The following is a 56,555-nucleotide window of genomic DNA, read 5'->3' on the forward strand; positions in this document are numbered from 1 at the left end:
TTCGCCTCGACGGCCGTGTCGCGCTCGTCACCGGGGGTAGTCGCGGGATCGGCCGGATGATCGCGGCGGGCTTCGTCGCGCAGGGCGCGCGGGTCTATGTCTCGTCGCGCAAGGCGGCAGCGTGCGATGAGACGGCAGCGGAGCTGGGGCCGAACTGCATCGCCCTGCCCGCCGACGTTTCGACCGTCGAGGGCTGTCGCGCGCTGGCGGCGGCGCTGGCCGAGCGGGAGGAACGGCTCGACATCCTGGTCAACAATGCCGGCGCCGCCTGGGGCGTACCGTTCACCGAGTTTCCGGAGAGCGGCTGGGACAAGGTGATGGACCTGAACGTAAAGTCGCCCTTCTTCCTGACCCAGGCGCTCCACCCGCTGCTGAAGGCGGCGGGCGGGCGCGAGCGGCCGGCAAAGGTCGTCAACATCACCTCGATCGACGGCATGCGGCTGAACGGGTGGGAGACGTACAGCTATCAGGCGTCCAAGGCCGCGCTGATCCAGCTGACCAAGCGACTGGCCGCGCGGCTGGTGCACGACGGCATCAACGTCACCTCGATCGCGCCGGGCGCCTTTGCCAGCGACATGAACAAGGCCGCGCGCGATCACGGCGATACGGTGGCACGCGGCATCCCCGCCGGGCGGATCGGCGAGGCGGAAGACATGGCGGGCGCGGCGATCTACCTCGCCAGCCGCGCGGGCGATTATGTGATCGGCGAGACGATCACGGTCGACGGCGGGCTCGTCCATGCGTCGCTGGGAACGTCGATCGACGCGTGATGCGGGGGCGGAAGGTCACGAAAGTCACACGGTCGCGCGGTGCGTGCGGAATGGTGCAGGATAGCGATCATGAGGAATAGCGCGGGCTCGGGGTGCAGTATCAGGTTTGAGGCTCTGTAGGACAGCGGGGTTGCAGTGCTATCACGGTCGATATCGCCCAGTGGCGAACAGTCCTTATCCCGTGACATCCTAGGAGTGGAGAAGGGCGTGCCATGAAACCTATGACTGCGCTGCTTCTTTGTGTTCTTGCGCTTCCCAGCAGTCCGTTGGGTGCCGCTCCCCCTATGCCGGACGAGCCAATGGACGTCCGCATCCGTCGATTGGCCGGATTACCTGCCTCAAGCGCTGAGGGGCAAGTACGGATCCTCGATGTGGGCCACCACCCGTCAGATGCGATGGTCAGTATCGTCGCCAGACATACTCAGAAGGGGTGGGCAGTTTCCTACGCGTGCGCGGAATCGCCCTATTGTGCTGTCGATGCCGATCACGACGCACGGTCCTACACCTTATCCCCGCCCGACAGTGATCAGGTCGATGGGATATTAAAGGATCTCAGCGCGGGAACACAGGCGGACGGGGTCCCACCGTCGCCGGCTTTCATCGGCGGATATGCGCTGGTGTCGATCGATTACAATGGGTTTAAACGCGATTATCGACGGGGCTCATCTTGGGGCGAGGCGCTCGGCAAGCTCAGGTCCTTGCTGTCACCACCTGAACGTTAGTCACCTCAGTGTGTCTAATGGCTGCTTTCCATTACCTCTCGACATCCCGGGTCAAGGCCGGGGTGACGGCGTTACGGCAGTCGTTGCGAGGCGGTTACCCTCACCGCCGCTCGAACAATTTCCACACGCGGGGATGGCTGGTCGGCTGCGGCTTGCCGTCGAGGCGGACGGCGCGGACGATCGGGATCGGGCGCAGGATCATCTGGCCCTTCATCGCGTCCATGCCGCCGCCGGACGGCATGGCGAGGATGCGTTTGACCGTCTCCATGCCGGCGACGACGTGGCCGAAGGCGGCGTAGCCCGGATAGCCCGGCCGGGCGTCCATCTGGGGCGTGGGGCCGACGGTCAGGACGAAATTGCCGCCCGCGGAATCGGGGCTGTCGCCGCGCGCCATCGAGATCGTCGCGTCGAGGTGGCGGATGCCGGTCTTCGTCGTGGGTTCGAGCGGGAAGCTGGGGAGGATGCGTTTGGCGTCCTGGCGGATGCCGCCCTGAATGAAGCCGCGCTTTGGGTCCGCCTTGCTGCGCGCGGCGCGGTAGAAGACGGTGCCGTCGAAGCGGCCGTCATCGACATAGGCGAGGAAATTGGCGCTTGTCTTCGGCGCGCGCCGCATGTCGAGCGCGACCATGATCGGGCCGAGCCCGGTGTCGAGGCGGACCCGGACTATGCCCGGGCGTGGGCCGGTCTGGCGGCCGGGCGCTTGCGCTGTCGCGGGGCAGATGGCGACAAGGGCGAGCAGGAGAGAAAAGCGCTTCAAGATCACGAGCTGTCTTGGTTTCCCTCCCCGGCGAAGGCCGGGGTCCATTGAGGGACGCAGATGATGGGCGTTGCGTTCCGTTACGCAGGCTTTCCCAACTGGGCCCCGGCCTTCGCCGGGGTGGTGGAAACAGGGCCTGCACTATGTTGTGTCCCCCCGCAAAGGCGGGGACCCAGTAACGGGCTTCCGCCTTCGCGGGAGGACATGGACGGGCTGAACCCCTTCTCTACCGCGCGATGCCACCGGCGGCGAGCACGGCGAGCGTCACCAGCTCGCTGGCGGTGGAGGTCATCGGCGCGATCTGGACCGACTTCTCCATGCCGACCAGCACCGGGCCGATCATGTTGTCGCCACCCAGTTCGCGCAGCAGCTTGGCGGAGATGTTGGCGGATTGCAGCCCCGGCATGATGAGGACGTTGGCCGGCCCGGACAGCCGCGCGAAGGGATAATTGGCCAGCTGGCGCGGGTTGAGCGCGACGTCGGGCGCCATCTCGCCCTCATATTCGAAGCCGACCTGCCGCCCGTCCAGCACACCGACCGCGGCGCGGATATTCTCGAGGAAATGCCCCTCCGGATTGCCGAAGGTCGAGTAGCTGAGGAACGCCACGCGCGGCTCGTGCCCCATGCGCCGGGCCAGCTGGGCGGTCTGCTCGGCGATGTCGGCCAGTTCCTCGGCGCTGGGCCGCTCGTTGACGGTGGTGTCGGCGATGAAGACGGTGTGGCTCTGCCCGACCAGGATATGAATGCCGAACGGCGTGCGGCCATGCTCGGGATCGATCACGCGCTTCACCTCGCGCATCGTGTGCGCCCAGGTGCGGGTGATGCCGGTAATCATCGCGTCCGCCTCGCCGAGCTGAAGGAGCACGGCGCCGAAGATGTTGCGGTCCTGGTTTATCATCCGCTCGACGTCGCGGCGCAGGAAGCCGCGGCGCTGGACGCGGTTGTAGAGGAAGTCGACCATGCGCGGCACCAGCGGCGAGTGGCGGCTGTTGTGGACCTCGTAATCCTCAGGGTTGGTGACGCCGAGCGCACGCAGGCGATCATGGACGTCGTCGCGCCCGACCAGCACCGGGGTGCCGTAACCGCCCTCCTTGAATGCGATGGCGGCGCGCAGCACCACCTCCTCCTCGCCCTCGGCGAACAGCACGCGCTTGGGATGCGCCCGCGCGCCCTCATAGGCCAGCGTCAGCAGCGCGGTGGTCGGGTTCAGGCGGCTGCGCAGCGAGTGGCGATACGCCGCCATGTCGAGGATCGGCTTGGTCGCGACGCCCGAATCCATCGCCGCCTTTGCGACCGCGGCGGGCACCAGTTCCATCAGGCGCGGATCGAACGGCGCGGGGATGATATATTCGGGGCCGAAGCTGTGCTGCGTGCCGTATGCGGCGGCGACCTCTTCCGGCACCCGCTGGCGCGCCAGTTCGGCGATCGCGTTGGCGGCGGCGATCTTCATCTCGTCGTTGATCCCGGTCGCGCGCACGTCGAGCGCCCCGCGGAAGATGAAGGGGAAGCCGATGACGTTGTTGACCTGGTTCGGATAGTCGGAGCGGCCGGTGGCGACGATCGCATCGGGGCGCGCCGCCTTGGCCAGTTCGGGGCGGATCTCCGGCTCCGGGTTCGCCATGGCGAAGATGATCGGCTTGGGCGCCATGTCCGTCACCATCTCCGGCTTCAGCGCACCGGCGGCGGAGAGCCCCAGGAACACGTCGGCGCCGACCAGCGCCTCGGTCAGGGTGCGGCGGTCGGTGGCGGCGGCGTGCGCCGACTGCCACTGGTTCACATTGTCGCGGCCCTGATAGATCACGCCGCTGCGGTCGCACATGATGACGTTGTTATGGGCGACGCCCATCGCCTTCATCAGCTCGGTACAGGCGATCGCCGCCGCACCGGCGCCGTTGACGACGACCTTCACGTCGGCGAGCGCGCGGCCGGTCAGCAGGCAGGCATTGATGAGGCCGGCGGCGCAGATGATCGCGGTGCCGTGCTGGTCGTCATGGAAGACCGGGATGTTCATCCGCTCGCGCAGCGTCTGCTCGATGATGAAGCATTCGGGGGCCTTGATATCCTCAAGGTTGATGCCACCGAAGCTCGGCTCCATCAGCTCGACCGCGTCGATGAAGCGGTTCACGTCCTCCGTCTTCAGCTCGATATCGATCGAGTCGACGTCGGCGAAGCGCTTGAACAGGACGGCCTTGCCCTCCATCACCGGCTTCGACGCCAGCGCCCCCAGATTGCCCATGCCCAGGATCGCGGTGCCGTTGGAGATGACGGCGACGAGGTTGCCCTTCGTCGTATAGTCATAGGCGGTGGCGGGATCGTCGGCGATCGCCTGCACCGGCACGGCGACACCCGGCGAATAGGCCAGCGCCAGGTCGCGCTGCGTCGCCATCGGCTTGGACGCCACGATCTCGATCTTGCCCGGCCGGCCTTCCGAGTGGAACAGCAGCGCCTCGCGCTCGGAGAACTGGACGTTGACGGGGTCGGACATGGTGGCTCCCGGGACTGGACGTTACGGCTCTAGGCGGTTTCGGGCGCGGCTTTCAACCCGGCTGGGCAAGGTCCGGACGATCGATTATGCTGCGCGGGATGAAGCAGGACTTCGACATCCCGCCCCGCCCCCGGCGCGAGCCGACCCGCGCCGACTTCGCGCGCGCGAAGTCGATGTACGCAGCCGGTGAGGGCGTGGAGCATGTCGTGGTCGGCCGATGGCTGCTGACTTGGGGAAAGCCTGGCCGGAAGAATTTCGCCGACTGGCTGGCGGAACAGGATGGCTAGAGTAGTCTGGCGCAATCAGGCTCTTGACGATCTCGACGACATCATCACCTACCTCGAGCAGTTCGATGCGAAGGCCGCCGATCGCTATTACGTGCGCCTTTTCACGCTGGGCGAGAGCCTGCGGGACTTTCCGCATCGGGGCCGGCCGGCCGGTAACGGTGAGCGCGAGCTGGTGACCGTTCCGCCTTACGTTCTTCGCTACCGCGTTGACTCTGATTCCGTCATGATCCTGTCCGTGTCTCACGGCGCCCGCCGCCCACTCGACTGAATTCGTCATGACCACCACCCCCACGCCGATGATGGCGCAATATCATGCCCTGAAGGCGGAGGCGCAGGACTGCCTGTTGTTCTACCGCATGGGCGATTTCTTCGAGTTGTTCTTCGAGGATGCGCGGATCGCGAGCGGCGTGCTCGACATCGCACTGACCGCGCGCGGCGAGCATGACGGCGAGAAGGTGCCGATGTGCGGCGTGCCGGTCCATGCCGCGACCGCGTACCTTCAGCGGCTCATCAAGGCCGGCCACCGCGTCGCCATCGCCGAGCAGACCGAGAGCCCGGAGGCAGCGCGCAAGGCGCGCGGGTCCAAGGCACTGGTCAACCGTGCGATCGTCCGCGTCGTCACCGCGGGTACGCTGACCGAGGAGGCGCTGCTCGACGCGCGGTCCGACAATTGGTGCGTCGCGATCGGCGAGGCGGCGGGCAGCGTCGCGCTGGCGGCGGCGGACGTGTCGACCGGGCGGTTCCAGGTGATCGCGCTGTCGCCGGACGCGGTGCCGGCCGAGCTGGCGCGGCTGGGCGCCGCCGAGGTGGTGGCATCGGAGGCAAGCGGCTTTGCCGAGGCGGCGACGACGCTCCGACCCAAGGTGGAGTTCGACAGCGGCGCGGGCGAGGCGCGGCTGAAGCGCCAGTTCGCGGTCGCGACGCTGGACGGGTTCGGCCAGTTCGGACGTGCCGAGCTGGCGGCGGCAGGCGGGCTGGTCGCCTATCTGGACCACACGGCGAAAGGCGCCCTGCCCTTCCTGCGCCCGCCGGTCGTCCACCGCGCCGCGACGACGATGGCGATCGACGCGGCGACGCGCGAGAGCCTGGAGCTGACCTGCACCGCAGCCGGGCAGCGCAGGGGATCGCTGCTCGACGCGGTCGACCGCACTGTGACCGGCGCGGGCGCGCGGCTGCTCGCCGCCGATCTGGGTGCGCCGCTGATGGAGCGCGGGGCGATCGAGGCGCGGCTGGAGCTGGTCGCCTGGCTGCACGACGATGCGGCCCTGCGCGAGCGGCTGCGCGCGTCGCTGCGCGCGCTGCCCGATATCGGCCGCGCGCTGGGGCGGCTGGCGGCGGGGCGAGGCTCCCCGCGCGACCTGGGCCAGCTCCGCGACGGGCTGGACGGTGCCTGGGCGCTGGGCGAGCGGGTGGCGGACGGCGGCCCTGCCCTGCTGGCGACGATCGCGCCGGCGCTGCGCGGGCACGGCGCGCTGATCGAGCTGCTGCGCCGGGCGCTCGTTCCGGCGCCGCCGATCGACGCGGCGGCCGGCGGCTATGTCGCGGCCGGATACGACCTGGCGCTCGACGACCTGCGCGACGCCGGCGCCGGCGGCCGGCGGGCGATCGCGGCGCTGGAGGCGGAGATGCGGACCGCGACCGGGATCACTGCGCTGAAGGTCCGTCACAACAATGTCCTCGGCTATCATGTCGAGGTGCCGGCACGCGCCGCCGACGCGCTGATGAAGCCCGACAGCGGCTTCACCCACCGACAGACGCTGGCCGGCGTCGTCCGCTTCAACACGCCGGCGCTGCACGATGTCGCGGTCAAGGTGTCGCAGGCGGGTGCCCATGCGCTGGCGGCGGAGGCGGCGCATCTGGAGGAGCTGACCACCACCGCGCTTGCCGATCGCGAGCGGATTGCCGCCACCGCCGATGCGCTCGCCCGGCTGGACGTGGCGGCGGCACTGGCCGAGCGCGCGGTCGAGGGCGGCTGGACGCGGCCGAAACTGGTCGACCATGCCTGTTTCGAGGTCGAGGGCGGTCGCCACCCGGTGGTCGAGGCAGCGGTGGCAAAGTCGGGCGAGCGCTTCGTCGCCAACGACTGCCGCCTGTCGGAAAGCTCGCGGCTGTGGCTGGTCACGGGGCCGAACATGGGCGGCAAGTCGACCTTCCTGCGCCAGAACGCGCTGATCGCGGTGCTGGCGCAGGCGGGCAGCTATGTCCCCGCCAACGCCGCGACGCTGGGGCTGGTCGACCGGCTGTTCAGCCGGGTCGGCGCGTCGGACAATCTGGCGCGCGGGCGGTCGACCTTCATGGTCGAGATGGTCGAGACGGCCGCGATCCTGGCGCAGGCGACGCCGCGCAGCTTCGTGATCCTGGACGAGGTTGGGCGCGGCACCAGCACCTACGACGGGCTCGCCATCGCCTGGGCTGTGGTGGAGGCGATCCATGAGGAGAATCGCTGCCGCTGCCTATTCGCGACCCATTATCACGAGCTGACGCGGCTGGCCGAACGGTGCGACGCGCTGTCGCTGCATCACGTCCGCGCGCGCGAGTGGAAGGGAGAGCTGGTGCTGCTCCACGAACTTGCCGACGGGCCGGCGGATCGCAGCTATGGCCTGGCGGTCGCGCGGCTCGCCGGCATGGCGCCGCAGACCGTGGCGCGTGCCAAGTCGGTGCTGGCGAAGCTGGAGGCGGGACGCGCGAAGACCGGCGGGCTGGCCGCGGGCCTCGACGACCTGCCGCTGTTCGCCGCCGCCGCGAAGGTGGAGGAGCCGCAGGGCGATCCGGTGCGTCTGGCGGTCGAGGCGATCGATGTCGACGCGCTGACCCCGCGCGAGGCGCTCGACCGGCTGTACCGGCTGAAGGCGATGGTGCGGGAGGCGTAGGCAGGAAGAAGAGATGGGTTCGCGCGGAGACGCGTGAATCACCTTCTTGCCTTTGACGGTGGCCGGCGTCGCACCGGCGATGCTATTACCCTACCCATGTCCTTTCGTCTGAACCCGCAGCTCGATGCCGACGCGCTCCACGCCGCCTACGCCCGCGATGGTCGGGTGCGAATCGCCGATTTCCTCAACGTCTCGGATGCCGAGGCGCTGCGCCGCCACCTGACCGGGCGCACCGACTGGCGGCAGGTGATGAACAGCGGCGACAAGGTCTTCGAGCTGGACCGCCCGACCCTGGCCGCGATGGATGCGGCCAAGCGGGATGCGCTGGACGATGCGGTGATGGCCGGCGCGCGGGCCGGGTTCCAGTACCGGTACGAAACCGTGCGGGTGGCGGACGGCGTCGCGGAGCGGGCGGCGGCGGGCGACCCGCTGAACGCATTCGCCGAATGGATGTCGGGCGCGGAGGCACTGGCGTTCCTGCGCGCGGTGACCGGCGCGGCCGATGCGGTGTTCGCCGATGCGCAGGCGACCGCCTATGCCCCCGGCGACTTCCTGACCGCGCATGACGACGGGGTGGCGGGCAAGGACCGGCGCGCCGCCTATGTCTTCGGCCTCAACCCGCGCTGGCGGCCGGAATGGGGCGGCCTGCTGCTGTTCCACGACGGCGCCGACCGGGTGGCGGGGGTCAGCCCGGCGTTCAACACGCTCGACCTGCTGGCGGTGCCCCAGCCGCACAGCGTGTCGCAAGTCACCCGCGCGGCCCCCAGCCGCCGCTATGCGGTGACCGGCTGGCTGCGCGCGCAGGCGCAGCCGCGATGAGCCGCTTCGACACCCTGCCCAATCGCCGGGCGATCGTGGACCGCCGGGCCCTGGCCGAGGCCGTCGCCGCGCTGCCCGATGCTGGGTTGCGCACGGCGGCGATCGCGCTGCTACGGGAGGCGCTGGGCGCCGGGCGCGCCGAGATCGCGCGGCGGCTTGCCGAGCATCCGACCCGCGGGCTCGAGGTGGCGGCTGCACAGGCCTATCTGATCGACCAGCTGGTGCGCGTGCTGTTCGACCTGGTCGCGACGCGGCTACACGCCAGCGACCAGGCGCTGCTGGTGCTGGCGGTCGGCGGATACGGCCGCGGCGAGATGGCGGCGCATTCGGACGTGGACATCGGCTTCGTCACCGCCGCCCGCGCCACCCCGGCCGCCGAGCAGGTGATCGAGGCCATGCTCTACGGGCTGTGGGACCTTGGCCTGAAGATCGGTCACAGCAGCCGCTCGCTCGACGAGATGATCCGCCAGGCCAAGGCCGACGTGACGGTACGCACCGCCCTGCTCGAGGCGCGCTACGTCACGGGCGACCAGGACCTGTACGAGGACGCCTCGCGCCGGTTCAAGGCGGAGGTGCAGCGCGGCACCGAGCGGCGCTTCGTTGCCGACAAGCTAGCCGAGCGCAACGCGCGGCACGTCCGCATGGGCGACACCCGCTACGTCGTCGAGCCGAACGTGAAGGAGGGCAAGGGATCCTTGCGCGACCTGCACGCGCTCTTCTGGATCGGCAAATATGTCTACGACGTGCAGCGGGCGCGGCAGCTGGTCGATGTCGGGCTGTTCACGCCTGCCGAATACCGGCTGTTCCACCGCGCCGACGAGTTCCTGTGGGCCGTCCGCTGCCATCTGCACGTCATCACCGGTCGCGCCGAGGACCGGCTGACCTTCGACGTGCAGCGCGAGGTGGCGGCGCGGATGCGGTTCCGCGACCGGGCGGAGAAGCCCGCGGTCGAGCGGTTCATGCAATTCTATTTCCTGCAGGCGCGCACCGTCGGCACGCTGACCGGCGTGTTCATGGCGCATCTGGACGAGCGCTTCGCCGGACGCGGGCGACGGCTGGGCCTGCCGGCCCTGCGCCGCAGTCCCAAGCGGCTGCGCGGGTTCGTGCTGGACCGTGGACGATTGGCGCTGCCGAACGACCGGTTCTTCGCCGATGATCCGGTGCGGCTGCTGGAGATCTTCGCGCTGGCGGATGCCGAGGGGCTGGAGATCCACCCGCTGGCGATGCGGGCGGCGGCGCGCGATGCCAAGCTAATCGACGAGTACCGGCAGGATCCGCGTGCCAATGCGCTGTTCCTGGAGCTGCTGACCAGCCCCGGCGATCCTGAGCTTGTGCTGCGCTGGATGAACGAGGCGGGCGTGTTCGGTCGGTTCGTGCCCGACTTCGCCCGCGTCGTCGCGCAGATGCAGTTCGACATGTACCACCACTTCACGGTCGACGAGCATACCATCCAGGCGATCGGCCTGGCCGCACGGATCGAGGCGGGGACGCTGAAGGAGGATCACCCGCTTGCCACCGGGATCATCGACCAGATCGTCTCGCGCCGGGTGCTGCGTGTCGCGGTGCTGCTCCACGATATCGCCAAGGGGCGCGGCGGCGACCATTCGATCCTGGGCGCGGCGGTGGCGGAGCGACTGTGCCCGCGCTTCGGCCTAACCCCGGCCGAGACCGAGACGGTCGCATGGCTGGTCCGCCACCACCTGCTGATGTCGGCGACCGCGTTCAAGCGCGACCTCGCCGATTTCAAGACGATCCTCGATTTCGCCACGACGGTCGCCAGTCCCGAGCGACTGAGACTGCTGCTGGTCCTGACCGTGGTCGATATCCGCGCGGTCGGGCCCGGCACCTGGAACGGGTGGAAGCGCCAGCTGCTCGCCGACCTGTACGAGGCCGCCGAGGAGGTGCTGCGGCTGGGCCACAAGCAGCGCGGCCGTGACGAGCGGATCGCGGCCAAGCAGGCGCATCTGCTCGACCGGCTCGGCTGGGACGCGGCGCGCTTCGCCGACCTGGTCCGCCGCCTGCCGCCGACCTACTGGATCGCCGAGCCCGAAGACGTGCTGGAGAGCAATGCCCGGCTGATGGACGCGGCGGGTAGCGAACCGTTGGTCATCCGCGCGCAGGTCTATGCCGAGCGGGGTGCGACGCTGGTGACGATCTATGCCGCCGATCACCCCGGGCTGTTCTATCGCATCGCTGGTGCCATCCATGTCGCCGGCGGCAACATCATCGACGCGCGCATCCACACCACGCGCGACGGCATGGCGATCGACAATTTTCTGGTGCAGGATCCGTTCGGACGACCGTTCGACGACCCGGGCCAACTCGCCCGGCTGGAGACTGCGATCCGCGACGCGCTGGCCAATCGCGGCAAGCTGACCGACCGGCTGGTCGCCAAGCCGGCGGCGCGGACGCGGGCGGAAGCCTTCTCGATCCAGCCCAACGTACTGATCGACAATGGCGCATCGAACCGGTTCACGGTGGTCGAGGTCAACGCCCGCGACCGGCCGGCGCTGCTCAACCAGCTGGCGCACGCGCTGTTCCAGTCGAAGGTGACGATCCACTCGGCCCATGTCGCCACGTACGGCGAGCGGGCGGTCGATACCTTCTACCTGACCGACCTGACCGGCGACCGCATCACCGCCACACCGCGGCTGAAGTCGCTGGAAAAGCGGCTGCTGGATGCGGCGGCAGGGACGACGGACGCGGTCGCGGCGTGAAGACCGGTTCGCGCGAAGACGCGAAGAAGGTTTAAGGTTCACGCGGAGGCGCGGAGGCGCGGAGATGTCTCGTGCGCGGCAGCGCACCTTCCTCCTTACCGGCCTATGATGAAGAGCTGCCGCAGGGCTGGGCGCGACACCTCCGCGTCTCCGCGCCTCCGCGTGAACCCCATTCTTCCGCTCCTTCGCGTCTTCGCGCGAACCAACTTCGACACGCGCAAAAAGGGCCGGTCCACACGAAAGTGAACCGGCCCCATCCCGTCAAACGGGGATCAGAAGCGCGAGCGGAGCGTCACGCCATAGGTGCGCGGCTCGGCGAGGAAGGCCGAGTAGAGCGCGTTCGAGGTGCTGCCGAACGCCTGGGTGTTGGCGATCGAGCCGGCACCCTGGAACGGCGTGTTGAACGCGACCTGGATATAGTCCTTGTTGAGCAGGTTCTGCGCCCAGAACTCGATCGCCCACAGCTGGTCGCGACCGCGCAGGCCGATACGCGCGTTGACCAGCGCATAGCCGTCCTGCTTCTTCTCCGGCGCCAGGTCGGAGCCGGTGTTGTAGTCGGAGGTCAGGCGGCTATCGACATAGAACAGCGCCGACATGCCGTTCGAGCCGATATCCGGCGTCCATGCCCAGGAGGTCGTGACGACGTGCTTGGGCGCGTTCGACATGCTGCTGCCGGGCAGCAGGAACAGCGCCGGGTCCAGCGCCTCGCCCGACGAGCTGCCGACCAGATTGTTGCGGAAGTGCGTGTCGGCATAGGTGTAGCCGGCAGAGACGGTGAAGTTGCGCGCGGGGTTCATCGTCGCTTCCAGCTCGACACCCTGCGAGATCACGCCGGGCTTGTCGGCATTGCCGGCGCAGCTGCCGGTGCCCGGTACCGCGGGTGCGTTGTCGCGGTCGGCCCCGGCCAGGTCGTTGCTGCAACCCTGGATGTTCTGGACGACGAAGATCGAGCCGTTGAAGGTGTTCAGCTGGAAATCGGTGAACTCCTGCCGGAACGCCGCGACGTTCAGGTTGAACGCGCCACGGATGTTCAGCTTGGCGCCGACTTCATAGGCGTTGACCTTCTCGGCATCGAAGCGGAGGCCCGAGGCATCGGCGTTGCTGCGCGGGCTGAACACGCCGTTGGGGCCACCCAGGTCCGACCGGTCGAGGTTATAGCCGCCCGCCTTGTACCCCTTGGCATAGGAAGCATAGGTCATCAGCTGCGGCGTCGGCTTCCACGAGACGACCGCGGTGCCGGTGAACTCGCCGTCCTTGAAGCTGTCCCTGGGGTTCAGCGCGTTGAGCGTGCTCGACGAGTTGCCCGTGCAGCTGAGCGTAACGATGCCCGCGATGTACTGGCGCGCCGCCGCCGGGATCGCGGCGTTGGCGATCAGGGGTGACAGATTCGCCTGCTGGATTGGGCAGACCGTGTTGTTGTTGTTGAAACTGGCGCGGAAATCCTTCTGCTCGTGCGTGTAGCGAAGGCCAAGCGTCACCGACAGCGTGTCGGTGACGTTGATGATGTTATGGGTGAAGAAGGCGTAGTTCTCGCTGTTCTGCCGATAGATCGAACCCGAGTCGCCGACATTGTTGACGCCGCCGGTGCGGACGCCGTTGGTGACGGTGCCAGACAGACGGTCGAGCCCGCCGAGCACCGCTGCGCCCAGGTTCGCGCCGAAGACGGCGTTACTGGTGAGCGTCGCGCGGCCGGCCGCCGACAGACATCCGGATGCGTTCTGGTTTTGCAGCGCAACGTTGGGATTGAGCGTTGCGACAAGGCGACAGGCGGCGAACTGGCCATACTGCGAGCCGAACACGATGTTGTCGGAAAGCTTCAGCTCCTCCTTCGAGTAGAAGCCGCCGACCAGCCAGTCCAGCTTGCCGCCGAACGCCGATCCGTTCAGCCGCACTTCCTGTGTGAAGGTGTGGAACTGGCGATAGGCCTTTCCATCACCGGCGCGGTGGGTCAGGTCGACATTGGTATAGTCGACGTCGCCGGCATTGCCCGACTTGTACTCGCGGTACGCGGTGATCGACGTCAGCTTCGCCGCACCCAGATCCAGATCGAACTGCGACGAGCCGCCATAATCCTTGGTCTTGTTGCGATAGGTCTGGCCGGGCGTGATCGCGACCTCGCGGCTGAACGGGTCGGCCTGCACGCCGGCGAGCGGATAGACCGCGCCCTGGCGGCGCAGGATGTCGACGATACGGTTGCTGGCATTGAACTGATACGCGCCGCTCGCATTGGTGGTGCTGCCGTTCGCGTTCTGGGTCACGGTGGTGCCGGTCGGCACCTGCGTCTCGCGCTGGCTGTAATAGACGGCGCCGCAGCAGCTCTCGTTGCGATAGGTATAGTCGCCGATCAGGCGCAGGCTCATCCGGTCGTTCGGCTTGAACAGCAGCTGGCCGCGGACGAAGTAGCGGTCGCGGTTGTTGACGCGGCTTTCCGAGCCGCTCGCGGCGGTGACGTTGCGGTAGAAACCGTCGCGCTTATTGTAGACGCCATCGACGCGGAAGGCGACCGTGTCGCCGATCAGCGGCCCGGTCAGACCGCCGACTAGGCGGAGATTGTCGTAGTTGCCATAGGTCGCCTCACCGACGCCGCCGAACTTGAACTCGGGGCTGCGGGTGACGATGTTGATGAGGCCGGCCGACGCGTTGCGGCCGAACAGCGTGCCCTGCGGGCCGCGCAGCACCTCGATCCGCTCGATCTCGCCCAGCTCGTTCAGGCCGACACCGGTGCGGCTGCGATAGACGCCGTCGATGAAGGTCGCGACCGAGCTTTCCAGGCCGGGATTGTCGCCGACCGTACCGATGCCGCGGATGCGCGCCGAGGCGTTCGCCTCCGATCCCGTGGACGAGACGAGCAGCGACGGCGCCAGCTGGTTGAGCGAGCGGATGTCGTTCGCGCCGCTGTTCTGGAGCGATTCCTGGGTCACCGCGCTGACCGCGATCGGCACGTCGCTGAGCGGGCTGGCGCGGCGGGTGGCGGTGACGATGATGTCGCCCGCGGTGGCCCCCTGCTGCTCGCTGACCGCGGCGTCGCCGGCGCCCGGCGTGCCCGCCTGCACCGCTCCGTTCGCCGTCGCCTGGCTCGGCACCTGCCGCTCGGCGCCCGTGGTGGGGGTCGGCTCCTGCGCCAGGGCCGGGGCGGCCAGTGCGAGGGTGGCGGCGGCAGACAGCAGCTGGGCGGTCAGGCGCATAATGGCATCTCTCCTGTATCCGATATTCTGTTTCGAATATCTGGTTTGATCGCAGCCTAGAGGGCGCGATCGCCGATCGTCCATCGTTTTCGAAGGTTGACGATGTTTTTTTGACCCGGAGTGTCGCCACCCGGCAACAGCGTGCAACGCAACAAGGCCGGCGGACACGGGGTCCGCCGGCCTCGATGCCGTCCGCAGCGCGGAGGTTTACTTGGGAGAGAGCACCATCAGCATCTGGCGGCCTTCCATGCGGGGATACGCCTCGACCTTGGCGATCTCGGTCGTATCCTGCGCAACGCGCTGGAGCACGGCCATGCCCAGCTGGCCGTGCGACAACTCGCGCCCGCGGAAGCGCAGGGTCACCTTGACCTTGTCGCCCTCCTCGATGAACTCGTGCACCTTCTTCATCTTGGTGTCGTAGTCGTGGTCATCGATGTTCGGACGCATCTTGATCTCCTTGATCTCCTGCGTCTTCTGCGACTTGCGGGCGAGATTCGCCTTTTTCTGCGCCTCGTACTTGAACTTGCCGACGTCGAGGAACTTGGCGACGGGCGGATCGGCGTTCGGCGACACCTCGACCAGATCGAGGCCGAGCTCCTGCGCCTGCGCCATCGCCTCGCGCGTGTACATCACGCCGAGATTCTCACCCTCATGGTCGATCACGCGGACCTTGGGGCTCTGGATCCACTCGTTGAAACGAGGACCGTTCATCGGCGGCGCCTGGTTCGGCCGGCGCATCATGGGAGGACGTATGGGTATTGCTCCTGCGGTGGTTACCACGCCAATATAGGGTATCCGCCGCTTTTTGGAAAGACGGCGATCGGCGGCATCGTCACATCGTCGCCGAGGACAGCCAGTCGAGCGCGTGGCGGAAACTGTCGTGGTGGTGCCGCTCGACCTCGCGATTATGCGCCTGTTCGCGCTCGGCGGAGTAGCGCGCGGCGTGATCCTTCGCATGGGCCGTCGGGGCGGTTGCGGCCCGGCGCAGGTCGTGGGCGATCCCCAGCAGCGCGGCGGCGTGCTGCGTCACCTCGGCCGGGTGCCGCTGGAGCGCGTCGAAGTCGATCAGGCGGTCCGCAGCCCAGCCGTTCGCGGCGATCGCCGCATCGAACAGCTGCTGCTGATGCAGGTGGAGCAGCGCCGCCGTTCTCGCCACCTGGCGATAGGGATCGCGGCTGCCGGCGATCGCCTGCCGATAGAGGCTCGCCGTCGCCGGCGCGGCGCCCAGCAGATGCTCGGCCGCGCGCATCGTATAGGCCATGCGATCCCGGCCGCCGCGAAAGACCGCACGCAGGAAATCATAGGCGGGCATCCGCACGAACACGGCCTGGACGCCGCGTTCGGGCGAGCACAGCAGAGGGATCAGATTGTTGGCCCAGTTGGAGGGTTTGACCACCACCGCCTCGCCCGCGCCGGCCTCACCCGCGCTCTGCTCGAACGCCGCCAGCGCCGTGGTCGCCAGCCGTGCGGCGCCATGCGCGGCGTCGGCGATGTCGACCAGCGCGTGCGGCTCCTTCAGCGCCAGTACCGACCCCGGCCGGTCGAGCAGCGTCGCCAGCAGGGTCGAACCGCAGAACGACATGTGAAAGACATAGGCGGGGCGCCAGTCTTCCACCCTGTCGGGAAGCGACCGCACCGCCTCGCCGTCCCAGAACCGCTCGCGCCCGTCCAGAAAGGCGGCACGGCGCAGCCGATCCGTGTCGGTGGCGACATAGGTCCCCACCCCCGCACCCATGTTGATCCGATGGAGGAACTGCATGGCCGGCATGCCGACAGGGTCTCGGGTCAGCGCAGGTCCGGCGGCGTCGCCTCGTCGCGAAGCATCGCCACGACCTCGTCCAGGGTGGCGAAGGTCTGCGCCTGGCTGCCGAGGCGGCGGATGGCGACCTTGCCCTCTTCCGCCTCGCGCTTGCCGACGACCAGCAGCACCGGAACCTTGGCGACCGAGTGCTCGCGAACCTTGTAGTTGATCTTCTCGTTGCGCAGGTCGGTCTCGACGCGGATGCCCGCCTTGCGCAGCGTCGCCGCAACCTCCTCGGCATAACCGTCGGCGTCGGAGACGATCGTCGCGACCACCGCCTGCACCGGCGACAGCCAGAGCGGGAAGCGGCCGGCGTGATGCTCGATCAGGATGCCGATGAAGCGCTCGAACGTGCCCAGGATCGCGCGGTGGAGCATGATCGGGCGATGGCGGTTGCCATCCTCGCCGACATAGCTGGCGTCGAGTCGCTCGGGCAGCACGGTATCGGTCTGGATCGTGCCGACCTGCCACGTCCGGCCGATCGCGTCGGTCAGGTGGAACTCCAGCTTGGGGGCGTAGAAGGCGCCCTCGCCCGGCAACTCCTCCCAGCCATAGTCTGGCGTGTCACGGCCGGTGGCGGCGACCGCGTCGCGCAGCGACTGCTCGGCCCAGTCCCACATCTCCTCCGAGCCGAACCGCTTCTCCGGCCGCAGCGCCAGCTTGATCGCATAGCTGTCGAAGCCCAGGTGCTGATAGACGCTGTCGAGCAGCTCGCAGAACTTGCGAACCTCGTCGACCAGCTGGTCCTCGCGGACGAAGATGTGTGCGTCGTCCTGCGTGAACTGGCGGACGCGCATGATGCCATGGAGCGCGCCATGCGGCTCGTTGCGGTGGCAGCAGCCGAATTCAGCCATGCGGATCGGCAGGTCGCGGTACGACTTGATCCCCTGCTTGAAGATCAGGACGTGCGCCGGGCAGTTCATGGGCTTGAGCGCCATCAGGTCGCCCTCGCCCGTCAGCACCGCACCTTCGTCCTCGGTGTTCGGCACCTCGTCCGGCACCACGAACATGTTCTCGCGATACTTGCCCCAGTGGCCCGACTGCTCCCATTGGCGCGCGTCCATCAGCTGCGGGGTCTTCACCTCGGCATAGTCGGCGGCGTCGAGGCGGCGGCGCATATACGCTTCCAGCTGGCGCCACAGGACGAAGCCCTTGGGGTGCCAGAAGACCGACCCCTGCGCCTCCGACTGGAGGTGGAACAGGTCCATCTCCTGCCCGATCTTGCGATGGTCGCGCTTGGCGGCCTCTTCCAGCATGAACAGGTGCTGGTCGAGCTGCTTCTTGTTGAGCCAGCCGGTGCCGTAGATACGGCTGAGCATCGCGTTCTTCTGGTCGCCGCGCCAATAGGCGCCCGAGACGCGGGTCAGCTTGAACGCGTTGGGATCGAGCTTGCCGGTCGAGACCATGTGCGGGCCGCGGCACATGTCGAGCCACGCGCCCTGGCGATAGATGGTCAGTTCCTCGCCGTCGGGCAGTTCGGCGGCCCACTCGGCCTTGAATGTCTCGCCTTGCTGCGTCCATGTCTCGATCAGCTGCTCGCGGCTCCACACCTCGCGCGTGAACGGCTCATTCCTCGCGATGATGCGGCGCATCTCCGCCTCGATCGCGGGCAGGTCGTCCTCGGTGAACTGGCGGTCCTTCGGCGCGAAGTCGTAATAGAAGCCGTCGTCGGTCGCCGGGCCGAAGGTGATCTGCGTACCCGGAAACAGGTGCTGGACCGCCTCTGCCATGACGTGTGCCAGGTCGTGGCGGACGAGTTCGAGTGCATCGGCCTCGTCCTTGGCAGTCACCAGCGCCAGCTGGGTGTCGCCCTCGAACGGGCGGTTCAGGTCGCGCACCTGCCCGTCGATCCGCGCCGCCAGCGCCGCCTTGGCGAGGCCCGGCCCGATCGCGGCGGCGACATCCGCCGGGGTAGTCCCGGGCGCAACCTCGCGGACGGAACCGTCGGGCAGCGTGATACGGAACAGCTCGGCCGGATGGGCGGACATGATGGACTTTCGCGTTTGTTGAGGATCGGCGAATAAAGCGCTGGCGGGTATATAGGCAAGCACTGCCTCAACTCCTCCCCGGGACGGGGAGGGGGACCGTTCGCGCCAGCGAATGGTGGAGGGGGGCTGCCGCATATGTATCGCCTGCGGAAGCCCCCCCCCTCCGTCACGGCTGCGCCGCGCCACCTCCCCGTGCCGGGGAGGATCTAGGCGATCCCGAACGGCACCACATGGTTGTCCTGCGTGTGCCCCACCCGTGCGCGGCCCAGATACGGCACCCCCATGTCGCCCGCCCAATGCGCGATCATCGCCTCAGGCGTCTCGGCCCAGGGCGGATCGTTCTCCTGCACGTCGTTGACGGTGCCCAGGCGGATGCCGGCGATCCCCTTCAGCTGGGTGGCGTTGGCGACAGTGAAGAGCATGCGGTCGACGCGGTAGAGCGGCTCCGACACCTCCTCGATCATCAGGACGTGATCGGTCAGGTCGGGCAGCCAGGGCGTGCCGATCAGCGCGGTCAGGATCGACAGGTTGAACGCGGCGGCCGGGCGGCCGGCAAGGTCGGGCTCCAGCCCCTGCCGGTCGCCGCCGACGATCCAGCCGAGCGTCCGCGCGACCGTCGCGTCGCCGCCCTGCCGGTTGATGTCGGTCGCCATCGGCGCGTGGCACGGCCGCCCGATCCGCCGGGCATAGAGCGCGCCGAGCAGGAACCCCATGTCCGAATAGCCCGCATAGACCTTGCGCGCCGCCGCCGGCCCCAGCTGCGGCATCACCGCCGCCAATAGCCGGTTGGAGCCATAGCCGCCGCGGGCGAACCACACCGCGTCATAGCCGGGATCGTTCGCGACCTGGAGGAAGGCGGCGGCGCGGACCGCGTCGGAGCCGGCGAAGTGGCCGGCGCTCTCGAAACATTGCGGGTGGAAGACCAGGTCGACGTCCGGATAGGCGATCGCCGCGAAGGCACCGGCGCGCGCGGCCACGACCGGGTCGATTGGCCTGCCGGGAGCCACCACGCCGATCCTCATGCCGCCCGCTCCCGCCTTGCCCCGTCCGGACGATGCCGATAGCGCGGGCGCATGGACCAGCGCAAACCCGCAGATGACGCTCCCTATTTCCCTGGCCCCTATTTCTTCGTCGGCATCGGCGGGTCGGGGATGATGCCGCTGGCGATGATCGTGCGCGCGCATGGGCTCACCGTGGCGGGGTCGGACCGGGGGCTGGACCAGGGCCATACCGCGCCCAAGTTCGCGGCGCTGGAGCGGAGCGGCGTCGCGCTGTTCCCGCAGGACGGCAGCGGCGTGACCGATGCGCGCCAGCGGGTCGTCGCCTCGGCGGCAGTCGAGGACAGCGTGCCCGACATCGTCGCCGCGACGCGGCTGGGCTGCCCGCGAATGCGCCGCGCCGACCTGCTCGCCGAGCTGTTCAACGCCGCCGCACTGCCGATCGGGGTGGCGGGGACCAGCGGCAAATCGACCGTGACCGGGATGATCGGCTGGATCCTCCATGCCTGCGGGCGCGACCCGACCGTGATGAACGGCGCGGTGATGAAGAATTTCGTCCAGCCCGACGCGCCCTTTGCCAGCGCGCTGGTCGGCGGCGGCGAAGCGTTCGTCAGCGAGGTGGACGAGAGCGACGGGTCGATCGCGCTCTATCGCCCGGCGGTGGCGGTGCTGAACAACGTGTCGCTCGATCACAAGGGGCTGGACGAGCTGCGCCAGCTGTTCGGCGACTTCGCCCGCCACGCGCGCCGGGTGGTGGCGAATGTCGGCGATGCGGAGACCGCGGCGCTGCTCGCCGACCTGCCCGCGGTGACGAGCTTCGCGGTCGAGGCGGACGCCGATCTGGTCGCCACCGACCTGCGGCCCGAGCCGTTCGCGATCCGCTTCGACCTGATCGCGCGCGGCGAGGCTCCCCTGCCCGTGCGGCTGGGGGTGCCGGGGCGGCACAATGTCTCCAACGCGCTCGCCGCGATCGGCGCCTGCGTCGCGGCGGGGGTGAAGCTGGCCGACGCGGCCCATGCGGTCGAGGGGTTCACCGGCCTGCGCCGCCGCTTCGAACTGGTCGGCGAGGCGGGCGGCGTCGCCGTCATCGACGATTTCGGGCACAATCCCGACAAGATCGCGGCCACGCTCGACACGCTCCACGCGCACCCCGGCCGGCTGCTGGTCCTGTTCCAGCCGCACGGCTATGGTCCGTTGAAGCAGATGGGACGCGAACTGGCGCAGACCTTCGCCGAGCGGCTGGCGCCGGGCGACGTGCTGGCGATGCCCGATCCGGCCTATTTCGGCGGCACCGTCGACCGCACGGTCGGCAGCGCGGCGATCGTCGATGCGGTCGCCGCAGCCGGGCATGAAGCGCTCTATATCGCGGACCGCGCCGAGGCGGCGGCTCACCTGCTCGCGATGGCGGTGCCGGGCGATCGCATCGTCGTGATGGGCGCCCGCGACGACACGCTGAGCCTGCTCGCCGCCGACATGGTCGCGACGCTGGCGGCACGATGAGCCGCCCCGCAGCCGCCCGGCGCGCCGCCGAGATCGCTGGCCGCCGCGGCGAGCGGCTGGCGGGCTGGTGGCTGCGGCTGAAAGGCTGGCGCATACTGGACCGCCGCGTGCGAACCCCGGCGGGTGAGGTCGATCTGGTCGCGCGGCGTGGCAACCTGATATCCTTTGTGGAGGTAAAAACGCGCAAGACGGCGGCCGAACTCGACTGGGCCATCGACCAGCGCCGCCTGGCGCGGGTCGCCGCGGCAGCCGAGGTGCTGATGCCGCTTTATGCCGGGCCGGGCGACGACATCCGCGTCGACGTGATCCTGATCGCGCCGGGCAGCCGGCCGCGCCACATCGAGAATGCGTTGATCGGCTGAACTGCGTTCACACCTGTCCTACTGCGCCGCCACCCTGTATGCCTGCGCCCAGCCATGACCTCTCACCCGGAGCCATCGCCGACCTCGCCCGTTCTGTCGGCCCGTTCTCGCGCCATGCCCGATGCGCGCGGAACCGGACACGGAAGGGGGGGTGTAGTGTCCGGTTTCGAGTCGCGAACCCCTGTCGAGGAAGCTGAATGACCCTGACCGTCGCCGTCCAGATGGACCCGATCGAGACGATCAACATCGCGGGCGATTCGACCTTCGCGCTGATGCTGTCGGCGCAGGCGCGCGGGCACCGCCTGTTCCATTACGCCGCGGAGGACCTGAACTGGTCGGACGGGCGGCTGTGGACGCGGGCGCACCCGGTTACGGTGCAGCGAATGGTGGGCGATCATTTCCGCTTCGACGAGGCGGTCAGCCTCGATCTGGGCGAGCAGGCGGACGTGGTGCTGATGCGCCAGGATCCGCCGTTCGACCTCGGCTATATCACCGCCACGCACCTGCTGGAGCGGGTCGCCGAGCGGACGCTGGTGGTCAACAATCCGCGCAGTGTCCGCAACGCGCCGGAAAAGGTGTTCGTCCTCGACTATCCGCAGTTCATGCCGCCGACGCTGGTTACGCGCTCGCTGGACGAGACACGCGCCTTCCTGAAGCAGCACGGCGCGATCGTCATCAAGCCTCTCCACGGCAATGGCGGCAAGGCGATCTTCCGCGTCGGGCCGGACGGCGACAACCTGTCGGCGTTGATCGAGGTGTTCAACCAGACCTGGCGCGAACCGCACATGGTCCAGGCGTTCCTGCCGGCGGTGGCGAAGGGCGACAAGCGCATCGTGCTGGTCGACGGCGAGGTTGCGGGCGCGATCAACCGCCTGCCGGGCGAGGGCGAGATCAGAAGCAACCTGGCGGTCGGCGGATCGGCCGAGAAGACCGAACTGACCGAGCGCGAGCGCGAGATCTGCGCGGTACTGGGGCCGGAGCTGAAGCGGCGCGGGCTGCTGTTCGTCGGCATCGACGTGATCGGCGGCGAGTGGCTGACCGAGATCAACGTCACCAGCCCGACCGGCATCGTCGCGATCGAGCGGTTCGACGGTACCGACGTCGCCGGCATGATCTGGGACGCGATCGAGAAGAATATCGGCGAACGGAACCTCGCCGCGCGGCGTTGAGCCGCGCATGACCGGTTTCATCGTCGAACTGATCGCCCGTGGCGGCTATTGGGGCATCTTCCTCCTGATGGCGCTGGAGAATATCGTCCCGCCGATCCCGTCGGAGGTCATCATGGGCCTGGGCGGGATGGCCGTCGCGCGCGGGCAGATGCAGCTCGGCTGGCTGATCGCCGCGGGCACCGCCGGCACGGTGGCGGGCAATTACTTCTGGTACTGGATCGGGCGGCGCTTCGGCTATCAGGGGCTGAAGCCCTTCGTCGATCGCTGGGGGCGCTGGCTGACCGTGGAGTGGGAGGATGTCGAGCACATCACCCGATTCTTCCACGACCGCGGTGGCTGGGTGGTGTTCGTGTTCCGCTTCATGCCGACCTTCCGGACGATGGTGTCGCTGCCCGCCGGCATGTCGGCGATGCCGCGCTGGCGCTTCCTGCTGTGGACGGCGGCGGGATCGGCGATCTGGAACGCGGTGCTGGCCGCCGCGGGGCTGTTCCTCGACCGGCGCTTCGCGGAGCTGGACCGCTATGTCGGCCCGGCGGCGATCGCGCTGATGGTCGGGATCACGCTGTTCTACATCTACCGCGTCGTCACCTGGAAACCCCGCGCCCGGCGCTGAACCTCAGGCACGCGGATGGGCGTGGCGATAGACGTCGAGCAGATGCGCGGCATCGACCGCGGTGTAGATCTGGGTCGAGGCGAGGCTGGCATGGCCGAGCAGCTCCTGGAGCGCCCGCAGGTCGGCGCCGCGGCCCAGCAGGTGGGTGGCGAAGCTGTGGCGCAGCGCGTGCGGCGTCGTCCGCTCACCCAGCCCCAGCCGGGTGCGCGCGCCCTGCACCGCGCGGCGGATGATCGCAGGGTCGAGCGGCCCGCCCTTCGCACCGCGGAACAGCGGTTCGTCGCGCATGATCGGCCAGGGCGACTGGCGGGCATAGCTCTCGATCGCGGCGCGGACCTGCGGCAGGAGCGGCACGATGCGCGTTTTGGCACGCTTACCGGTGACGGCCAGCGTCTCACCCAGCGGCAGCACCCCACCGGGCAACGCCAGCGCCTCGCCGATGCGCAAGCCCGCGCCGTAGAGCAGCATCAGCACCGCCCAGTCCCGCGCCGCCAGCCATGGCTCGCGCGCCTCGTCGGCGACGTCCTCGGCCAGCGCCACCACGTCGGCCGGCGCGACGGGGCGCGGGATCGATCGCGGCTTGCGCGGTCCCTTCACCGGCGGCGCGGCGGCGCCAGCAAAGGCCAGAAACCCGCGCACCGCCGACAATTCCCGCGCCGCCGATGCATTGCCCAGCCCGCCGCCGCGGCGATGCGCCAGATAGGCGCGCAGGTCCGCCGTGGAGATCGCCGCCAGCGCTGACCGGTCGACCGCCCCGCCCCAATGCTCCGCCAGAAAGGCCAGCAGGCGGTCCGCTGTCGCGTGATAGGCCCTGACCGTATGCGCCGACCGCCGCCGGTCCCGCGCGAGATGCGCGGCCCAGTCGACGGCAAGCGGATGGGGCAGATGGGCGGACACGGTGCCGGTGTCGATCAGACGTCGATGCTGTCGTACACCACGACCCGGTCCCACAGATGCCCGCAGGTCGCGACGAAGCGTTGATGGACGGGATGATCCTGATAGCGGGCCTGATCCGCGACGCTGTCGAAGACCATCAGTTCGGACACGCTGTAGCTGCTGTCCACCACCGACCGATCCTCTGTCGCGGCCGGCACCCCGATCCGCAGGTCACGGATGACGGGAATGGCCCGCAGCGTCCCCAGTCCTGCGATCAGCGCATCGCGATCGGCCGCGCTGCCCGGATTCTTCAGCCAGAAGAAGACATGGTGGACGAGCTGCCGCTTGCCCTTCGGACCGGCCGCCCCCGCAGCGGCAGGCGCCAGACCCAGTGTCGCAAGCAGGGCAATCCAGTGACGACGGTTCAGGCTCATGATTATCCTTTCACATCAACGGCGCCCGCGGCGAAGCGGCAGGCGGTTGGGCGCTGCAGTAATTCTGGGCGACCGTGCCACGCCCGTCACCCGCTGGCGAGTCGCTGCCCCGCCTTTCCGCCTCCCCCGTTCCGCCCCATATGGGCGCCATCATGTCCCGAGCCCGTGTCCTGATCCTCAACGCTGCGCTGGGGCCGCTCGATTACCGCGTGCCGCACGGCATGGCGGTGGAGCCCGGATCGATCGTCGTCGCGCCACTGGGTCCGCGCCAGCTGCTGGGCGTGGTGTGGGAACCGGAGTTCATGCCGTCGGACGCGGAGGTCGGCGACAATCGGCTGCGGCCCCTACTCGCCAAAGCGGAGGTGCCGCCATTGGGGGCGTCGCTGCGACGACTGGTCGAGTGGACGGCGGCCTATTACCTCGCCCCGCCTGCCGCGGTGCTGCGCATGTGCCTGTCCTCCACCTCGGCGCTGGAGGGCGCGCGTAGCGTTACCGAGTACCGCGCGACGGGCGAGGTGCCCGACCGCCTGACCCCGCAGCGCGCGCAGGCGCTGGAGCGGATCGGTGACCGCCAGGGGCTGATCCGCGAGCTGGCGACGACCGCCGACGTGTCCGACGCGGTGATCCGCGGGCTGGTCAAGGCCGGCGCGCTGGAGGGGGTAGAGGTCGACATCGACAGCCCCTTTCCGCTGCCCGATCCCGATCACGGTGCGCCGACTCTGTCGACCGACCAGCGCGCCGCCGCCGATACGCTGGTCGCCGACGTCGCGGCGCGCGCCTTTGCGCCGACCCTGCTCGACGGGGTGACCGGATCAGGCAAGACCGAAGTTTATTTCGAGGCGGTCGCCGCCGCGATCCGCGCCGGGCAACAAACGGTGGTGCTGCTGCCCGAGATCGCACTGACCGAGCCGTTCCTGAAGCGCTTCCACGACCGGTTCGGGTGCGAGCCGGTCGCCTGGCACTCCGGCCTGCGCTCATCCCAGCGCCGCCGCGCGTGGCGCGCGATCGCCAGCGGGCAGGCGCTGGTGACGGTCGGCGCGCGGTCGGCGCTGTTCCTGCCCTATCACAACCTGGGCCTGATCGTCGTCGACGAGGCGCACGAGACGAGCTTCAAGCAAGAGGACGGCGTCCATTATCACGCCCGCGACGTGGCGGTGATGCGTGGCAAGTTCGAGAGCTGCCCGGTAATCCTGGCGAGCGCCACGCCCGCGATCGAGACGCGCCAGCAGGTCGCGCTCGGCCGCTATGCCGAAGTGCAGCTGCCCGGTCGCTACGGTCCCGCCGAGCTGCCGACGATCGAGGCGATCGACCTGATCGCCACCCCGCCGGAGCGGGGCCGCTGGCTGGCGCCGAAGCTGGTCGCGAGCCTGCGCGAACGGCTGGAACGGCGGGAGCAATCGCTGCTGTTCCTCAACCGCCGCGGATATGCGCCGCTGACGCTGTGCCGGACCTGCGGGCACCGCTTCCAGTGCCCCAATTGCACCGCCTGGATGGTCGAGCATCGGCTGACCCGACGGCTCGCCTGCCATCACTGCGGCCATGTCATGCCGACCCCGCGCGCCTGCCCAGAATGCAAGGCGGAGGACTCGCTGGTCGCCTGCGGCCCTGGTGTCGAGCGGATCGCGGACGAGGTGGCGCTGCTGTTCCCCGAGGCGAAGACCGCGGTCGTCACCAGCGACACGATCTGGTCGCCGGCCAAGGCGGCGGAGTTCGTCGGCCGGATGGAGGCGGGCGACATCGACATCGTCGTCGGCACCCAGCTGGTAACCAAGGGGTACCACTTCCCCAACCTGACGCTGGTCGGGGTGGTCGACGCCGATCTGGGGCTGGAGGGCGGCGACCTGCGCGCGGCGGAGCGGACGTTCCAGCAGATACGGCAGGTGTCCGGCCGCGCCGGCCGCGGCGAGAAGCCCGGCCATGTCATGATCCAGACCCACTCGCCCAAGGCGCAGGTGATGCGCGCGCTGGTGACCGGCGACGCGGACGCCTTCTACACCGCCGAGACCGCGGCCCGGCGCGACGCGGGTGCGCCGCCGTTCGGGCGCTATGCGGCGATCATCGTTTCATCGGAGGACCGGGCGTGCGCGCACGAGACCGCGCTGCTCGTCGGCCGATCGGCACCGCGGGTCGAGGGGATGGCGGTCTATGGCCCCGCCCCCGCCCCGCTCGCGATGCTGCGCGGCCGCCACCGGTACCGCCTGCTCGTCCATGCGCGTCGCGCGCTGGACGTGCAGGACATCATCCGCGACTGGCTTGGCGGATTGGAATGGTCGGCCAAGGCGCGGGTTGCGGTCGACGTGGATCCGTACAGCTTTCTGTAAACCGATCCGTTCCGCCGATCGGTAACAGCGTCTTAACCATGCCACCGTCAAGCCGGGTGCGATGATGGCGAACGAGCAGGACATGCCCGCAGGCGGTGATGATTGGCGGCGGATCGCCGTCGTGGCCGCGGTGTTCCAGCTGGCGATCGCGCTGATGGTCGGCTGGCTGCTGACCGTGAACAGCGCGACCAGCCTGGCCGCCGGCTACTTCTTCGACCAGGATGCGTGGATGTTGGCGGCGGGCGGGCTGGCGCTGCTGGGGCTCGCCTGTTGGCCGATGCGCGGAGCGCCGGTCGTCCCGGCGACGCATGCGCGGATGCTCCTATGGTCGTCCGCCGCCGCGCTGGTCGCCTATGTCGGCTGCTTCGTGATCTTTCACCATTATGCCGTGTCACGCGACGAGCAGTCCGCCACATTCGCGGCGACCTATATGGCGGGCGGGCGGCTCGGCTGGCCCATTCCGGCATCGCTGCGCGATCTCGCCCAGGCGATGATGCCGATGCACACGACCGTGCGCCCCGGCATGTGGGTATCCAATTACCTGCCGGTGAACGCCGCGATTCGGGCATTGGCGGAGCGGTTGGGCGACCAATGGCTGGCGGGGCCGCTGCTGCTGCTCGGCGGCGCGCTGGCGCTGGCATCGGCAGCACGGCGGATCTGGCCCGACCGTCCGCACGGTGCGACGGTGGCGATCGTCCTCGCGCTGACCTCCACCCAGGTGATCGTCAACGCGGCCACGCCCTTCGCGATGACTGGGCACTTCGCCCTGAATGCGCTGTGGCTGGCGTGCTTCACGCGCGGCGACCGGCGCGGCCACGCGGCGGCGATGGTCGTCGGCCTGTTCGCCTCGGGGCTGCACCAGGTGCATTTCCACATCGCGTTCGTGCTCGGCTTCGTGCTGTGGCTGGCCAGCGACCGGCGCTATCGGCTGGCGGGCTGCTACCTCCTCGCCTGCGTGTCCTACTGGCTGCTGTGGCGCTATGCCTGGCCGGGGCTGCTCGATGCCGAACTGGGTCGCGCCCTGGTCGTGAGCGGCACCGGGCCGCCGCCGGGCGTCAGTCCGGTCCTGTGGCGGCTCAGCCAGTTGCAGGTCAGCGAAAGCCTGACGCGCTTCATCGCGTGGCAGAACATCCTCCTCCTACCGCTGACGATCGTCGGTGCAGGGGCGGTGCGCCGGACCACGGGGTCCGCCCGCGTCCTGATCGGCTGCGCGATCGCGTGCGCGATGGGCCTGGCGACGATGGTGATGCAGGATCACGGCTATGGCTATCGCTACCTCCACCACCTGATCCCCTGCTTCTGCCTGTTGGCGGCGGGGGGATGGCTGGCGCTGGAGGAGCGGATCGGCCGACCGCTGCCGGGCATGATCCTCGCGGCAGGAGCGGCGTTCGCTGCGCTGGTAACGCTGCCGTTCGCCGCGTGGCGGACGATGGTGGCGAGCGCGCCCTACGAGGCTGCGTGGCACGCGGTGCGGTCTGCGGACGCCGACTATGTGATGGTCGACACACGCGCCGGCGCGTACCTTCAGGACATCGTGCGGGTGCAGAGAGGCGGTGGCCCGGTGCTGCTCGATCTGGGCTATGTGCCGGAACTCGCCATCGCACGGCTATGCGCGCAATCCCGCGTCATGGTGCTCGGCGAGGTCGAAGCGCGCCGGCTCGGCATACCGGTCGATCCCGACCGGGTCGTCAACGATCGCGAGGCAGGCGAGCGGGCCGAGCAGCTCCGCCGCCTGCGCTGCGGAACCCCGCTGCCGCTCGACTAATCAATCGGCGTGCTCGGCGAGGACGGTCAGACCCTTGTCGCTGACCTCGGCAAAGCCGCCGCGGATCGCGATCGGCTCGGGCGCGCCGCCGGCGGTACGCTGGACCAGCAGCTGACCGTCACGGATCGTCGACATGAAGGGGGCATGCCCCTCCAGTACGGCGAAGTCGCCTTCGGTGCCGGGGACGGTGACCATGTGCACCTCCTCCGAGCGGAGGAGCTTCTCAGGCGTGACGAGTTCAAAGTGGAGAGGCATCGGTCAGTTTCCGGTCTGATACTGGATGGTGGCGAGCAGCTGGACGCGGTCGGTCGGACCGCCCGCACTCGCCGGGCTGGACAGGGTCATGGTCATGGCGGGATCGGCCGTGCTGACGAAGCGCCAGCTGGTCATCCCCGCTCGCTCGCCGGTGCCGGTCTGCCGCCAGTGCCGGGCGAATGCCGGCGTACCGACCGCGGCGGCGACGGCAGGCTGAAGGTCGGCCGGACCACCACCGGATAGGTGGCAGAAGGGCAAGCGATCGGAAGTCGTGACATAGATCCCACCTTTGCCAACCGGCACGCGCCAGTAATGCAAGGCCATCCGCATCGCGGGTGGCGGCAGGGCCACGTCGGGTACGCGGTCTTGCGGCTCTAACCCCTCCGCTCGCCCGAAGGCCGCGATGTCGTCCGACCAGCTGGCCGGGTCGAGCAGCCAGCGCTCGCAAGCCGCGACCGCCCTATCGATTGCGGCGACATTGCTGCCCGCGTCCGCCTGTCCAGCAACAGGCGCGATCGCGAGCAGCAGTGCCGCCGTGCCGATCACGCCTCCTGCGCCAGCTTCTCGGCCTTGGCGACCGCCTCGTCGATGCCGCCGACCATGTAGAAGGCCGCTTCCGGCAGGTGGTCGTAATCGCCGTTCACCACGCCCTTGAAGCTGCGGATCGTGTCCTCAATCTGCACGAACTTGCCGCTGATGCCGGTGAAGACCTCGGCGACGTGGAACGGCTGCGACAGGAAGCGCTGGATCTTGCGGGCGCGCTGGACGGTCAGCTTATCCTCTTCGGACAGCTCGTCCATGCCCAGGATCGCGATGATGTCCTGCAGCGACTTATAGCGCTGAAGCAGCGACTGGACGGCGCGCGCCGTGTCGTAATGCTCCTGCCCGACGATGCGCGGCTCGAGCACGCGGCTGGTCGAATCGAGCGGATCGACCGCCGGATAGATGCCGAGTTCCGAGATCGCACGGTTGAGCACGGTCGTCGCGTCCAGATGGGCGAACGAGGTCGCCGGCGCCGGATCGGTGAGATCGTCCGCGGGGACGTAGACGGCCTGCACCGAGGTGATCGAACCCTTGTTGGTCGAGGTGATCCGCTCCTGCAGCGCGCCCATGTCGGTCGACAGGGTCGGCTGATAGCCCACCGCCGACGGGATGCGGCCGAGCAGTGCCGACACTTCCGCGCCCGCCTGAGTGAAGCGGAAGATGTTGTCGACGAAGAACAGAACGTCCTGCCCCTCCTGATCGCGGAAATATTCGGCGATGGTCAGGCCCGACAGCGCGACGCGGGCGCGGGCCCCCGGCGGCTCGTTCATCTGGCCGAATACCAGCGCGACCTTCGAACCCTCGCTGATCGGCTCGCCCGCCTCGTTCTTGGCGATGACGCCCGCGTCGAGGAACTCGTGATAGAGGTCGTTGCCCTCGCGGGTGCGCTCGCCGACGCCCGCGAACACCGAGGTGCCGCCATGGCCCTTCGCGATGTTGTTGATAAGCTCCTGGATCAGCACCGTCTTGCCGACGCCCGCGCCGCCGAACAGGCCGATCTTGCCGCCCTTGGCGTAGGGGGCGAGCAGGTCGATGACCTTGATGCCGGTGACCAGGATCGCGCTCTCGGTCGACTGGTCGACGAACAGCGGGGCCGAGGCGTGGATCGGCGCGCGCAGGTCGGTGGCAACCGGGCCACGCTCGTCGATCGGCTCACCGATGACGTTCATGATGCGGCCCAGCGTCGCCGGACCGACCGGCACCGAGATCTGCGCGCCGGTGTCGTTGACCGACTGGCCGCGGGTCAGACCCTCGGTCGCATCCATCGCGATCGTGCGGACGGTGTTCTCGCCCAGATGCTGCGCGACCTCCAGCACCAGCTTGGTGCCGTTGTTGCTGGTCTCCAGCGCCGACAGGATCGCCGGCAGGCGATCGGGGAAATGCACGTCGACGACGGCGCCGATCACCTGGGCGATCGTACCGACATTGTTGGTGGCGCCCGTTGCGGTCGGGCGGATGTCTTCAGCGGCGGTTGCCATCGGTTGCGTCCTTGCCTTCATCGTCATTCCCGCGAAGGCGGGAATCCATAAACTCTGCCGTCTCGATCCATCACGCAGGCTGCGCGTCTGGATCCCCGCCTTCGCGGGGATGACGGTATGCGGATACTACAGCGCCTCGGCGCCCGAGATGATTTCCACCAGCTCGGTCGTGATCGCGGCCTGGCGGGTACGGTTATACTGGATCGACAGGCGGTTAATCATGTCGCCGGCGTTGCGTGTGGCATTGTCCATGGCGTTCATCCGGCTGCCCTGCTCCGACGCCGCATTCTCCAGCAAGGCGCGGAAGATCTGGACGGCGATATTGCGGGGCAGCAGCTCGGCGAGGATCGACTCCTCGTCGGGCTCGTACTCGACGACGGCGGCGGCGCCGGTTGCGGCGGTCTTCGCCGGCATCGGGACCGGGATGATCTGGATACCCATCGGCTCCTGCACCAGCGCCGAGACGAACTTCGAATAGAACAGGTGCGCGACGTCGAACTCGCCCTTCAGGAACCGCGCGATCAGGTCGTCAGCGACGGCGCGGGCGTCGTCGAACGCGACCGTCTTGATATGGCCCATCTCGTGATCGGCGAGGATCGCGTCGGGGAAGAAGCGGCGCAGCACGCGCCCCTTCTTGCCGGCGATGTAGAACTTCACCGTCTTGCCCTGCGCGATCAGTTCGTCGGCCTTGCGGCGGGCGGCGCGGACGATGTTCGAGTTGAACGCGCCCGCCAGCCCGCGCTCCGACGTCGCGACGACGATCAGCTGGACCTGATCCTTGCCGGTGCCGGCGAGCAGCGGCGACGCCCCCACCCCGCCGACGCGGCCGGCCAGCGATGCCATCACCGCTTCCAGACGCTCGGCATAGGGACGGCCGTTCTGCGCCGCTTCCTGCGCACGGCGCAGCTTGGCGGCGGCGACCATCTTCATCGCCTTGGTGATCTTCTGGGTCGACTTGACCGAGTTGATCCGAACCTTGAGGGCCTTCAAACTAGCCATTTGCGTCCTTTATGTGCTCCCGCGGAAGCGGGAGCCCAGACTGGGTCCCCGCCTTCGCGGGGACACATGGGGTTCAGGCGAACGTCTTCGCGAACTGGTCGAGCGCGGCCTTCAGCCCCGACTTCGCCTCGTCGCCCAGATCGCGGGTCTCGCGGATCTTGGTGAGGACGCCGGCGTGGTTGGCGCGCAGGTCCTGCAGCATCGCCGCCTCGTAGCGGGTCACATCCTGCACCGCGACCTTGTCGAGATAGCCGTTGGTGCCGGCGAAGATCGAAGCGGTCTGCTCCTCGAACGGCATGGGCGAAAACTGGGCCTGCTTCAACAGCTCGGTCAGGCGCGCACCACGATTCAGCAGGCGCTGGGTCGAGGCGTCGAGGTCCGAGCCGAACTGCGCGAACGCCGCCATCTCGCGATACTGCGCCAGCTCGAGCTTGATCGAGCCGGACACCTTCTTCATCGCCTTGGTCTGCGCGGCCGAGCCGACGCGGCTGACCGACAGGCCGACGTTGATCGCCGGGCGGATGCCGGCGAAGAACAGGTCGGTTTCAAGGAAGATCTGGCCGTCGGTGATCGAGATCACGTTGGTCGGGATGTACGCCGACACGTCGCCCGCCTGCGTCTCGATGATCGGCAGCGCGGTCAGCGAGCCGCCGCCGTTCGCGTCCGACATCTTGGCGGCGCGCTCCAGCAGGCGCGAGTGGAGATAGAACACGTCGCCCGGATACGCCTCACGGCCCGGCGGACGGCGCAGCAGCAGCGACATCTGGCGATAGGCGACCGCCTGCTTCGACAGATCGTCGAACACGATCAGGGCGTGCATGCCGTTGTCGCGGAAATACTCGCCCATCGCGGCGCCGGTATAGGGCGCGAGGAACTGCATCGGCGCCGGCTCCGACGCGGTGGCGGCGACGACGATGGAATATTCCATCGCGCCATTTTCTTCCAGCGTTTTGACCAGCTGCGCGACGGTGGAGCGCTTCTGCCCGACCGCGACATAGACGCAGTAGAGCTTCTTCGACTCGTCCGAACCGGCGTTCACGCCCTTCTGGTTGATGAAGGCGTCGATCGCGACGGCCGACTTGCCGGTCTGGCGGTCGCCGATGATGAGCTCGCGCTGGCCACGGCCGACCGGCACCAGTGCGTCGATCGCCTTCAGGCCCGACTGCATCGGCTCCGACACCGACTGGCGCGGGATGATGCCGGGCGCCTTCACCTCGACGCGGCTGCGCTGGTCGGCGACGATCGGCCCCTTGCCATCGATCGGGTTGCCGAGGCCGTCGACGACGCGGCCGAGCAGCCCCTTGCCGATCGGCACGTCGACGATGGTGCCGGTGCGCTTGACGACGTCGCCTTCCTTGATCTCGGCGTCCGAGCCGAAGATCACGACACCGACGTTATCGGCCTCAAGGTTCAGCGCCATGCCCTGCACGCCATTGGCGAACTCGACCATCTCGCCCGCCTGGACGTTGTCGAGGCCATAGATGCGCGCGATGCCGTCGCCAACCGACAGCACCTGGCCGGTTTCCGAGACCTGGGCCTCGGTGCCGAAATTGGCGATCTGGTCCTTGATGACCTTCGAGATTTCTGCGGCGCGGATATCCATTTGCTTAGCCCTTCATCGCGTGCGCGAGAGAATTGAGACGAGTGCGGATCGACGAGTCGATCATCTGGGAACCGATGCGGACGACCAGACCGCCGAGGAGCGCGGGATCGATCGACAGGTCGACCGCCACCTCGCGCCCGACGCGCTGGCGCAGCTGCTGCTTCAGCGCGTCGACCTGGGGGCCGTCGAGCGGATGGGCGCTGACCACCTCCGCCGTCGCCTCGCCGCGATGGCGGCTGGCGAGGGTGCGGAAGGCGCGAATGATCGCGGGCAGCTGCCCCAGACGGCGATTCTCGGCGAGCACGCCGAGGAAATTGCGGGTTGCGGGATCGAGGCCCATCTGGTCGGCGGCGGCGAGGATCGCCTTGGCCGCGGCGCCGCGCGCGATTACCGGGCTGGTCGTCAGCGTGCGCAGGTCGGCCGACTGGGCCATCGCATCGCGCAGCGTCGTCAGGCTCGCCTCGACGGCGTCGATGGTCTTTGCATCACGCGCCAGCTCGAACAGCGCGAAGGCGTAACGCCCGGATAGGCTTGCCTGAATACCGCCGGATGTCTCCACGGACCTTCGTTCCCTCGCGTATTTCAAAACGGGTGACCCAAGAGGAACTGGGCGCGAAACCGCGCCTGTCAAAGGGCTGGCGGGCGGCTAGCATGGGGTGCCGGGGGATGCAAGCGGAGCGGACGCAACCTTGCCAAAGGAGGATCGCCGCCATGCGCCGTTCAGCATCATGGGCGTAACGACCGCAGGAGCGATGGGGAGGACGGAATGCGCAGACTGGCGGGCGTGATGGCGATCGTGGCGTTGGTGATGGCGGGCTCCGCCCCAGCCGAGACGGTGCGGGTCGACGGCGTGTTCGCGGCTGGCGTGCGCGAGGTCAGCCTGCTGCCCACGATCGGCGTCGACCTGTTCGACGGACCGGACGGCGACGCGCTGGGCGTCGCCATCGAGCGGCGGCTGGCAACATTGGGCGAGGACGGCGTGCCCCATGCCCGGATCGTCGCGGCCTCGCTGCGCCCGGATGGGCTGCTCTCCGGCCGCGCCTCGTCCGGAGTCGAGGACTTCAACTATATCGAGACGCGCGAGCGCTGCGTCGAGAAGAAGGACGACAAGTGCGTGCGCCGCGCGAAGTACCGGGTCGGCTGCACCCGCCGCACCGTGACGCTCCACGCCGACCTGCGGCTGGTCCGTCACAGCGACGGACGCGTGCTCTACACGGTACCGAAATCGCGCAGCGACACGGATTCCTGGTGCGAGGATGGCGGTGTCGGGATCAGTGTCGATGCGGCGCTGCACTCGATGACCGAATCGATCGCACAGGAGGTGCGGCTCGACCTCGCCCCGCATCGCGAGCGCTACGCGATCCGGATCAAGGAGGATCGCGACGGCCTGCCACCCGATCTCGCCGACCGGTTCCACGACGCGGTGCGGCTGACCAAGCACGACCAGTCCGCCGCCTGCGCGGCGTTCGCGCAGATCGGCGAGGCGGCGCCCGATCATGGGCCGACCCTGTTCAACCGCGCGCTCTGCGCAGAGGCTTCGGGCCACTATGCCGAGGCGACGGACCTCTACACCCGCGCGCGGGTCTTTGCGCCCAAGGCGGGCGGCGATGTCAGCAAGGGGCTCGGCCGGGTCGCGAGCCTGGCCGCCGGTGAGGAGGATGTGCGCCGCCTCGCCGCGCTTTGACCGCAAGCTCCGGGATGCGGGCCGCGGCGGCGCGTAGTAGATCAGGGGCATGGAACAGACGATCGACAGCGAAGCGGCCTGGGCCGCCTTCACCGCCCGCGACCGCGGCGCCGACGGGCGGTTCGTGGTCGGCGTCCGCACCACCGGCATCTACTGCCGCCCGAGCTGCCCGGCGCGGCGGCCGAGGCGCGAGAACGTATCCTTCCACGCCGACGGCGCCGCCGCGCGGACGGCCGGGCTGCGGCCATGCCTGCGCTGCCTGCCCGACGAGGCCGGGCGCGATCAGGTCGCGGTGAGCAGGGCGGCGGCGATGCTCGACCGCGGCGAGCCGGCGACGCTGGGCGAGCTGGCAGCGGAGGTCGGCTATGCCCCGCATCATTTCCAGCGGCTGTTCACCCGCGCGACCGGCGTCAGCCCCGCCGCCTATGCCCGTGCCCGCCGCACCGCTCGCGCCGCCGAGGCGCTGACCCGGGAGAGCAATGTGACCGACGCGATCTACGAGGCGGGCTATGCCGCGCCCAGCCGGTTCTACGACGAGGCATCACCCCGGCTCGGCATGGCGCCGGCAACCTGGCGGGCGGGCGGTGCTGGTGAGACGATCCGCTGGACGCAGGCGGAGACGGTGCTCGGCGCGCTGCTGATCGCCGCGACCGCGCGCGGCATCTGCCGCGTGGCGTTCGACGAGGACGAGGCGGCACTCCGCGCGCGTTTTCCCCATGCCACCATCGTCCCCGGCGATGACGACCTTGCCGGGCTGGCGGCGCAGGTCGTTGCACAGGTCGAGGAACCCGGACGCGATCTGGCGTTGCCGCTCGACGTGCGTGGCACCGCATTTCAGGAGGCGGTGTGGCAGGCGCTGCGCAGCATCCCGGCGGGTGAGACGCGCAGCTATGCCGAGCTGGCCGCGATGGCCGGGCGGCCCGGGGCGGTGCGCGCGGCGGGCACCGCCTGCGGCAGCAACGCGGTGGCCGTGCTGATCCCCTGCCACCGGGTACTCCGCGCGGATGGCGGCCTGGGCGGCTATGCCTATGGCCCGGAGCGCAAGCGCGACCTGCTGACCTGGGAGGCGGAGCGTAAACGCCGTGGTTAGGCAAATCTAAAGCCTTGCCGACTACCCCGACCGGCAGGTCTCAAGGGAAATGACATGAGCAGCGCGTTCGGGCGTCGGAGCGGTATCGGGAGCGGACACGCGGCACGGCCAGCCTTCGGAGTCGCGCGGCCGATGCAGGGCGGCGGCCCGGCGCCGCGCGTCGAAGAGGTCGCACCCGCCAACGAGCCCGGCTTTCCCACGACCGACACCGATCCGCTCGGCACGCCTGCCAGCCAGATGGACGCGATGCAGCGGCTGGCCGACCGTCAGGCCCAGTCCGGCGAGGCGGGCAACAGCCGCGTCGAGGGGTTCGAGCAGTCGATCCACAAGATCAAGGAACAGGTCCTCCCCCGCCTGCTGGAGCGCGTCGATCCCGAGGCCGCGGCGACGCTGGGCAAGGACGAGCTGGCCGAAGAATTCCGCCCGATCATCGGCGAAGTGCTGGCCGAGCTGAAGCTGACGCTCAATCGCCGCGAGCAGTTCGCGCTGGAAAAGGTGCTGGTCGACGAGCTGCTCGGCCTCGGGCCGCTCGAGGAGCTGCTGGCCGATCCGGCGATCAGCGACATCATGGTCAACGGTCCCGACCAGACCTATGTCGAGCGCAAGGGCAAGCTGGAGATCGCACCGATCCAGTTCCGCGACGAGGAGCATCTGTTCCAGATCGCGCAGCGCATCGTGAACTCGGTTGGCCGCCGCGTCGACCAGACGACCCCCCTCGCCGACGCCCGCCTGAAGGACGGCAGCCGCGTCAATGTCATCGTGCCGCCGCTGTCCCTGCGCGGCACCGCCATCTCGATCCGTAAATTCTCCGCCAAGCCGATCACGCTCGACATGATGGCGGGCTTCGGCAGCATGTCGCCGAAGATGGCGACCGCGCTGAAGATCGCGGGCGCCAGCCGGTTCAACGTCGTGATCTCCGGCGGTACCGGTTCGGGCAAGACAACGATGCTGAATGCGCTGTCGAAGATGATCGACCCCGGCGAGCGCGTGCTGACGATCGAGGACGCGGCCGAGCTTCGCCTGCAGCAGCCGCACTGGCTGCCGCTGGAAACCCGGCCCGCCAACCTGGAGGGTCAGGGCGAGATCTCGATCCGCGACCTCGTCAAGAACGCGCTGCGTATGCGCCCGGACCGGATCATCCTGGGCGAAATCCGCGGCAGCGAGTGTTTCGACATGCTCGCCGCCATGAACACGGGCCATGACGGGTCGATGTGTACGCTCCACTCCAACAGCCCGCGCGAAGCGCTGGCGCGTATGGAGAACATGGTGATGATGTCGGACATCAAGGTGCCGAAGGAGGCGATCAGCCGCCAGATCGCCGATTCGGTCGATATGATTATCCAGGTGAAGCGCCTGCGCGACGGCAGCCGCCGCGTGACCAACGTGACCGAGGTGATCGGCATGGAGGGTCCGGTGATCGTCACGCAGGAGCTGTTCAAGTTCGAATATCTGGACGAGTCGTCCGACGGCAAGATCATTGGCGAATATCGCTCGATGGGTCTGCGCCCCTACACGCTCGACAAGGCCAAGCAGTTCGGGTTCGACCAGGCCTATCTCGAGGCCTGCCTGTAATCCGGAGGAACCCGCTCCCTTTTCGCAAGTTATCGTTACGCGATCGCAATTGAAGGAGCAGCAGCATGGCAGTGATGGACCCCATCGGCACCGCCGGGATCGGCAATCCCTTCCAGTGGGTTGCCGGCATGCTGGCCTCGCGTCGGGAGACGCGGGCGGCGCGTACGCAGATGCTGCGCGAGATGGGAATCTGCACCGTGTGCCGGACCAACACGGTCGAGCAGAAGTGCGACAGGCGCTGCACCCAGTGCGAGCTGGAATGCGCGTCGGTTCCCTGACGCGCACCCCACCTCTCCGACTAGATCGCAGGCGCCATCCTTTTCAGCGCCCGATGGATCAGCCCGGCGATCTCCGCCTGCAACTCCGCCTTCGGATGGACCACACCGTCGAACATGCGAGCGGCCAGCGCCGTATCGAACGACCCGTACGCGTCGTACAGGCTGAAGAACGCCACGCCCTTTTCCACCGCGACCGACGCCGCCGCATCGCGGAAGGCGATCACGCCGTTATTGTACGGGCTTCCCGCGGGCGGCGGGAACATCAGCAGCACGTCGCCAGATAGCTTCGCCGCGTCGACGATCGCCCGCAGGTTGGCGGCGTATGCGCCGGCGTCCACACCGTTGCTCATGTCGTTCAGGCCGAGGCAGACGATGGTCAGGTCCGGTGCGTCGAAGACCAGTGCCTCCCGGTTGCTCCAGCCGCTGCCCGTGGCCGCCTGATCCGCCGACTTCGCCCCAAGCGCCGCATGGACGACGATGTCGAACGCCGTGCTCGCGCTGTTATAGCCGGTGATCGAGCGGATAGCGCCGCGCCGCGTCGTCCCGGTCAGCGCCAGCGTTCGCAGACCCGCTGATGCGGCCGTTACGACATGGCGGAGGAATCCGCCTCCCGCGGCCGTGGTGAAGGTCGCGGCACCGCCAGCGGGCGCGACCGAGTCGATCGCGACCTGATAGGTCTCGTCCTCCGAGCGGTAGGCGACGATCTCGAACGTATCGACCGGCGTCGAGGGTCGGAAGCGCAGCTGGTTCAGCCCCGGTCGCCAGAAGCCGCCGCCGGCCAGCGCCCCGGCAGCGACGATCTCCCACGGGCTGCCCGTCGACGCCGACCGGGTGATGCGCGGATCATAGGCGCCGAGCAGGTCCTGCCCGGTCGCGCTGTTGATTGCATGGTCGGCAACCATCGATCCGTCGAGCGCCGGCGTACCCCCGTCGGACAGCAGCGACGCGAGCACCGCCGGCACACGCACCGCTCTTGCCCCGGTCAGGCCGAAGGAGTCTGCGGTGCTGCCACCGCCCTGACCTAGCGCCGTGCTGTCGCCCTTCCACACGATTCGTCCGCGGCCGGTGCCGGCGCGGACGCGTGCCACGGCCGCACGGAAGGCGGCATTACCGGCGCCGTTCGCCGCGAAGCCGGGCAGCGCCGCGACATCGTCGTTCAGGATCGTACCGGTCGCGCTGATCGCCGAACCCCCGGCATAGCCCGGCGGCGGCACGATCGCGACGGTGAAGCTCTCGTCGGGCTCAGCCGTCGTGTCGCCCGCCGCGACGACGGTGAACTGCCCGCTGGCCACTCCGTCCGCCAGCACGACGCTGCCGCCACCCGGCAGGCCACCGACGAAGTCGTCCGCACCGGTCTGGCCGGGCGAGAAGGTCCAGGCGATGCTTACCGACCCTTGCGCGGCCGAGCGGGTGACGGTGTAGACAAAGGACCGTCCGCCGCTGTCCCCCTCTGCCTGCGCGATCGACGCGGACAGCGAGACGGTCGGCTGCGCGGCGATGGTCAGCGCCAGCGTGGTCGACCGCGGACTGTTGCTCGCACCGGCCAGTGTCTCGACCAGCGTCACCTGGTAATCTCCGGCCATGGTCGGCGTACCGGTGATCGACCGCCCCGCGCCGTCCAGCGTCAGCCCGGCGGGCACCTGTCCCTCAACCGTCGATCCGGTCGTGGCACCGGCAATCGTCACCGCGGCCGTCCGCCCGACGGTCAGCGATGTCGACGACAGGGAGAGAGGTTGGAGCGCCACCGGTGTGGGTGTCGGCGTGGGCGTGGGCGTGGGCGTGGGCGTGGGCGTGGGCGTGGGCGTGGGCGTGGGCGTGGGCGTCGCGCTGTCCTCGCTCGGGCGCAAGGTCCGGGTGATGCTGCGCGTGCCGTCGGTCGCTGTCGCGATCGTCACCAGCGTCGACCACGCCCCTGCGCTGCCGTCCGCCAGCGGCGTCACCGCGTCCGCCGAAGCGGTCACTGTCAGCCGCCCGGTCGCGATCACCTCGCGGCCCGCGCGGAAGCGTTCCGCCAGTTCCACGGCCAGCGGGCGTCCGAACAGCGCCTCCGACAGGTAGCCGTCGCGCGCGAAGCGGACGATCGCGCCACCGGGTTCGGTTCGCACCTCGCCGGCGACTGCCGCGATCGTCTCGCGATCGTCGGCGTGGAAGGACAGGACGAAGGCGCGACCTGCCAGCGGCTCGGCAAGGCCCGCCGCATCCAGCAGGCGCAGGTCGAGGAGGAAGGGCTCGCCCGCGGCGAGGGTGAAGGTCGACAGGTCGTCGGCGACGTGCAGCATCGGCGATATCTCCAGCAAGTGTAGGGGTTCAGCCGCCGGCGGCGACACGGAAGGCGGTGGTCGCCGCCTCTGCCCGGCGCAGCGCGGCACGGCGGGAGGCGAGGTCGGTGGCATGGCGGGCGGCGGCGAGCGCGATCTCGACGCCCTCGGCCAGCGCGTGCAGCCGGGCGGCCTGCACCGGGGCCAGCCACGGCGCGAACAGGGCCGCGACCGTACGACTGGCCGAGTAGCCTGCCTCGACACGGGCGAGTGCGGCGTCGACCCGCTGCAGCCGCACTGCTGCATCGGGACCGGCGCACGCCGACAGGCTCGCCACAAGGGCGAGTATGGTGATGCTCTTCATGACGATGCTCCGAAAACGTGGCGATCAGGGGGCGGGCGGCTCACTGCTCGCGATCGGTTGGGACTGGCGGAACAGCAGGCCGCCGATCGTGCCGAGCAGGGTGACGAGGCCCGTCGTGACCTTATCCGACGTGGCGATCAGCGCCTCCGGCAGGACCTTGCCGAGCAGGCCGCTGACGATCACCGGCGCGAGTGCCACGACCAGTGTCGCGGCCACCACCGACAGGAATGCGCGGTAGCGCAGGCGCTGCTCGCTCATGCGCCCTCCCCCGCCTGCCCCATGCGGTTGGCGAGCCAGCCATAGAGGAACGCCTCGTTGGCCGGGCGTCGCTCGGCAAGGGCGACATAGCGTTCGCCCTGCAATGCCTCGACCGCCTTCAGCAGCACGTTTTCTGCCGCTCTGCCGCGCGAGGCGAGGAACGCGTCGAGCGCGGCGAGCGTCGCGGGTCCGACCCGCCCGTCGACCACCATGTCGGGATAGTCTCCACCGCTCCGGTTGAGCGCGTTGAGCGCACGCTGGAGGAAGCAGATCGCGGTGGCCGGACCCATGTTCACGCCGGTGTCGAACAGTTCCGCCGCCAGCAGCGGCGCCCGCGCCGCGACGTCGTCCAGCCGCGGCCGCGTCCAGTATAGCCGCCGATAGATCGTCGCCGCCTCCGCCCGCGGCAGCGCGCGCATCGTGCCGCGCCACCCCTGCGCCCGCGCGACCGCCTCGGTCACGCCCCATCGCGTAGCGCCGCCGCGATCGGCGCGGTGGTCGCTGTAACCACCCTCCCGGTCGATCACCGCATCGATCATCCCGTCCACGTCCATCCCTGCCCCCATGAAGCTGTTGGAAGGGCGACGGACTATCCCGTGTGCTGGCGTGTAGGACAGCGAAAAGTTCCCTTTTTGTTCTAGGGACTGCGGCATCCGCTTGTGCGAGCGCCCTAATCCGACCATGATCCGGGGTTAGCGGCGCCACCCTCACGCCCTAGCAAGCGCCGGAACCGGAATCGTTGGACATAGCGTTCGTCTACATCGCCGAGGCGTATCAGGTGTATCATGGGGCAGCGATCGCCCTCGACCTGATGCAGCGGCCCGGCGTGTCGGTGACCTCGTTCTACAACGAACCGGAAACCGTCCATCATCTGGAGCGCGTGCGCCGTGCCTGGGACGCAGCCCCGGCCGACTATCGCCGGCTGCACCGCTCGCCGCTGACCCGCGGGCTCCAGCGGCTGCGACGACTGGGCATGTTCAAGGACATGGTGCTGCGCGACAATGCGCGCACGCTGAACCGCTTCGATGCGATCTTCGCGGTCGAGAACTCGGTTGCGTCGGTACGCCGGCTGGGGGTCGACCGACCGCGCCTGATCTACAGCCCGCACGGCTTCGGCGACCGGGCGCGTGGTTTCATCCCGCGCATTGCGACCTTCGACTATGTCCTGCTGGCCGGTCCCAAGACCGAGGCGCGGATGCTGCGCGAGGGGCTGGTGCGGCCCGGCGACTATGCGCTGACCGGATCGGTCAAGCTGGAAACGGGCGAGCGGCTGCGCGATGCCGAGCCGCTGCGGCTGGCGGCGCCGGGGCCGACGGTGCTGTACAATCCGCACAAGGAGCCGCGGCTGACCTCGTGGCACCGCTTCGTCGAGCCGCTGCTGGCCGGCTTCGCCGCGCAGGACGACATGAACCTGGTGGTCGCGCCGCACGTCAAGCTGTTCCGCCGCCGCACCGCTGCCGTCCGCGCGCGGTGGGAGGGGCGCAGCACGCCGTCGATCCTGATCGACACCGGCTCCGACCGGGCGGTCGACACCAGCTATGTCGCGGCGGCCGACATCTATGTCGGTGACGTCAGCAGCCAGGTCTACGAGTTCCTGGCGACGCCGCGCCCGTGCGTGTTCCTTAACGCACACCGCATCGCCTGGCGCGACGACCCCAGCTTCGCCCATTGGCATCTGGGCGACGTGGTCGACGATCCCACCGACCTGATGGCCGCGATCCGTGCCGCCCCTGCCCGCCACGCGCTCTATCGCGATCGGCAGGCGGCGCTGGCGGCCGCGTCGCTGGGCGACCATCACCGCTCGGCGGCCCGCGCGGCGGACGCGATCATGGGGTATCTGACCCGTGGCTGAGCGGCGGGTCGGCTTCCTGTTCAACCACGATCAGGTCCATCAGGTCGCGCACAGCCTGCCGATTGCGCTGGCGCTGCTCGCCCGAGGCGGGCCGGTGCGCCCGGTGCTCGCCTCGACCAGTCCGCTGCTGACCGCCGAGATCCGCCGGCTTGCCGGACGGCCCCTCGACATCGTCGAGCTGGGACTGGAATCGCGGGTGTCGACCGGGCTCGACCGGCTGCTGGGACAGCTGGTCCCCGCGCGCAAGCTACTGGTGTATCGCGACAATCTCGCCTTCTTCCGCTCGCTCGACGCGCTGGTGGTCAGCGAGCGGACCTCGCTGATCCTGCGTTCGCGCTACGGCCTGCCCCTTCCGGTCATCCTGGCCGATCACGGCGCGGGCGACCGGGCGATCGGTTTCGATCCCGTCACGGCCCGTTTCGACCACGTCCTCGCCGCGGGACCAAAGATCCGCGACCGGCTGGTCGCCGATGCCGGGGTCGATCCGGCGCGGATCAGCATCACCGGCTATCCCAAGTTCGACCTGTTTCCCCCGCGCGGACGCAGCCTGCCGATGCAGACGAACGGACGGCCGACGATCCTCTACAACCCGCACGTCTCGCCGCACCTGTCGTCTTGGTACGCACAAGGGCGACAGGTGCTGGATTTCTTCCTGCATTCCGACACGTACAACCTGATCTTCGCACCGCACGTCATGCTGTTCCATCGGCCCTGGACGATCAGCATCGATCGGTTGAGGATCAACCGCCCCGGCCGGATCGATCCGCGCGTGCTGGCCGCGCCGCATATCCATGTCGATCTGGGCAGCCATTCCTCGACCGACATGACCTATGTCGATGCGGCCGACCTGTATCTGGGCGATGTCAGTAGCCAGGTCTATGAGTTCCTCCGCACCCCCCGCCCCTGCCTGTTCCTCGACGCGCACAGCACCGCGTGGCGGGGCGATCCCAACTACGCGCACTGGAGTGCGGGCGAGGTGATCGACGGTGCCGCCCCGCTGCCCCAGGCCCTGGCACGCGCCACCGAGCAGCATGCGCTGCGCTACGTCGATGTGCAACGCTCACTGTTCGATTACACGTTCAGCCGCACGGACACGCCCGCCCCGATCCGCGCCGCAGTCGCGATCGAGCGGCTGGTGACCGGTATGCAGGGCGGCTTGCTTGCCGCCAACATCACCGCTTAAGGCATTGACGATGATGCCCGACCCCCTTCCGGCGCAGGCGAGTGCGGGCAGCACGATGCGCCGCGCGGTCGCCCGCAACCTGGGGTGGCTGCTGGCGAGCCGCGGGGTCATCGCCGTGCTCTCCCTCTTCTATCTGGGCATTGCGACGCGGTCGCTGGGGGTGGTCGGGTTCGGGCGGTTCGCGCTCATTATCGGCGCGGCGCAGGCGCTGGCGGCGCTCGTCACCTTTCAGAGTTGGCAGATCATCGTCCAGTACGGCACGGGCCTGCTCGGCGACGCGGATCGCCCGGCGCTCGGCCGGCTGTTCCGAGGCACGGCGATGGTCGACCTGGCCAGTGCGGTGGTCGGCGCGCTGCTCGCCTGGTTGATCCTGGAGGTGTGGGGCGAGATGCTGGGCATCGGCCCGACGCTGAAGCGGGCGACATTGATCTTCGCGATCGTCCAGCTGCTCACCATCCGCTCGACCCCGCTCGGCATCCTGCGGTTGCGCGACAAATTCTCGAAAGGTGCGCTGGCCGACAGCGTCGCGCCTGCGGCTCGCTTCGTCGGTGCGATCCTCGTCGCCCTGTTCCACCCGACCGTGCAGGGCTTCCTGGCGGTGTGGGGTATGGCCGAGGTGGTGACCGCCGCGACCTATTGGATCATGGTCGCACGCGACGGCGATCTGGCGCTGATGCGGGACGGACGGGGTGCCCGCCATCTGCCGCGCGAGCATCCCGGCATCGTCCGCTATGCCCTGTCGACCAACGCCAGCGCCACGCTGGGCCTGTCGAGCAAGCAGGTGCCGCTGCTGATCGTCGGCGCTGCCGCGGGGCCGGCGGCAGCGGGCGCGTTTCGCCTCGCCTCGCAGCTGGCGCAGGCGCTCGCCAAATTGTCGCAGATGGTCAGCCGTGCCGCCTTCCCGGAGATGGTGCGCACCGTACGCGACGTCGCGCCGGAGGCGCTCGGGCGGCTGCTGACCCGGCTGTTCCTGGCGAGCGTCGCGGCGGCGGCGGCGATCATGGTGCTGGTCCTGATCGCGGGCAAGCCGGTGCTCAGCCTGGTCGGTGGCCGCGACTTTCGCGGCGCCTGGCCGATCCTGCTGTGGCTCGCGCTGGCCGGCTGCCTCGATTTCGCCACGGTGGCGGTCGATACGGTGATGACGGCATTGCAGCGCGCCGGCACGGTCTTCGCGATCCGGGCGGCGGGCGTGGTGCTGATGCTGGGTGCCGCCTGGCTCCTGATCCCGCCCTTCGGCGCGACCGGGGTGGCGGTGGCGGTGGCGGTTGGATCCGCGGCGGTGACGGTGCTGATGGCCGCCGCCGCCGCCCGCCTTTCCCGCCGGCGCTGACGCCCGGCACGCGCGGTAAAGCGCCGGTTCACGCCGAACCGGCTAACCGGGCGATAGATTTGCAAGGTTGATCCCTATGATCCGTAACGTTTTTTTCGTACTGGGCGCATTCGCCGCCGCAGCCCCCCTGCCGGCCCTCGCGCAGGAGTGCGGCGGCGTGGCGGGCAACGGCGCCGTCAAGCTGACTGTCCAGGCCACCGACCTGCGCAACGGCAAGGGAGAAGTCGCCTTCACCGTCTATCCCGACGACAAGCCGCGTTTCCTGGCCAAGGGCCGCAAGCTCTATCGCACCCGGGTGCCCGCGCGCCTGCCGGTGACGAGCAGCTGTTTCTGGCTGAAACCCGGCCATTACGCGATCGCGCAGTATCACGACGAGAACGCCGACCATAAGTTCAACCGGACGCTGTGGATGCCGAAGGAGGGCTTCGGCTTCTCCAACGACGCGCCGACATCGGTCGGTTTGCCATCCTTCGAGTCGGTCCGATTCCCGGTACCTGCCGCAGGTGCGACGATGCGCATGAAGATGCGTTACCAATGACGCGGCGGGAACTGAAACGCCTCCGTCATAATTATGTAGCTGTTTCGACTTTCGGTCTTTAGCTCTATGCTCGTGTCCACCGCCCTGCCCGCCACGCGCCTGTCCTTCGTCGGAGTCGAACCCGAGGCGATCACGCGCATCAAGGCGGCACCGACGCCCGCCGCCCTCGGCGCGCTGCGCATCGGCATCATCTGCAACCCGCGCGCCCATCGCAACCACGGCGCCGGCTATGCCGCCGGCGTCCCCGGCGCCGATAGCGTCCTGATCGCCGCCCCCCGCACCACCGAGGCACTGGTCGAGACGCTGGCGGGCTTTGCCGAGCGGCGCATCGACCTGCTCGTCATCGATGGCGGCGACGGCACGGTCCGCGACGTGCTGACCGCTGCGGGACAGCTGTGGCAGCGTGACTGGCCGGCGATCGCGGTGATCCCGTCGGGCAAGACCAATGCGCTGGCGATCGACCTTGGCGTGCCAGCCGGCTGGACGCTGGGCGACGCGCTGAGCGCGATGGCGCAGGGCCGCACCGTCATCCGCCGCCCGGTCGAGATCGCCCGCGACGACGACAGCCTGCCGCTGCGCGGTTTCCTGTTCGGCACCGGCGCCTTCGTCAAGGCGACGGAGCTGGCCCAGCACACCCACCGCGCCGGCGCCTTCAACGGCGTCGCGGTCGGGCTGGCGCTCGGTTGGGCGCTGATGCTGACCGCGTTCGGTGCGCGCGACAATGCGTGGCGCGCGGGCGACCGGATGGACGTGCGCCTGCCCGGGGGCCCGGTCGAGCGCGATCCGCTCTACCTGCTGCTCGCCTCCACGCTGGAGCGGCTACCGGTCGGCCTGCGCCCCTTCGGTCGGCCGCGCCAGGGACTGAAGCTGCTGACCGTCGACGCGCCGCCGCGCTGGCTCCCGGTGACGGTGCCCGCGCTGCTCGGCGGGTCAGAGGCGGCATGGCTGAAGCGTGCCGGTTTCCACAATCGCGACGCGGCCGCGTTCGACGTGACGCCAGACGACGGCTTCATCCTCGACGGCGAGCTGTTCGCGGGCGGCCAGCTGTCTGTGCATCAGGGGCCGGTCCTCTCCTTCGTCGTGCCGTGAGCACCGCGCTCGACGCGTTCGTCGCCACTGCGCTCGCCGCGCCCGTCCCGGCCGAGATCCACGGGATCGCCGCCACGCTGGCGGCGTCGCCCGGCGTCGCGGCAGTGCTGTTCTATGGCTCCAACCTGCGCACCGGGCAGCTGGACGGCGTCCTCGACTTCTACGTCCTGACGCTCGGCCCGCCCGAGCGTGGGCTGTGGCCGCGCGTCGGCTATCGTGAGTTCGCACGCGCCGGCACGACGCTGCGCGCCAAGATCGCGACCATGCGGCTGGCGACGTTCGAGCGGGCAGCGCGCGGCGCGCTGGTCGATACGACGATCTGGACCCGTTTCGTCCAGCCCTCTGCCTTGGTCTGGGCGCGCGACGAAGCGGCACGGCTACGGGTGACCGAGTCTGTCGGTGCCGCCGCCCTCACCGCCGCGCGCTTCGCCGCCGTCCTCGGCCCCGAGCGGGGCGAACCGGCCGCGTTCTGGCGCGCGCTGTTCCGCGAAACCTACGCTGCCGAGCTGCGCGTCGAGCAGCCGGGGCGCGAGGAGCAGATCCTGGCTCATGGCGCCGGCCGCTATCAGGCGCTGCTGCCGCTGGCATGGAAGGCGGCGGGCATCGCCTTCGCCAAGACGGGAGACGAACTGGCGCCCGTGGTCGGGGACGACGAGCGTCGTCGCCTGCTCGCGGCGTGGCGGCGGCGGCGGCGGCTGGGGCGGCCGTTGAACGTCGTCCGGCTGGTCCGCGCCGCCTGGACCTTCGAAGGGGCCGGTGCCTATGGCGCGTGGAAGGTCGAGCGGCACACCGGCGTTGCCGTACCGCTGACCCCCTTTCGCGAGAAGCATCCGATCCTCGCCGCCCCCGGCGTGCTGCTGCGCGTGTGGCGCGCACGACGGACGTGACCCCCGCCGCGCTGATCCTGGCCGGATCACGGCCGGGTGCCCCCGATCCGCTCGCCGACTATGCCGGCGTGGCGCACAAGGCGTTGATCGAACTGGACGGAAAGACCCTGCTCGCCCGCGTCACCGCCGCGCTGCGCCGGGCGGGGATCGACCGGATCGCGGTGTCCGCCGACCACCCTGCCGTCGTCGTCGAGGCGCTGCGCCTGTCGTTGCAGGTCATCGCACCCGCCGCCGGGCCGAGCGGCAGCGTGGCGGCGGGACTGTCAGCGCTCGGTGCGCCACTCCTGGTGACCACTGCGGACCACGCGCTGCTCCGGCCCGAATGGGTGACCCGCTTCGTCGCCGACGTGCCCGCCGGAACGGACGCGGCGGTGCTGCTCGCCCGGCGCGACGTGGTGGAGGCGGCTGCGCCGGCGACGCGGCGGACCTGGCTGCGCTTCGCCGACGGACACTGGTCGGGCTGCAACCTGTTCCTGCTCGCCACGCCCGCCGCCGGAGAGGCGATCGGCCTGTGGAGCCAGGTCGAGGCGGACCGGAAGCGACCGTGGCGGATCGTGCGGCGGCTGGGGCCAGGGCTGCTCCTCCGCTACCTGCTCGGCCGCCTCACGCTCGGCGCCGCGCTGCGGCACCTCGGTGCGAGGGCGGGCATCCACGCTGCGGCGGTCGCCAGCCCCTATGGACTGGCCGCGATCGACGTGGACAAGCCGGCGGACCTCGACCTGGTCCGCACGCTGGTCACGCGATAGACCGCGACGGACTCTCGAACACCTCCTCGATCGTCAGCCCGAACAGCTCGGCGATGCTGAAGGCGAGCGGCAGCGAGGGGTCGTAGCGGCCGGTTTCGATCGCGTTGACGCTCTGCCGGCTGACGCTCAGCAATTCGCCCAGATGCTGCTGGCTCCAGCCCCGCTCACCGCGCAGGATACGCAGACGGTTGTTCATGCCGCCCGCCGCTCGATCACGCGGTTGGCGCAGGCGCCGGCGCCCTGCCCCGCGATCCATACCATCGGCCAGGCATAGGCGGGCAGGTGCGAGACCAGCTCGAATCCTTCCAGAAAGCCCCAGATGGTCGCCGCCGTCATCGCCACCCCGGTCGCGACGAGCGTCTGGCGGACGATCAGCATCCGCAGATACTCGTCCCGTTCCTCGATCAGATAGGCGCCCAGCACGACGAAGAAGCCGACGACCGGCAGGGCCGGCAGCACCCCGATCGCATAGGCAATTGGCCCGCTCACCAGATGCCGCGACAGCAGATAGACGGCGGGAAACAGCAGAGCGGCATAGGCGATCGCCAGCACCAGAACGCGCTGGTTATGCCGCTGACGGGGAGATTGGACGCGCATGGAAAGCTCCTTCATGTGTGAAGGTAGCTTGTCGTGGAAAGCACGCTTTACGTCAAGTGTCCTTTCCACATCTTTTAAGCTCCGGCCTAAGCTCCGGCCGTGGATACGTGCCACGCGTGCCCGTCCCGCTCGATCAGCGCCGCTGCGCCGGGCGGTCCCATGCTGCCCGGCTCATAAGGCTCGGGCGCACCGCCCTTCGCCCACAGGTCGAGGAACGGCTGGACCGCCGCCCAGCCCGCCTCGATCCCATCGGCACGCTGGAACAGCGTCTGGTCGCCGGTCAGCAGGTCGTAGAGCAGCGATTCGTATCCGGTCAGCGCCCCGATGTCGAAACGGTCGGCGTAACGGAAATCCAGGCTGACCGGCACGGTGTCGACGGCAAGGCCGGGGCGCTTGATGACGATCTCCATGCTCAACCCCTCGTCGGGCTGGACCTGGATGATCATGCGGTTGGCGGGCGGGTGCTGATGCTCGGCGACGCTGCCGAACTGGGTGAAGGGCACCGGCTTGAACGTCACGACGATCTCGGTATCGCGCGCGGTCATCACCTTGCCGGTTCGCAGGTAGAAGGGCACACCCGCCCAGCGCCAGCTGTCGACCATCAGCTTCAGCGCGACGAACGTCTCCATCCGGCTGTCCGGCGCGACGTCGGGCACGTCGGTATAGGCCGGCATCGCCTGTCCGTTCAGCGTGCCCGCCACGAACTGGCCGCGCACCGCGTTCTTCGCGGCCTCCTCCGGCGAATAGCGGCGGATCGCCGCGAGCATCTTGCCCTTCTCGTTGCGGATCGCCTCGGCATCGAAGCTGTTGGGCGCCTCCATCGCGACCATCGCCAGCAGCTGGAACAGATGGTTAGGCACCATGTCGCGCAACGCACCGGTCGAGTCGTAGAACTTGCCGCGGGTGCCGATCCCCACCGTCTCGGCGGCGGTGATCTCGACCCGGTCGATATAGTGGTTGTTCCACAGGCTCTCGACGATGGTGTTGCCGAAGCGCGCGGTCATGATGTTCTGGACCGTCTCCTTCCCCAGGAAATGGTCGATCCGGTACACCTGGCTCTCGTCGACACAGGCGAGGATGCGGGCATTCAGCGCGCGCGCACTCTCCAGATCATGGCCGAACGGCTTCTCGATGGCGATGCGGCGGAATGCGTCGGGGGTCTGTGCGGTCAGCCCGTGCTGCGCCAGCTTCTCGACGATCGGTCCGAAGAACGGCGACGGTGTCGCGAGGTAGAAGGCTGCATTGCCGGTGGGCGCCGCCGCCAGCCGCTCCTTCAGCTGGATGAACACCTCGTCGGCGGTGAAGTCGCCGCGCAGGTAGTGGATTCGCTCGGCCAGCGCGTGCCACGCCGCGCCCTTGTCAACCGCGCCCTCGCCGCCCTGCTCGGCCTGGAAGCTGCCGATCCGCTCGCGCAGCATCGCATCGTCGCCCTCGTCGATGCCGATGCCCAGCACGCTCAGGCCGTCGTCGATCATCCCGCCGCGCGTCATGTTGATGAGCGCAGGCATCAGCAACCGGCGGGTCAGGTCCCCCGTCGCGCCGAAGATCACCAGCGTGACCGGCGGCGCCGGCTTCACCCCGTCCTGCGGGTGAGGGTCGGCCCTGCCGACCGCCTGCTCGTCCATCGCCGGTTGCCCCATCGTCGTCCTCCGATCCTGGCGACCAGACGCAGGGAGGGCGATGGCCGTTCCCTGACGATCAGTGGCGATGCTCCTGCTTCAGGCGATAGCGGCCCTCCGCGAAGCCGGTGAACAGGCCCGGGATGGCAGGATGGTCGACCGGCTCGTCGCTGTCGTCTGCGACCAGATTCTGCTGGCTGACATAGGCGACATAGCTCGATTCGATATTCTCGGCGAGCAGATGGTAGAAGGGCTGGTCCTTGCGCGGGCGGATCGCCTCCGGGATCGCGTCGTACCACTCGTCGGTATTGGCGAAGACGGGATCGACGTCGAAGATCACGCCGCGGAAATCGAACATGCGGTGACGCACCACGTCCCCGATCGTGAACCGCGCGTGTGATACGGGCGGAGCGGCCGGAGTCGGCGTAACGGCGGCGGCAGAAAGGCTGTCGGTCTCGTGCATCGACCCTATCTAGGCGTTGAATTTGCCCGCAACAAGCACAGCCGCTTGTGCAGCGCGATCGCTTGCGTTAGAGGCGCGCCCTCGACCGATCGGACAGGGCCTTCCCGGCCCGGTTTGACCCTCGCGGAGAGGTGGCAGAGTGGTCGAATGTACCGCACTCGAAATGCGGCGTGCCCTCACGGGTACCGTGGGTTCGAATCCCACCCTCTCCGCCATTCACCTTCACTCGGAACCCAGCCTGGTGGGGAACCCGCCGGACGCGGGCTCCCCGGTCGCCCTCGTCAGGCGATCTGTTCGGCTTGGCCGCCGCTGTCCGGGCGTGCGGGGCCGAGGATCGGTTCCTGGCCGAGCGGTTCGTTGCGGAAGACGGTGAACTCACCCTTCCCGTCCATCGACGGTCCGCTGGTCCAGCGCCCCTCCTGAAAGCTGCCGTCGACCGAGGTGACGTAGAAGTTGTAGTTGTTGGCCTGATCCTCCTTTTCCTGCGGAAAGGAGTTGGGGATCGGCAGCGCGCCAGTGGCGCCGCCCAGTTCCTCGATCACCGCCAGCCATTGCTCCTGGTGCATGGTGTCGCGCGCGATCATGTAGTGGAGCATCTTCTTCATGCCCTCGTCATGCGCCGCGTTGAACAGGCGGGTGGCGAGCACGCGGCCGGTGCTTTCGGCGGCGACGTTGCAATACATGTCGGCGGCGATGTTGCCGCTGGCATAGATGTGGCTCATGTTGAACGGCACACCGTCCGCGTCGCACGGCTGCGCGGCGAGGCCGGTCGACAGGATGTGGCGGTGGAGCATCCCCTCGATCGTGTGGCGCGGATTGCCGCCGCCCATCACCGCGCCGACGATGCCGTCCGCCGCGCCCTCTTCCTGCAGGCTGGCCGGTGCCTTTTCCAGGTTCAGCGCGACCGCAGTCGCCAGCATCTCGATATGGCCGATCTCCTCCGTCGCGGTCTGGAGCAGCATGTCGCGGTACTTGGTGTTGGGCGCGCGGCTTCCCCATGCCTGGAAGAAATACTGCATGCAGACACGGATCTCGCCCTCGACCCCACCGATCGCCTGCTGGAGCATACGGGCGAAGACCGGGTCGGGATTGCTGACTTCGACCGGATATTGGAGCCGCTTGTCGTGATAGAACATGATGGAGCCCTCGCTGGTATCGGATGCCACCCCCGACGCCTGAACGGTCTCGCTCCATTCGAGTTTATTGCGCAGCCACAACGTAACCCTTGTTTTTCAGTGATTTAGGTTAGGATGCGGCGGTAGAGGGCGATATAGTCGTCTGCCATCCGATCGACGCTGAACCGTTCCGCCACGGCGCGGCGACAGGCGGCGCGGTCGATCGCGTCGACCCGCGCGATCGCCGCCACCGCCTGATCGACCGTATCGACCAGGAAGCCGGTGACACCGTCCTCGATCAACTCCGGCATCGATCCGCGCGCGAAGGCGATGACCGGAGTGCCGCAGGCCATCGCCTCGACCACCGAAAGGCCGAACGGCTCGTCGAAGCCGATCAGGTGGAGGAGCGCCCGCGCCCCACCCAGTGCCCTGACCCGCGCCTCACCGCCGACCGCGCCGTGGTAGCGGATGGTGGCGTCCAGATGCGGCACTACCTCGCGCTCGTAATAGCCCTGATCCTGGACGATGCCGTACATATCCAGCGCGCGGCCGGCCGCCCTGGCCGCCACGATCGCCTCGCGCGCACCCTTGTCGGGGTGGATGCGGCCGAAGAAGAGCAGGTCGTCGCTGCCGGCCGGATCGAACGCGAAGTCGTCGACCGGGATGCCGTGGTGAATCGTCGCGGCATAGCGAAGCGCAGGATGCCGGTCCGCCGCGCTGATCGCGACATAGTGGACCCGGTCCTGATAGGGCCGGTACATCGGCAGGATGCGGTCAGACGAGAAGCCGTGGATCGTCGTCACCATCGGCGTGTCGACCAGCGGCGCGAAGGCGTGGGCGGGGAAATCCGCCTGGTTGTGGATCAGGTCAAACCGGTCCGCCTGTGCAAACAGATGCGACAGGTGGCGCATCTCCCACACCTTGGCGTCGATCGACGGGTCTTCCGAATAGGGCGCCGGCACCACGCCGTCGAGCGTGGCGGCGGTGACGCTGTCGAGGGTCGCGAACAGCGTGACGTCGACCCCGCGCGCGACCAGCGCCTCGGTCAGCAGGCTGGTGACCAGCTCCCACGGTCCATATTGCCACGGCGGGGTGCGCCAGGCGATCGGGGCGAGCATCGCGACCTTCATGCGAAGACGATGCCCTCGTTCGCGCGCAGCATGCCCGGCTCCGGCTCCCCGCTCAGGGTCGAGAGCAGCGGCGTGCCCGTCCAGTCGATCGTCACGTCATGGTCCGTCAGGTTGAGGAGGATCGAAAGGCTGCGCCCGCCCTCCTCCCGCCGATAGGCAAGGACGCCGGCAGGCGCGTCGAGCAGGGTGAAAGACCCGACCGCCAGCGCCGGTTCCGCCCGCCGCAGCGCCAGCAGCGCGCGATAGAGCGCCAGCATCGACCGCGGATCGGCGACTTCGGCAGCGACGTTGCGTGTCCGCCAGTCGGGGTTGAGCGGTAGCCACGGCTCGACCGTGCTGAACCCGCCATGGTCGCTGTCGTCCCACGGCATCGGCGTGCGCGAGCGGTCCCGGCCGATGTCGAGCAGCGGCTGGCGAAGGTGCTGCGGATCGCGGACCCGGTCGGGCGGGATCTCGACCCGACCGATCCCCAGCTCGTCACCCTGGTAAAGCGTGGGCGTGCCACGCAGCGTCAGGATCAGCATCGCCGCGACCCGCGCCTGGGCCTCGCCGATGCGCGCGGCGATGCGCGGTGCGTCGTGGCTGCCGATCACCCAGTTCGGCCAGCCGAACGGCGGCAGCGACGCCTCATATGCTGCGATCATGCTGCGCAGCACGCTGGCGTCCCAAGCGTTCTCGATCAGCTGAAAATTGAACGGCAGATGGACCTGCGGGCGCTCAGGCGTGCCATACCAGCGGGCGTGGCGATCGTTGGGCAGGAAGATCTCGCCGATCAGCACGCGCGCGCCATAGCAGTCGGCTATCGCGCGCATCTCGGCGGCGATCGCGTGGGCCTCTGGCTGATCGGTCGAGTGCAGCTGGATCACCCGGTCCCGCTCGGTGCGCGCGGGTGTCCAGTCGGGGTTGAGCGGATTGTCGGGCAGCCCCTCCGCCTTCACGATATGCCACAGCACGTCGATGCGGAAGCCGTCGACACCGCGATCGAACCAGAAGCGCATGGCATCGAGCATCGCCTGCTTCAGGTCGGGGTTGCGCCAGTTGAGGTCGGGCTGCTCCTTGAGGAAGGCGTGCAGGTAATATTGCCCGGTGGCGTCATCCCACTCCCAGGCGGAGCCGCCGAAGTCGCTGATCCAGTTGTTAGGCGGCCCGCCGTCCGATGCCGGATCGCGCCATATATACCAGTCGCGTTTGGGATTGCTGCGCGACGAACGGCTCTCGACGAACCACGAATGCCGGTCGGACGAGTGGTTGGGCACGAAATCCAGCAGCAGCTTCAACCCGCGGGCATGGACCGCCGCCAGCAGCCGGTCGAACGCCGCCAGGTCGCCGAACAGCGGGTCGATCCCGCAATAGTCCGCGACGTCATAGCCGAAATCGGCCATCGGCGAGGGGAAGATCGGCGACAGCCAGATGGCATCGACACCCAGCGCCGCGACATGGTCCAGCCGCGCCGCGATCCCGGCCAGGTCACCCACTCCGTCGCCGTCGCTGTCCTGGAACGAGCGCGGATAGATCTGGTAGACGACGCCCCGTTCCCACCACGGACGGCTGTGCGCTGGGTCGGACATCGCGATGCTCCCTCGCCGTCCTCCTAGGCGGCGACCGGGGCCGGGTCCACCGTCAGCGCAGCTGGCAGACGTCCAGCACGTCCATGTCGTTGTAATCGAGGTTCTCGCCCGCCATCGCCCAGACGAAGCTGTAGCTGGCGGTCCCTGCGCCCATGTGCACCGACCAGGGCGGAGAGATCACCACCTCCTCGTTGCGCATCACGATGTGCCGCAGCTCCTCGGCCTGGCCCATATAGTGGAAGACGCGCTGATCCTCGGGCAGGTCGAAATAGAGGTATATCTCGCTGCGCCGCTCGTGGATGTGGGGCGGCATGGTGTTCCAGACGCTGCCCGGCTTCAGCCGGGTCAGTCCCAGGCAGAGCGACGCGCTGCGACAGGCATGGGGCAGGATCAGCTGATAGATGGTTCGGTCGTTCGACGTCTCCAGGCTGCCGCGCTCCATCGGATTGGCGTCGTCCAGCGTCACCTTGCGCAGCGGAAAGGCGGCATGGGCGGGCACGCTGAGCAGGTAGAAGCGCGCGCCCTGCCCCGCAAAGTCGACATCCTGCGACCCCATCGGCACGTAGAGCGCCTCGTACGGGGCCAGCTCGATCCGCTCGCCGTCGACCGTGACGCTGCCGGTGCCCTGCCCGACATTGACGACGCCCAGCTCGCGCCGTTCGAGGAAGGGGTGGCCGGCGGCGCTCTCCGGCTCGGTCTGGCGCGGCAGGGCCAGCGGCTCGGCTCCCGGCACCGCGCCGCCGATGACGAACCGCTCGCCGTGCGAGTAGGTCAGCACGATCTCGCCGGGCCGGAACAGGCGGGACACCAGATAACGGTCGCGCAGGTCCTCGTTGCTCGCTCCCTCCATCATCGCGGGATGGGTGGCGTAATAGGTCTTCTCGTACATCGTGCTCAACGCCCCCGGTCCAGATCGGCGATCGCGGTGGCGGCGAGCAGGAAGGCGCCGACCCCGTAGAATTGCGTGTCCTGCGCCTCGACCTTCTCGGGCCGGTCGCTGACCTGCTGCACCCAGCCGAGCCGCCCGTCGGGCTGGATCGCGCGCTGGAGCGCCGCCCAGCCGCGCCGCGCATTGTCCTCGTACCTCGCGCGCGGCAGCAGCCCCGCCCTGATCCCCCACGCCATGCCATAGGTGAAGAAGCCGGTGCCGCTCGACTCCGGCGGCGAATCCTCGGGCGCGAGCAGCGACGGCGCCCAATAGCCGTCGGGCTTCTGCAACGTCTTCAGCTTGGCCGCCATCTCGACGAACAGCGCCTCCATCCGCCGACGATCGGCACTGCCCTTGGGCAGATAGGGGATGATGCGCGCCATGCCGGCAAAGACCCAGCCATTGCCGCGGCTCCAGAACTGCTTGCGCCCCTTGGCGTCGCGGCGCTCGAAGAAGCGGCTGTCGCGGTAATAGAGATGCTCGACCGGATCGAAGAGGAAGTCGGTCGTCGCCCAGAACTCGCGCATCGCGAAGTCGCGGTAGCGGGGGTCGCCGGTCTGGCGCGACAGCTCGACGAACGCGGGCGGCGCCATGAACAGCGCGTCGCACCAGCACCAGCGGGTCAGGCACTCGGTCGCCCCGTAGCCCTCAGGCGGGACGGCGAAGGCGAGCGTGGTGACCGCCGGCTT

Annotated in this window: 52 protein-coding genes and 1 tRNA gene (2 of these 53 only partly in view); 25 read left to right on the top strand and 28 right to left on the bottom strand. The window is 68.9% G+C overall.

Annotated elements, in window-relative coordinates:
- Positions 1-770, top strand: partial view of an SDR family oxidoreductase gene (locus tag Q5H91_RS09795; RefSeq protein ID WP_305173215.1) — the 3' portion only. Its footprint begins 19 nt before the window's first position; 770 of the gene's 789 nt are visible here — the last part of the coding sequence; its start codon lies beyond the left edge, outside the window; the stop codon is at positions 768-770.
- Between the two features lie 299 nt (positions 771-1,069).
- The gene (locus tag Q5H91_RS09800) at positions 1,070-1,492 is read left to right on the top strand and encodes a hypothetical protein (protein WP_305173216.1); all 423 of its coding nucleotides are present in this window, start codon (positions 1,070-1,072) and stop codon (positions 1,490-1,492) included.
- A 100-nt stretch (positions 1,493-1,592) separates the two neighbouring features.
- On the opposite strand, the gene Q5H91_RS09805 is transcribed toward Q5H91_RS09800, so the two are convergent.
- Positions 1,593-2,249, bottom strand: coding sequence for a peptidylprolyl isomerase (locus Q5H91_RS09805; protein ID WP_305173217.1), 657 nt, complete (start codon positions 2,247-2,249; stop codon positions 1,593-1,595).
- A gap of 226 nt (positions 2,250-2,475) precedes the next feature.
- On the bottom strand, positions 2,476-4,734 hold the full coding sequence (locus tag Q5H91_RS09810) for an NADP-dependent malic enzyme (protein ID WP_305173218.1): 2,259 nt from the start codon (positions 4,732-4,734) through the stop codon (positions 2,476-2,478).
- 98 nt (positions 4,735-4,832) lie between these two features.
- Between Q5H91_RS09810 and Q5H91_RS09815 the strand changes: the two genes are divergently transcribed.
- The 5 genes from Q5H91_RS09815 to Q5H91_RS09835 all read left to right on the top strand — a co-directional run bounded on the left by Q5H91_RS09815 (position 4,833) and on the right by Q5H91_RS09835 (position 11,427).
- Positions 4,833-5,021 (top strand): hypothetical protein, encoded by a 189-nt coding sequence (locus Q5H91_RS09815; protein WP_305173219.1) that lies wholly within the window; start codon positions 4,833-4,835, stop codon positions 5,019-5,021.
- Positions 5,014-5,289: a type II toxin-antitoxin system RelE/ParE family toxin gene (locus tag Q5H91_RS09820; RefSeq protein ID WP_305173220.1), complete on the top strand. Its 276-nt coding sequence runs from the start codon at positions 5,014-5,016 to the stop codon at positions 5,287-5,289. Before Q5H91_RS09815 ends, Q5H91_RS09820 begins: the two co-directional genes overlap by 8 nt.
- A 28-nt stretch (positions 5,290-5,317) precedes the next feature.
- Positions 5,318-7,891: a DNA mismatch repair protein MutS gene (gene mutS / locus Q5H91_RS09825; RefSeq protein ID WP_305173365.1), complete on the top strand. Its 2,574-nt coding sequence runs from the start codon at positions 5,318-5,320 to the stop codon at positions 7,889-7,891.
- 96 nt (positions 7,892-7,987) lie between these two features.
- Complete coding sequence (locus tag Q5H91_RS09830; RefSeq protein ID WP_305173221.1) at positions 7,988-8,710, top strand: 2OG-Fe(II) oxygenase; 723 nt, start codon at positions 7,988-7,990, stop codon at positions 8,708-8,710.
- Positions 8,707-11,427: a [protein-PII] uridylyltransferase gene (locus tag Q5H91_RS09835; RefSeq protein WP_305173222.1), complete on the top strand. Its 2,721-nt coding sequence runs from the start codon at positions 8,707-8,709 to the stop codon at positions 11,425-11,427. Before Q5H91_RS09830 ends, Q5H91_RS09835 begins: the two co-directional genes overlap by 4 nt.
- A 272-nt stretch (positions 11,428-11,699) precedes the next feature.
- Here the strand turns inward: Q5H91_RS09835 and Q5H91_RS09840 are convergent, their stop codons facing one another.
- The 5 genes from Q5H91_RS09840 to Q5H91_RS09860 all read right to left on the bottom strand — a co-directional run bounded on the left by Q5H91_RS09840 (position 11,700) and on the right by Q5H91_RS09860 (position 19,423).
- Positions 11,700-14,612 carry a TonB-dependent receptor gene (locus Q5H91_RS09840; protein WP_305173223.1) on the bottom strand — a complete coding sequence of 971 codons (2,913 nt, stop codon included), beginning with the start codon at positions 14,610-14,612 and terminating at the stop codon, positions 11,700-11,702.
- Positions 14,613-14,819: 207 nt separating this feature from the next.
- Positions 14,820-15,353, bottom strand: coding sequence for a translation initiation factor IF-3 (infC, locus tag Q5H91_RS09845; protein ID WP_305173224.1), 534 nt, complete (start codon positions 15,351-15,353; stop codon positions 14,820-14,822).
- A 91-nt stretch (positions 15,354-15,444) separates the two neighbouring features.
- Positions 15,445-16,380: a hypothetical protein gene (locus Q5H91_RS09850; protein ID WP_305173225.1), complete on the bottom strand. Its 936-nt coding sequence runs from the start codon at positions 16,378-16,380 to the stop codon at positions 15,445-15,447.
- Positions 16,381-16,397: 17 nt separating this feature from the next.
- Positions 16,398-18,401 carry a threonine--tRNA ligase gene (gene thrS, locus Q5H91_RS09855; protein ID WP_305173226.1) on the bottom strand — a complete coding sequence of 668 codons (2,004 nt, stop codon included), beginning with the start codon at positions 18,399-18,401 and terminating at the stop codon, positions 16,398-16,400.
- 206 nt (positions 18,402-18,607) lie between these two features.
- The gene (locus tag Q5H91_RS09860) at positions 18,608-19,423 is read right to left on the bottom strand and encodes an LD-carboxypeptidase (protein WP_305173227.1); all 816 of its coding nucleotides are present in this window, start codon (positions 19,421-19,423) and stop codon (positions 18,608-18,610) included.
- Between the two features lie 51 nt (positions 19,424-19,474).
- Here Q5H91_RS09860 and Q5H91_RS09865 point away from each other — a divergent pair, with 51 nt between their 5' ends.
- The 4 genes from Q5H91_RS09865 (at position 19,475) to Q5H91_RS09880 (ending at position 23,043) form a co-directional block, all read left to right on the top strand.
- Entirely contained in the window at positions 19,475-20,899 is a 1,425-nt protein-coding gene (locus tag Q5H91_RS09865; RefSeq protein ID WP_305173228.1) for a UDP-N-acetylmuramate--L-alanine ligase, read from the top strand.
- Complete coding sequence (locus Q5H91_RS09870; protein ID WP_305173229.1) at positions 20,896-21,261, top strand: YraN family protein; 366 nt, start codon at positions 20,896-20,898, stop codon at positions 21,259-21,261. The genes Q5H91_RS09865 and Q5H91_RS09870 overlap by 4 nt, the downstream gene beginning before the upstream one ends.
- A 197-nt stretch (positions 21,262-21,458) precedes the next feature.
- The gene (gshB, locus tag Q5H91_RS09875; RefSeq protein ID WP_305173230.1) at positions 21,459-22,430 is read left to right on the top strand and encodes a glutathione synthase; all 972 of its coding nucleotides are present in this window, start codon (positions 21,459-21,461) and stop codon (positions 22,428-22,430) included.
- 7 nt (positions 22,431-22,437) lie between these two features.
- Complete coding sequence (locus Q5H91_RS09880) at positions 22,438-23,043, top strand: DedA family protein (protein WP_305173231.1); 606 nt, start codon at positions 22,438-22,440, stop codon at positions 23,041-23,043.
- Between the two features lie 3 nt (positions 23,044-23,046).
- On the opposite strand, the gene Q5H91_RS09885 is transcribed toward Q5H91_RS09880, so the two are convergent.
- On the bottom strand, positions 23,047-23,940 hold the full coding sequence (locus Q5H91_RS09885) for a tyrosine recombinase XerC (RefSeq protein WP_305173232.1): 894 nt from the start codon (positions 23,938-23,940) through the stop codon (positions 23,047-23,049).
- A gap of 14 nt (positions 23,941-23,954) precedes the next feature.
- Positions 23,955-24,353 carry a Dabb family protein gene (locus tag Q5H91_RS09890; protein WP_305173233.1) on the bottom strand — a complete coding sequence of 133 codons (399 nt, stop codon included), beginning with the start codon at positions 24,351-24,353 and terminating at the stop codon, positions 23,955-23,957.
- Between the two features lie 152 nt (positions 24,354-24,505).
- Between Q5H91_RS09890 and Q5H91_RS09895 the strand changes: the two genes are divergently transcribed.
- Both Q5H91_RS09895 and Q5H91_RS09900 read left to right on the top strand, forming a co-directional pair.
- Entirely contained in the window at positions 24,506-26,674 is a 2,169-nt protein-coding gene (locus Q5H91_RS09895; RefSeq protein WP_305173234.1) for a primosomal protein N', read from the top strand.
- 61 nt (positions 26,675-26,735) lie between these two features.
- Positions 26,736-28,439 (top strand): hypothetical protein, encoded by a 1,704-nt coding sequence (locus Q5H91_RS09900; protein WP_305173235.1) that lies wholly within the window; start codon positions 26,736-26,738, stop codon positions 28,437-28,439.
- Here Q5H91_RS09900 and Q5H91_RS09905 read toward each other — a convergent pair whose 3' ends face one another.
- The 6 genes from Q5H91_RS09905 to Q5H91_RS09930 all read right to left on the bottom strand — a co-directional run bounded on the left by Q5H91_RS09905 (position 28,440) and on the right by Q5H91_RS09930 (position 33,876).
- The gene (locus tag Q5H91_RS09905) at positions 28,440-28,694 is read right to left on the bottom strand and encodes an ATP synthase F1 subunit epsilon (protein WP_305173236.1); all 255 of its coding nucleotides are present in this window, start codon (positions 28,692-28,694) and stop codon (positions 28,440-28,442) included.
- Positions 28,695-28,697: 3 nt separating this feature from the next.
- Positions 28,698-29,240 carry a hypothetical protein gene (locus Q5H91_RS09910; protein WP_305173237.1) on the bottom strand — a complete coding sequence of 181 codons (543 nt, stop codon included), beginning with the start codon at positions 29,238-29,240 and terminating at the stop codon, positions 28,698-28,700.
- Positions 29,237-30,715, bottom strand: a complete 1,479-nt coding sequence (gene atpD / locus Q5H91_RS09915; protein ID WP_305173238.1) for a F0F1 ATP synthase subunit beta — start codon at positions 30,713-30,715, stop codon at positions 29,237-29,239. Before atpD ends, Q5H91_RS09910 begins: the two co-directional genes overlap by 4 nt.
- 126 nt (positions 30,716-30,841) lie before the next feature.
- The gene (locus Q5H91_RS09920; RefSeq protein WP_305173239.1) at positions 30,842-31,714 is read right to left on the bottom strand and encodes a F0F1 ATP synthase subunit gamma; all 873 of its coding nucleotides are present in this window, start codon (positions 31,712-31,714) and stop codon (positions 30,842-30,844) included.
- Between the two features lie 73 nt (positions 31,715-31,787).
- A complete protein-coding gene (atpA, locus tag Q5H91_RS09925) occupies positions 31,788-33,317 on the bottom strand; it encodes a F0F1 ATP synthase subunit alpha (RefSeq protein ID WP_305173240.1) in 1,530 nt (509 codons plus the stop codon).
- Positions 33,318-33,321: 4 nt separating this feature from the next.
- The gene (locus Q5H91_RS09930; protein ID WP_305173241.1) at positions 33,322-33,876 is read right to left on the bottom strand and encodes a F0F1 ATP synthase subunit delta; all 555 of its coding nucleotides are present in this window, start codon (positions 33,874-33,876) and stop codon (positions 33,322-33,324) included.
- Positions 33,877-34,083: 207 nt separating this feature from the next.
- Here Q5H91_RS09930 and Q5H91_RS09935 point away from each other — a divergent pair, with 207 nt between their 5' ends.
- The 4 genes from Q5H91_RS09935 (at position 34,084) to Q5H91_RS09950 (ending at position 37,941) form a co-directional block, all read left to right on the top strand.
- On the top strand, positions 34,084-35,001 hold the full coding sequence (locus Q5H91_RS09935) for a hypothetical protein (RefSeq protein ID WP_305173242.1): 918 nt from the start codon (positions 34,084-34,086) through the stop codon (positions 34,999-35,001).
- Positions 35,002-35,050: 49 nt separating this feature from the next.
- The gene (gene ada / locus Q5H91_RS09940; protein ID WP_305173243.1) at positions 35,051-36,091 is read left to right on the top strand and encodes a bifunctional DNA-binding transcriptional regulator/O6-methylguanine-DNA methyltransferase Ada; all 1,041 of its coding nucleotides are present in this window, start codon (positions 35,051-35,053) and stop codon (positions 36,089-36,091) included.
- Positions 36,092-36,145: 54 nt separating this feature from the next.
- Entirely contained in the window at positions 36,146-37,663 is a 1,518-nt protein-coding gene (locus tag Q5H91_RS09945) for a TadA family conjugal transfer-associated ATPase (RefSeq protein ID WP_305173244.1), read from the top strand.
- 65 nt (positions 37,664-37,728) lie between these two features.
- Positions 37,729-37,941, top strand: a complete 213-nt coding sequence (locus Q5H91_RS09950; protein WP_305173245.1) for a hypothetical protein — start codon at positions 37,729-37,731, stop codon at positions 37,939-37,941.
- A gap of 20 nt (positions 37,942-37,961) precedes the next feature.
- On the opposite strand, the gene Q5H91_RS09955 is transcribed toward Q5H91_RS09950, so the two are convergent.
- From Q5H91_RS09955 to Q5H91_RS09970, 4 genes are read right to left on the bottom strand one after another with little or no spacing between them, the layout of a single operon-like run.
- Positions 37,962-40,220, bottom strand: a complete 2,259-nt coding sequence (locus tag Q5H91_RS09955) for an SGNH/GDSL hydrolase family protein (RefSeq protein WP_305173246.1) — start codon at positions 40,218-40,220, stop codon at positions 37,962-37,964.
- Between the two features lie 28 nt (positions 40,221-40,248).
- Positions 40,249-40,563 (bottom strand): hypothetical protein, encoded by a 315-nt coding sequence (locus tag Q5H91_RS09960; RefSeq protein WP_305173247.1) that lies wholly within the window; start codon positions 40,561-40,563, stop codon positions 40,249-40,251.
- A gap of 24 nt (positions 40,564-40,587) precedes the next feature.
- On the bottom strand, positions 40,588-40,821 hold the full coding sequence (locus Q5H91_RS09965; RefSeq protein WP_305173248.1) for a hypothetical protein: 234 nt from the start codon (positions 40,819-40,821) through the stop codon (positions 40,588-40,590).
- The gene (locus Q5H91_RS09970; RefSeq protein ID WP_305173366.1) at positions 40,818-41,375 is read right to left on the bottom strand and encodes a glycoside hydrolase family 108 protein; all 558 of its coding nucleotides are present in this window, start codon (positions 41,373-41,375) and stop codon (positions 40,818-40,820) included. The genes Q5H91_RS09965 and Q5H91_RS09970 overlap by 4 nt, the downstream gene beginning before the upstream one ends.
- Positions 41,376-41,560: 185 nt before the next feature.
- On the opposite strand from Q5H91_RS09970, the gene Q5H91_RS09975 reads away from it, so the two are divergent.
- From Q5H91_RS09975 to Q5H91_RS10005, 7 genes are all read left to right on the top strand, one after another.
- Positions 41,561-42,673 carry a CDP-glycerol glycerophosphotransferase family protein gene (locus tag Q5H91_RS09975; protein ID WP_305173249.1) on the top strand — a complete coding sequence of 371 codons (1,113 nt, stop codon included), beginning with the start codon at positions 41,561-41,563 and terminating at the stop codon, positions 42,671-42,673.
- The gene (locus tag Q5H91_RS09980) at positions 42,666-43,856 is read left to right on the top strand and encodes a CDP-glycerol glycerophosphotransferase family protein (protein WP_305173250.1); all 1,191 of its coding nucleotides are present in this window, start codon (positions 42,666-42,668) and stop codon (positions 43,854-43,856) included. Before Q5H91_RS09975 ends, Q5H91_RS09980 begins: the two co-directional genes overlap by 8 nt.
- A 10-nt stretch (positions 43,857-43,866) precedes the next feature.
- Positions 43,867-45,186, top strand: a complete 1,320-nt coding sequence (locus tag Q5H91_RS09985; protein ID WP_305173251.1) for a lipopolysaccharide biosynthesis protein — start codon at positions 43,867-43,869, stop codon at positions 45,184-45,186.
- A 76-nt stretch (positions 45,187-45,262) separates the two neighbouring features.
- Complete coding sequence (locus tag Q5H91_RS09990; RefSeq protein WP_305173252.1) at positions 45,263-45,724, top strand: DUF2141 domain-containing protein; 462 nt, start codon at positions 45,263-45,265, stop codon at positions 45,722-45,724.
- 72 nt (positions 45,725-45,796) lie between these two features.
- Positions 45,797-46,813: a diacylglycerol/lipid kinase family protein gene (locus Q5H91_RS09995; protein ID WP_305173253.1), complete on the top strand. Its 1,017-nt coding sequence runs from the start codon at positions 45,797-45,799 to the stop codon at positions 46,811-46,813.
- The gene (locus tag Q5H91_RS10000; RefSeq protein WP_305173254.1) at positions 46,810-47,700 is read left to right on the top strand and encodes a hypothetical protein; all 891 of its coding nucleotides are present in this window, start codon (positions 46,810-46,812) and stop codon (positions 47,698-47,700) included. The genes Q5H91_RS09995 and Q5H91_RS10000 overlap by 4 nt, the downstream gene beginning before the upstream one ends.
- Positions 47,679-48,446, top strand: coding sequence for a nucleotidyltransferase family protein (locus tag Q5H91_RS10005; protein ID WP_305173255.1), 768 nt, complete (start codon positions 47,679-47,681; stop codon positions 48,444-48,446). The genes Q5H91_RS10000 and Q5H91_RS10005 overlap by 22 nt, the downstream gene beginning before the upstream one ends.
- Here the strand turns inward: Q5H91_RS10005 and Q5H91_RS10010 are convergent.
- The 4 genes from Q5H91_RS10010 to hspQ all read right to left on the bottom strand — a co-directional run bounded on the left by Q5H91_RS10010 (position 48,436) and on the right by hspQ (position 51,125).
- Complete coding sequence (locus Q5H91_RS10010) at positions 48,436-48,642, bottom strand: helix-turn-helix transcriptional regulator (RefSeq protein ID WP_305173256.1); 207 nt, start codon at positions 48,640-48,642, stop codon at positions 48,436-48,438. The genes Q5H91_RS10005 and Q5H91_RS10010 overlap by 11 nt on opposite strands.
- On the bottom strand, positions 48,639-49,043 hold the full coding sequence (locus tag Q5H91_RS10015; protein ID WP_305173257.1) for a hypothetical protein: 405 nt from the start codon (positions 49,041-49,043) through the stop codon (positions 48,639-48,641). The genes Q5H91_RS10010 and Q5H91_RS10015 overlap by 4 nt, the downstream gene beginning before the upstream one ends.
- 86 nt (positions 49,044-49,129) lie before the next feature.
- Positions 49,130-50,683, bottom strand: a complete 1,554-nt coding sequence (gene zwf / locus Q5H91_RS10020; protein ID WP_305173258.1) for a glucose-6-phosphate dehydrogenase — start codon at positions 50,681-50,683, stop codon at positions 49,130-49,132.
- 58 nt (positions 50,684-50,741) lie between these two features.
- Positions 50,742-51,125, bottom strand: a complete 384-nt coding sequence (gene hspQ, locus Q5H91_RS10025) for a heat shock protein HspQ (RefSeq protein WP_305173259.1) — start codon at positions 51,123-51,125, stop codon at positions 50,742-50,744.
- 125 nt (positions 51,126-51,250) lie between these two features.
- Here hspQ and Q5H91_RS10030 point away from each other — a divergent pair.
- Positions 51,251-51,340 (top strand) — tRNA-Ser (locus Q5H91_RS10030).
- Positions 51,341-51,406: 66 nt separating this feature from the next.
- Here Q5H91_RS10030 and Q5H91_RS10035 read toward each other — a convergent pair.
- The 5 genes from Q5H91_RS10035 to Q5H91_RS10055 form a co-directional block, all read right to left on the bottom strand.
- Positions 51,407-52,261 carry a manganese catalase family protein gene (locus Q5H91_RS10035; RefSeq protein WP_305173260.1) on the bottom strand — a complete coding sequence of 285 codons (855 nt, stop codon included), beginning with the start codon at positions 52,259-52,261 and terminating at the stop codon, positions 51,407-51,409.
- A gap of 104 nt (positions 52,262-52,365) precedes the next feature.
- Positions 52,366-53,370: a glycosyltransferase family 4 protein gene (locus Q5H91_RS10040; protein ID WP_305173261.1), complete on the bottom strand. Its 1,005-nt coding sequence runs from the start codon at positions 53,368-53,370 to the stop codon at positions 52,366-52,368.
- The gene (locus Q5H91_RS10045; protein WP_305173262.1) at positions 53,367-54,938 is read right to left on the bottom strand and encodes an alpha-amylase family glycosyl hydrolase; all 1,572 of its coding nucleotides are present in this window, start codon (positions 54,936-54,938) and stop codon (positions 53,367-53,369) included. The genes Q5H91_RS10040 and Q5H91_RS10045 overlap by 4 nt, the downstream gene beginning before the upstream one ends.
- 52 nt (positions 54,939-54,990) lie before the next feature.
- On the bottom strand, positions 54,991-55,827 hold the full coding sequence (gene kduI, locus Q5H91_RS10050) for a 5-dehydro-4-deoxy-D-glucuronate isomerase (RefSeq protein WP_305173367.1): 837 nt from the start codon (positions 55,825-55,827) through the stop codon (positions 54,991-54,993).
- Positions 55,828-55,832: 5 nt separating this feature from the next.
- On the bottom strand, positions 55,833-56,555 hold the 3' portion of the coding sequence (locus Q5H91_RS10055; RefSeq protein WP_305173263.1) for a glycoside hydrolase family 88/105 protein. The gene runs 408 nt beyond the window's last position; only the last 723 of its 1,131 coding nucleotides appear in the window; its start codon lies off the right edge, out of view; the stop codon is at positions 55,833-55,835.

The organism is Sphingomonas aurea (genome assembly GCF_030678875.1).
Classification (GTDB): Bacteria; Pseudomonadota; Alphaproteobacteria; order Sphingomonadales; family Sphingomonadaceae; genus Sphingomonas; species Sphingomonas aurea.

Coding starts and splice junctions, on each gene's coding strand:
- Q5H91_RS09890 (WP_305173233.1), bottom strand. CDS start 24,353: ATGAGCCTGAACCGTCGTCACTGGATTGCCCTGCTTGCGACACTGGGT.
- Q5H91_RS10035 (WP_305173260.1), bottom strand. CDS start 52,261: ATGTTCTATCACGACAAGCGGCTCCAATATCCGGTCGAAGTCAGCAAT.
- Q5H91_RS09960 (WP_305173247.1), bottom strand. CDS start 40,563: ATGAAGAGCATCACCATACTCGCCCTTGTGGCGAGCCTGTCGGCGTGC.
- Q5H91_RS09800 (WP_305173216.1), top strand. CDS start 1,070: ATGGACGTCCGCATCCGTCGATTGGCCGGATTACCTGCCTCAAGCGCT.
- infC (WP_305173224.1), bottom strand. CDS start 15,353: ATGATGCGCCGGCCGAACCAGGCGCCGCCGATGAACGGTCCTCGTTTC.
- atpA (WP_305173240.1), bottom strand. CDS start 33,317: ATGGATATCCGCGCCGCAGAAATCTCGAAGGTCATCAAGGACCAGATC.
- Q5H91_RS09880 (WP_305173231.1), top strand. CDS start 22,438: ATGACCGGTTTCATCGTCGAACTGATCGCCCGTGGCGGCTATTGGGGC.
- thrS (WP_305173226.1), bottom strand. CDS start 18,401: ATGTCCGCCCATCCGGCCGAGCTGTTCCGTATCACGCTGCCCGACGGT.
- Q5H91_RS10040 (WP_305173261.1), bottom strand. CDS start 53,370: ATGAAGGTCGCGATGCTCGCCCCGATCGCCTGGCGCACCCCGCCGTGG.
- Q5H91_RS09850 (WP_305173225.1), bottom strand. CDS start 16,380: ATGCCGGCCATGCAGTTCCTCCATCGGATCAACATGGGTGCGGGGGTG.
- zwf (WP_305173258.1), bottom strand. CDS start 50,683: ATGGGGCAACCGGCGATGGACGAGCAGGCGGTCGGCAGGGCCGACCCT.
- Q5H91_RS10015 (WP_305173257.1), bottom strand. CDS start 49,043: ATGCGCGTCCAATCTCCCCGTCAGCGGCATAACCAGCGCGTTCTGGTG.
- Q5H91_RS10010 (WP_305173256.1), bottom strand. CDS start 48,642: ATGAACAACCGTCTGCGTATCCTGCGCGGTGAGCGGGGCTGGAGCCAG.
- ada (WP_305173243.1), top strand. CDS start 35,051: ATGGAACAGACGATCGACAGCGAAGCGGCCTGGGCCGCCTTCACCGCC.
- kduI (WP_305173367.1), bottom strand. CDS start 55,827: ATGTACGAGAAGACCTATTACGCCACCCATCCCGCGATGATGGAGGGA.
- Q5H91_RS09840 (WP_305173223.1), bottom strand. CDS start 14,612: ATGCGCCTGACCGCCCAGCTGCTGTCTGCCGCCGCCACCCTCGCACTG.
- Q5H91_RS09830 (WP_305173221.1), top strand. CDS start 7,988: ATGTCCTTTCGTCTGAACCCGCAGCTCGATGCCGACGCGCTCCACGCC.
- Q5H91_RS09820 (WP_305173220.1), top strand. CDS start 5,014: ATGGCTAGAGTAGTCTGGCGCAATCAGGCTCTTGACGATCTCGACGAC.
- Q5H91_RS09895 (WP_305173234.1), top strand. CDS start 24,506: ATGTCCCGAGCCCGTGTCCTGATCCTCAACGCTGCGCTGGGGCCGCTC.
- mutS (WP_305173365.1), top strand. CDS start 5,318: ATGATGGCGCAATATCATGCCCTGAAGGCGGAGGCGCAGGACTGCCTG.
- Q5H91_RS09945 (WP_305173244.1), top strand. CDS start 36,146: ATGAGCAGCGCGTTCGGGCGTCGGAGCGGTATCGGGAGCGGACACGCG.
- Q5H91_RS09835 (WP_305173222.1), top strand. CDS start 8,707: ATGAGCCGCTTCGACACCCTGCCCAATCGCCGGGCGATCGTGGACCGC.
- gshB (WP_305173230.1), top strand. CDS start 21,459: ATGACCCTGACCGTCGCCGTCCAGATGGACCCGATCGAGACGATCAAC.
- Q5H91_RS09900 (WP_305173235.1), top strand. CDS start 26,736: ATGATGGCGAACGAGCAGGACATGCCCGCAGGCGGTGATGATTGGCGG.
- atpD (WP_305173238.1), bottom strand. CDS start 30,715: ATGGCAACCGCCGCTGAAGACATCCGCCCGACCGCAACGGGCGCCACC.
- Q5H91_RS09985 (WP_305173251.1), top strand. CDS start 43,867: ATGATGCCCGACCCCCTTCCGGCGCAGGCGAGTGCGGGCAGCACGATG.
- Q5H91_RS09970 (WP_305173366.1), bottom strand. CDS start 41,375: ATGGACGTGGACGGGATGATCGATGCGGTGATCGACCGGGAGGGTGGT.
- Q5H91_RS09815 (WP_305173219.1), top strand. CDS start 4,833: ATGAAGCAGGACTTCGACATCCCGCCCCGCCCCCGGCGCGAGCCGACC.
- Q5H91_RS09955 (WP_305173246.1), bottom strand. CDS start 40,220: ATGCTGCACGTCGCCGACGACCTGTCGACCTTCACCCTCGCCGCGGGC.
- Q5H91_RS09905 (WP_305173236.1), bottom strand. CDS start 28,694: ATGCCTCTCCACTTTGAACTCGTCACGCCTGAGAAGCTCCTCCGCTCG.
- Q5H91_RS09810 (WP_305173218.1), bottom strand. CDS start 4,734: ATGTCCGACCCCGTCAACGTCCAGTTCTCCGAGCGCGAGGCGCTGCTG.
- Q5H91_RS09950 (WP_305173245.1), top strand. CDS start 37,729: ATGGCAGTGATGGACCCCATCGGCACCGCCGGGATCGGCAATCCCTTC.
- Q5H91_RS09865 (WP_305173228.1), top strand. CDS start 19,475: ATGGACCAGCGCAAACCCGCAGATGACGCTCCCTATTTCCCTGGCCCC.
- hspQ (WP_305173259.1), bottom strand. CDS start 51,125: ATGCACGAGACCGACAGCCTTTCTGCCGCCGCCGTTACGCCGACTCCG.
- Q5H91_RS09990 (WP_305173252.1), top strand. CDS start 45,263: ATGATCCGTAACGTTTTTTTCGTACTGGGCGCATTCGCCGCCGCAGCC.
- Q5H91_RS09965 (WP_305173248.1), bottom strand. CDS start 40,821: ATGAGCGAGCAGCGCCTGCGCTACCGCGCATTCCTGTCGGTGGTGGCC.
- Q5H91_RS09920 (WP_305173239.1), bottom strand. CDS start 31,714: ATGGCTAGTTTGAAGGCCCTCAAGGTTCGGATCAACTCGGTCAAGTCG.
- Q5H91_RS09860 (WP_305173227.1), bottom strand. CDS start 19,423: ATGAGGATCGGCGTGGTGGCTCCCGGCAGGCCAATCGACCCGGTCGTG.
- Q5H91_RS09935 (WP_305173242.1), top strand. CDS start 34,084: ATGCGCAGACTGGCGGGCGTGATGGCGATCGTGGCGTTGGTGATGGCG.
- Q5H91_RS10045 (WP_305173262.1), bottom strand. CDS start 54,938: ATGTCCGACCCAGCGCACAGCCGTCCGTGGTGGGAACGGGGCGTCGTC.
- Q5H91_RS09870 (WP_305173229.1), top strand. CDS start 20,896: ATGAGCCGCCCCGCAGCCGCCCGGCGCGCCGCCGAGATCGCTGGCCGC.